This window comes from Niveispirillum sp. BGYR6 (genome assembly GCF_027568365.1).
GTDB lineage: Bacteria > Pseudomonadota > Alphaproteobacteria > Azospirillales > Azospirillaceae > Niveispirillum.
In genome coordinates this window covers 57,672-115,342 of the sequence record NZ_JANLNL010000013.1, presented here as the reverse complement: position 1 = coordinate 115,342, position 57,671 = coordinate 57,672, and the positions used below count along the sequence as shown (strand labels likewise).

42 protein-coding genes and 2 pseudogenes (2 of these 44 cut by a window edge) are annotated in these 57,671 nt (G+C 61.2%); 19 read left to right on the top strand and 25 right to left on the bottom strand.

What is annotated here, in order from left to right:
- On the top strand, nucleotides 1–1,816 hold the 3' portion of the coding sequence (locus PCJ49_RS21660; RefSeq protein ID WP_269912790.1) for an efflux RND transporter permease subunit. It extends 1,244 nt beyond the left edge of the window; 1,816 of the gene's 3,060 nt are visible here — the last part of the coding sequence; its start codon lies beyond the left edge, outside the window; the stop codon is at nucleotides 1,814–1,816.
- A 505-nt stretch (nucleotides 1,817–2,321) separates the two neighbouring features.
- Nucleotides 2,322–3,617 carry an MATE family efflux transporter gene (locus PCJ49_RS21655; RefSeq protein ID WP_269912789.1) on the top strand — a complete coding sequence of 432 codons (1,296 nt, stop codon included), beginning with the start codon at nucleotides 2,322–2,324 and terminating at the stop codon, nucleotides 3,615–3,617.
- Nucleotides 3,618–3,629: 12 nt separating this feature from the next.
- Here PCJ49_RS21655 and PCJ49_RS21650 read toward each other — a convergent pair whose 3' ends face one another.
- Nucleotides 3,630–4,217 (bottom strand): TetR/AcrR family transcriptional regulator, encoded by a 588-nt coding sequence (locus PCJ49_RS21650; protein WP_269912788.1) that lies wholly within the window; start codon nucleotides 4,215–4,217, stop codon nucleotides 3,630–3,632.
- Between the two features lie 477 nt (nucleotides 4,218–4,694).
- On the opposite strand from PCJ49_RS21650, the gene PCJ49_RS21645 reads away from it, so the two are divergent.
- From PCJ49_RS21645 to PCJ49_RS21635, 3 genes and pseudogenes are all read left to right on the top strand, one after another.
- Complete coding sequence (locus PCJ49_RS21645; protein WP_269912787.1) at nucleotides 4,695–6,893, top strand: TonB-dependent receptor; 2,199 nt, start codon at nucleotides 4,695–4,697, stop codon at nucleotides 6,891–6,893.
- Between the two features lie 8 nt (nucleotides 6,894–6,901).
- Nucleotides 6,902–7,981 carry an aminotransferase class V-fold PLP-dependent enzyme gene (locus PCJ49_RS21640; protein WP_269912786.1) on the top strand — a complete coding sequence of 360 codons (1,080 nt, stop codon included), beginning with the start codon at nucleotides 6,902–6,904 and terminating at the stop codon, nucleotides 7,979–7,981.
- A 135-nt stretch (nucleotides 7,982–8,116) separates the two neighbouring features.
- Nucleotides 8,117–8,551 (top strand): annotated as a pseudogene (locus PCJ49_RS21635) (IS3 family transposase); the annotation flags it as partial.
- A 79-nt stretch (nucleotides 8,552–8,630) separates the two neighbouring features.
- On the opposite strand, the gene PCJ49_RS21630 reads toward PCJ49_RS21635, so the two are convergent.
- Nucleotides 8,631–9,047, bottom strand: a complete 417-nt coding sequence (locus PCJ49_RS21630; protein WP_269912785.1) for a helix-turn-helix domain-containing protein — start codon at nucleotides 9,045–9,047, stop codon at nucleotides 8,631–8,633.
- 48 nt (nucleotides 9,048–9,095) lie between these two features.
- Here PCJ49_RS21630 and PCJ49_RS21625 point away from each other — a divergent pair, with 48 nt between their 5' ends.
- The 3 genes from PCJ49_RS21625 (at nucleotide 9,096) to PCJ49_RS21615 (ending at nucleotide 14,235) form a co-directional block, all read left to right on the top strand.
- Nucleotides 9,096–9,692, top strand: a complete 597-nt coding sequence (locus PCJ49_RS21625; RefSeq protein WP_269912784.1) for an NAD(P)H-dependent oxidoreductase — start codon at nucleotides 9,096–9,098, stop codon at nucleotides 9,690–9,692.
- A gap of 157 nt (nucleotides 9,693–9,849) precedes the next feature.
- A complete protein-coding gene (locus PCJ49_RS21620; protein ID WP_269912783.1) occupies nucleotides 9,850–11,238 on the top strand; it encodes an MFS transporter in 1,389 nt (462 codons plus the stop codon).
- A gap of 453 nt (nucleotides 11,239–11,691) precedes the next feature.
- On the top strand, nucleotides 11,692–14,235 hold the full coding sequence (locus tag PCJ49_RS21615; RefSeq protein WP_269912782.1) for a TonB-dependent receptor: 2,544 nt from the start codon (nucleotides 11,692–11,694) through the stop codon (nucleotides 14,233–14,235).
- Nucleotides 14,236–14,349: 114 nt separating this feature from the next.
- On the opposite strand, the gene PCJ49_RS21610 is transcribed toward PCJ49_RS21615, so the two are convergent.
- The 3 genes from PCJ49_RS21610 to PCJ49_RS21600 all read right to left on the bottom strand — a co-directional run bounded on the left by PCJ49_RS21610 (nucleotide 14,350) and on the right by PCJ49_RS21600 (nucleotide 18,126).
- On the bottom strand, nucleotides 14,350–14,958 hold the full coding sequence (locus tag PCJ49_RS21610) for a TetR family transcriptional regulator (protein ID WP_269912781.1): 609 nt from the start codon (nucleotides 14,956–14,958) through the stop codon (nucleotides 14,350–14,352).
- 428 nt (nucleotides 14,959–15,386) lie between these two features.
- Nucleotides 15,387–16,529: a 3,4-dihydroxy-2-butanone-4-phosphate synthase gene (gene ribB / locus PCJ49_RS21605; protein WP_269912780.1), complete on the bottom strand. Its 1,143-nt coding sequence runs from the start codon at nucleotides 16,527–16,529 to the stop codon at nucleotides 15,387–15,389.
- Between the two features lie 358 nt (nucleotides 16,530–16,887).
- Complete coding sequence (locus PCJ49_RS21600) at nucleotides 16,888–18,126, bottom strand: acyl-CoA dehydrogenase family protein (protein ID WP_269912779.1); 1,239 nt, start codon at nucleotides 18,124–18,126, stop codon at nucleotides 16,888–16,890.
- 886 nt (nucleotides 18,127–19,012) lie between these two features.
- Between PCJ49_RS21600 and PCJ49_RS21595 the strand changes: the two genes are divergently transcribed.
- The 5 genes from PCJ49_RS21595 (at nucleotide 19,013) to PCJ49_RS21575 (ending at nucleotide 25,327) form a co-directional block, all read left to right on the top strand.
- Entirely contained in the window at nucleotides 19,013–20,554 is a 1,542-nt protein-coding gene (locus PCJ49_RS21595; RefSeq protein ID WP_269912778.1) for an amidase, read from the top strand.
- 95 nt (nucleotides 20,555–20,649) lie between these two features.
- Nucleotides 20,650–21,873, top strand: a complete 1,224-nt coding sequence (locus PCJ49_RS24800; protein ID WP_269912777.1) for an oxidoreductase — start codon at nucleotides 20,650–20,652, stop codon at nucleotides 21,871–21,873.
- 175 nt (nucleotides 21,874–22,048) lie between these two features.
- Entirely contained in the window at nucleotides 22,049–22,885 is an 837-nt protein-coding gene (locus PCJ49_RS21585) for an SDR family oxidoreductase (protein ID WP_269912776.1), read from the top strand.
- A 98-nt stretch (nucleotides 22,886–22,983) separates the two neighbouring features.
- Nucleotides 22,984–24,036, top strand: a complete 1,053-nt coding sequence (locus PCJ49_RS21580; RefSeq protein ID WP_269912775.1) for a phosphotransferase — start codon at nucleotides 22,984–22,986, stop codon at nucleotides 24,034–24,036.
- A gap of 49 nt (nucleotides 24,037–24,085) precedes the next feature.
- A complete protein-coding gene (locus PCJ49_RS21575; protein WP_269912774.1) occupies nucleotides 24,086–25,327 on the top strand; it encodes an aspartate aminotransferase family protein in 1,242 nt (413 codons plus the stop codon).
- A gap of 466 nt (nucleotides 25,328–25,793) precedes the next feature.
- On the opposite strand, the gene PCJ49_RS21570 is transcribed toward PCJ49_RS21575, so the two are convergent.
- From PCJ49_RS21570 to PCJ49_RS21545, 6 genes and pseudogenes are all read right to left on the bottom strand, one after another.
- Nucleotides 25,794–27,665: a hydantoinase B/oxoprolinase family protein gene (locus tag PCJ49_RS21570; protein WP_269912773.1), complete on the bottom strand. Its 1,872-nt coding sequence runs from the start codon at nucleotides 27,663–27,665 to the stop codon at nucleotides 25,794–25,796.
- Nucleotides 27,666–27,680: 15 nt separating this feature from the next.
- A complete protein-coding gene (locus tag PCJ49_RS21565; RefSeq protein WP_269912772.1) occupies nucleotides 27,681–29,729 on the bottom strand; it encodes a hydantoinase/oxoprolinase family protein in 2,049 nt (682 codons plus the stop codon).
- A gap of 498 nt (nucleotides 29,730–30,227) precedes the next feature.
- Nucleotides 30,228–31,700 (bottom strand): FAD-dependent oxidoreductase, encoded by a 1,473-nt coding sequence (locus PCJ49_RS21560; RefSeq protein WP_269912771.1) that lies wholly within the window; start codon nucleotides 31,698–31,700, stop codon nucleotides 30,228–30,230.
- Between the two features lie 73 nt (nucleotides 31,701–31,773).
- A complete protein-coding gene (locus PCJ49_RS21555; protein WP_269912770.1) occupies nucleotides 31,774–34,221 on the bottom strand; it encodes a TonB-dependent receptor in 2,448 nt (815 codons plus the stop codon).
- A gap of 190 nt (nucleotides 34,222–34,411) precedes the next feature.
- Nucleotides 34,412–34,936 (bottom strand): hypothetical protein, encoded by a 525-nt coding sequence (locus PCJ49_RS21550; RefSeq protein ID WP_269912769.1) that lies wholly within the window; start codon nucleotides 34,934–34,936, stop codon nucleotides 34,412–34,414.
- Nucleotides 34,937–35,255: 319 nt separating this feature from the next.
- Nucleotides 35,256–36,157 (bottom strand): annotated as a pseudogene (locus PCJ49_RS21545) (IS3 family transposase); the annotation flags it as partial.
- A gap of 51 nt (nucleotides 36,158–36,208) precedes the next feature.
- On the opposite strand from PCJ49_RS21545, the gene PCJ49_RS21540 reads away from it, so the two are divergent.
- From PCJ49_RS21540 to PCJ49_RS21520, 5 genes are all read left to right on the top strand, one after another.
- Nucleotides 36,209–37,294: an ABC transporter substrate-binding protein gene (locus PCJ49_RS21540; protein WP_347710444.1), complete on the top strand. Its 1,086-nt coding sequence runs from the start codon at nucleotides 36,209–36,211 to the stop codon at nucleotides 37,292–37,294.
- Nucleotides 37,295–37,393: 99 nt separating this feature from the next.
- Nucleotides 37,394–38,572 carry a DSD1 family PLP-dependent enzyme gene (locus PCJ49_RS21535; RefSeq protein ID WP_269912768.1) on the top strand — a complete coding sequence of 393 codons (1,179 nt, stop codon included), beginning with the start codon at nucleotides 37,394–37,396 and terminating at the stop codon, nucleotides 38,570–38,572.
- Nucleotides 38,569–38,961, top strand: a complete 393-nt coding sequence (locus PCJ49_RS21530) for a RidA family protein (RefSeq protein ID WP_269912767.1) — start codon at nucleotides 38,569–38,571, stop codon at nucleotides 38,959–38,961. Before PCJ49_RS21535 ends, PCJ49_RS21530 begins: the two co-directional genes overlap by 4 nt.
- A gap of 24 nt (nucleotides 38,962–38,985) precedes the next feature.
- The gene (locus tag PCJ49_RS21525; RefSeq protein WP_269912766.1) at nucleotides 38,986–40,311 is read left to right on the top strand and encodes an FAD-binding oxidoreductase; all 1,326 of its coding nucleotides are present in this window, start codon (nucleotides 38,986–38,988) and stop codon (nucleotides 40,309–40,311) included.
- 102 nt (nucleotides 40,312–40,413) lie between these two features.
- On the top strand, nucleotides 40,414–40,929 hold the full coding sequence (locus tag PCJ49_RS21520) for a hypothetical protein (protein ID WP_269912765.1): 516 nt from the start codon (nucleotides 40,414–40,416) through the stop codon (nucleotides 40,927–40,929).
- 280 nt (nucleotides 40,930–41,209) lie between these two features.
- Here the strand turns inward: PCJ49_RS21520 and PCJ49_RS21515 are convergent, their stop codons facing one another.
- From PCJ49_RS21515 to PCJ49_RS21450, 14 genes are all read right to left on the bottom strand, one after another.
- Nucleotides 41,210–41,554 carry a thioredoxin domain-containing protein gene (locus PCJ49_RS21515; RefSeq protein ID WP_269912764.1) on the bottom strand — a complete coding sequence of 115 codons (345 nt, stop codon included), beginning with the start codon at nucleotides 41,552–41,554 and terminating at the stop codon, nucleotides 41,210–41,212.
- A gap of 74 nt (nucleotides 41,555–41,628) precedes the next feature.
- Nucleotides 41,629–42,582: a hypothetical protein gene (locus tag PCJ49_RS21510; protein WP_269912763.1), complete on the bottom strand. Its 954-nt coding sequence runs from the start codon at nucleotides 42,580–42,582 to the stop codon at nucleotides 41,629–41,631.
- The gene (locus tag PCJ49_RS21505) at nucleotides 42,579–42,905 is read right to left on the bottom strand and encodes a thioredoxin domain-containing protein (protein ID WP_089288935.1); all 327 of its coding nucleotides are present in this window, start codon (nucleotides 42,903–42,905) and stop codon (nucleotides 42,579–42,581) included. The genes PCJ49_RS21510 and PCJ49_RS21505 overlap by 4 nt, the downstream gene beginning before the upstream one ends.
- A 90-nt stretch (nucleotides 42,906–42,995) precedes the next feature.
- Nucleotides 42,996–45,770, bottom strand: a complete 2,775-nt coding sequence (locus PCJ49_RS21500) for a TonB-dependent receptor (RefSeq protein ID WP_269912762.1) — start codon at nucleotides 45,768–45,770, stop codon at nucleotides 42,996–42,998.
- A gap of 221 nt (nucleotides 45,771–45,991) precedes the next feature.
- On the bottom strand, nucleotides 45,992–47,776 hold the full coding sequence (locus tag PCJ49_RS21495; RefSeq protein ID WP_269912761.1) for an ATP-binding cassette domain-containing protein: 1,785 nt from the start codon (nucleotides 47,774–47,776) through the stop codon (nucleotides 45,992–45,994).
- Between the two features lie 52 nt (nucleotides 47,777–47,828).
- Nucleotides 47,829–48,812, bottom strand: a complete 984-nt coding sequence (locus PCJ49_RS21490; protein WP_269912760.1) for a hypothetical protein — start codon at nucleotides 48,810–48,812, stop codon at nucleotides 47,829–47,831.
- A gap of 280 nt (nucleotides 48,813–49,092) precedes the next feature.
- A complete protein-coding gene (locus tag PCJ49_RS21485; RefSeq protein WP_269912759.1) occupies nucleotides 49,093–49,320 on the bottom strand; it encodes a DUF4880 domain-containing protein in 228 nt (75 codons plus the stop codon).
- Nucleotides 49,289–49,891, bottom strand: a complete 603-nt coding sequence (locus PCJ49_RS21480) for an RNA polymerase sigma factor (protein WP_089288930.1) — start codon at nucleotides 49,889–49,891, stop codon at nucleotides 49,289–49,291. The genes PCJ49_RS21485 and PCJ49_RS21480 overlap by 32 nt, the downstream gene beginning before the upstream one ends.
- Nucleotides 49,892–50,073: 182 nt before the next feature.
- Nucleotides 50,074–51,093 (bottom strand): AraC family transcriptional regulator, encoded by a 1,020-nt coding sequence (locus PCJ49_RS21475; protein WP_269912758.1) that lies wholly within the window; start codon nucleotides 51,091–51,093, stop codon nucleotides 50,074–50,076.
- Nucleotides 50,988–51,902, bottom strand: coding sequence for a hypothetical protein (locus PCJ49_RS21470; protein ID WP_269912757.1), 915 nt, complete (start codon nucleotides 51,900–51,902; stop codon nucleotides 50,988–50,990). The genes PCJ49_RS21475 and PCJ49_RS21470 overlap by 106 nt, the downstream gene beginning before the upstream one ends.
- The gene (gene trxA, locus PCJ49_RS21465; RefSeq protein ID WP_089288927.1) at nucleotides 51,899–52,234 is read right to left on the bottom strand and encodes a thioredoxin; all 336 of its coding nucleotides are present in this window, start codon (nucleotides 52,232–52,234) and stop codon (nucleotides 51,899–51,901) included. Before trxA ends, PCJ49_RS21470 begins: the two co-directional genes overlap by 4 nt.
- A gap of 57 nt (nucleotides 52,235–52,291) precedes the next feature.
- Nucleotides 52,292–53,281: a thioredoxin-disulfide reductase gene (gene trxB / locus PCJ49_RS21460; protein ID WP_269912756.1), complete on the bottom strand. Its 990-nt coding sequence runs from the start codon at nucleotides 53,279–53,281 to the stop codon at nucleotides 52,292–52,294.
- A complete protein-coding gene (locus PCJ49_RS21455) occupies nucleotides 53,281–54,741 on the bottom strand; it encodes a metallopeptidase TldD-related protein (RefSeq protein WP_269912755.1) in 1,461 nt (486 codons plus the stop codon). The genes trxB and PCJ49_RS21455 overlap by 1 nt, the downstream gene beginning before the upstream one ends.
- Nucleotides 54,742–54,772: 31 nt before the next feature.
- Complete coding sequence (locus PCJ49_RS21450) at nucleotides 54,773–56,176, bottom strand: metallopeptidase TldD-related protein (protein WP_269912754.1); 1,404 nt, start codon at nucleotides 56,174–56,176, stop codon at nucleotides 54,773–54,775.
- Between the two features lie 613 nt (nucleotides 56,177–56,789).
- Between PCJ49_RS21450 and PCJ49_RS21445 the strand changes: the two genes are divergently transcribed.
- Nucleotides 56,790–57,671, top strand: the 5' portion of a protein-coding gene (locus PCJ49_RS21445) for an alkaline phosphatase family protein (RefSeq protein WP_269912753.1). Its footprint extends 747 nt past the window's final position; the window shows 882 of its 1,629 coding nt (coding positions 1–882); the start codon lies at nucleotides 56,790–56,792; the stop codon falls past the right edge of the window.

Here is a 57,671-nt window from a genome sequence, read left to right as displayed (position 1 = left end):
GGAAGAGGGGATGGACCGCCTCAAGGCGGCGGCCTATGCCTGGAGCCACACCGCCGCCCCGATGCTTTCCGGCACCCTGGTCACCATTGCCGGCTTCCTGCCGGTGGGGTTCGCCAGTTCCAGTGCGGGTGAATATGCCGGCAACATCTTCTGGGTGGTCGGCTTCGCCCTGATTGTCTCCTGGGTCGTCGCGGTGATCTTCACACCCTATCTCGGCGTCAAGATGCTGCCGGCGATCAAGCCGGTTGCGGGTGGCCATCACGCCATCTATAGCACGCCGGGATATCAACGCCTGCGCCGGCTCATCACCTTTGCCGTGCGGCACAGGGTGATGACCTGTGCCATCGTCGCCCTTGCCTTTACCCTGTCTGGTGTCGGCATGGGGGCGTTGAAGCAGCAATTCTTCCCCACCTCTGATCGGCCGGAAGTGCTGGTGGAGGTGCGTCTGCCGCAAGGCACCAGCATTGAGACCACAGTGGCGGCGGTCGCCAAGATCGAACAATGGCTGGACAAGCAGCCGGAAACCCGGATCGTCACCAGCTATGTCGGGCAGGGGGCGCCGCGCTTCTTCTTCGCCATGTCGCCGGAACTGCCGGACCCGGCCTTCGCCAAGATCGTTGTTCTGACGGGCGGGGCCGAGGCGCGCGAGGCGCTGAAACACCGGCTGCGGGATGCTGTGACGCAGGGACTGGCGCCGGAGGCCCATGTCCGCGTGACCCAGCTTGTCTTCGGTCCATATACGCCTTTCCCGGTGGAATTCCGGGTTATGGGGCCGGACCCGGCGCAACTCTACGCCATCTCCGAAAAGGCCCTGGCGCTCATGCGTACGGTGCCGGATGTCCGGCAAGCCAACCGCGATTGGGGCAACCGCACCCCGGTGCTGCGTTTTGTGCCCGACCAGGATCGGCTGAACCTGATCGGCCTGTCCCCGGCAGAGGCGGCCCAGCAGCTTCAGCTTCTCCTCAGCGGTATTCCTGTCACCCAGGTGCGTGAAGATATCCGCAACGTTGCCGTGGTGGCCCGCACGGCCGGTGGTGAGCGGCTGGACCCGACGCGGCTGGCTGATTTTTCCCTGATCAGCCGGGACGGGCGGGCAATCCCGCTGGACCAGATCGGCCGGGCGGAGATCAGCCTTGAAGAGCCGGTGCTGAAACGGCGTGACCGCATCCCTGTCATCACCATCCGCGCCGATATCAACGAGGCAACCCAGCCGCCCGAAGTGTCCAAACAGGTTCTCGCCGCCCTGCAGCCGCTGATCGCTTCGCTTCCCGCCGGCTATCGGATCGACATGGGTGGTTCGATCGAGGAGTCGGCCAAGGCCAATCTGGCATTGGCCAAAATCTTCCCGGCCATGATCGCCGCGACCTTGATTGTCATCATGCTTCAGGTGCGATCCTTCTCGACCATGACCATGGTGATGCTGACCGCCCCGCTGGGCTTGGTCGGGGTGGTGCCGGCCCTGCTGCTGTTCCACCAGCCCTTCGGCTTCAACGCCATTCTGGGCCTGATCGGGCTGGCTGGCATCCTGATGCGCAACACCCTGATCCTGACGGAACAGATCAAGGAGAACCGGGCCGCCGGGCTTGACGATTACCATGCGGTCATTGAGGCAACGGTACAGCGTACCCGGCCTGTCATCCTGACGGCACTGGCCGCCGTTCTGGCCTTCATCCCGCTCACACACTCGGTGTTCTGGGGTTCCATGGCCTATACGCTGATTGGCGGTACGGCGGTCGGCACCGCCTTGATCCTGCTGTTCCTACCAGCACTCTATGCCGCATGGTTCCGTATCAAGCCAGTAGAAGGGACGCATTGAGCGTGCCACAGGTGTGCCACGCTGCCGGCCGCGCATCGGGACTTCCTGCGCGGTACAAGCGTGGCACACCGGATTGGCGCGTCATTTTGTATCCCGCATGGAAAAGTGGCTCTGACGGAATTTTGGTGACGGGCCTCTCTCCCCATCACCAATGACGTGAGGGTATGGCTGGTCGTGTTTTCCACGGCCGGATATCTGGCGCCTTCTGATCCAACCGCTGACGGCAGTGAAGTCATCTCGTGCGAAGAACAACCGGTCTCCGTCCGTTTCCTGGCGAAGGCCTTTACACAGCACCCTCTCGCCCCTTTGCATTATAGTCATAATGCGATAAGTCATAGCCATCATCCTGTGAGGGGAAGCGGAACCAATGGGCCGTTTGCACATATCGCGCACAGAAGGCGGGGTCAGCGTCGATGGAGCGGATCCGTCGCCGCGCCCGCGCCCGGAACGTTCCCTTCTTGATGGCTCCGTACTTCGGTCGCTGATCGGTCTGGCATTGCCGACCATGACCGTGATCCTTGCCCAGATTGGCGTCGGTGTGGCGGAGATTTTCTATATTGGCCGCCTGGGAACCAGCGCGCTGGCCGGCGCGTCACTCGTCTTTCCCTTTTACATGCTCATGACGACAATGTCGGCAGGCGGCCTTGGCAGCGGTATCGCCTCGGCCGTCGCCCGCGCCATCGGGGCGGGCCGTACAGAACAGGTGCAACGCATCTTCGCCCATGCCGTGCTGACGGCACTGGCGGTGGGGCTGGCTTTCACAATCATCATGATCGCGGCGGCGTCTTGGCTCTACGCATCGCTTGGCGGCGAAGGGGCGGTGCACGATGCAGCACTGACTTATTCGAACATTGTCTTTGCCGGCGTGACCTTCCTTTGGATCAGCAATCTGCTTGGGGCAGCCTTTCGCGGTATGGGCAATGCCATGCTGCCGGCCCGCATTGCGCTGATCGGTGCTGCCTTCCTGATCCCCGTCTCCCCTGCATTGATCTTCGGGTTCGGCCCCATTCCGGCCATGGGGATCGGTGGTGCGGGCCTGGCAATCATCCTCTATCAGGCGGGGGCGACCCTCGCCCTGCTGGTTTTCTGGCGCAAGACACAGGCAGCGGCCGGTAGCATCGACTTTCGGCCGGACCGCGCAATTTTCGCGGATATCTTGCGGGTCGGGGTGCCCAGTTCGCTCAACGCATTGCAGGCGAGCCTGATGTCAGTCGTCCTGACCGGTCTTGCCGCGCGGTTTGGCGACGATGCGCTGGCCGCCTATGGGATCGCCTCCCGCCTCGATTCAATGATGGTACCGGTACTGTTCGGGCTGGCATCTGCGGTGCTAACCATGGTGGGGATGAATGCGGGAGCGGGCAATATTGCCCGCGCCGGCCGGATCGCCTGGACTGGTGCGGCGGCCGGCATGGTGGTGACCGGGCTGCCCGGTATCCTGTTCGCCATCTGGCCCCAGCTGTGGCTGGGCCTCTTTTCGGCAGACCCGGCCGTTCTGGCCGAAGGCAGCGCCTATCTGCATATCACCGGCCCCTTCTATCCGGCGATGGCGCTGGGCTTCATCCTCAGTTTTGCCGCACAGGGCGCCGGCCACTCCTTCTGGCCGACGGTGGCGGTGACCGCCCGGCTGCTGTGTGCGGTGGGGTTGGGCTGGATTGCCATCGTGACGCTTGGCTTGGGCTTTGCTGCGCTTGGAGTGGCGACGGCCACCGGCGTCGTGGCCTATGGCATCATCTGCGCGCTGGCGATGCGCAGCGGCGCGGTGTGGCACGGGCAGCCCCGTCGCCAGGGTCGATCAAGATAGCGCCCCGGCACCCTATCGGGTCGCATCGCGGCCCAAAGCGAACAGCATGGCCATCTTGAAGCTGCCGTCCAATATCTCTTTGGAGAAGGCGGGATCGCTGACCGCGCGGGCTGACTGGATGCTGCCGCATATCATGGACAGCAGGGCAATCGCGGCTGACCGCCGCTGATCCGGAGCGAACCGTTCCAGACGGGCGGCGAGCGCTTCGATCAAGTCGGCGGTGCCTTGGGTATAGGCCGAACGCACCTTATCGCTTTCCCGCGCGATCTCCCCGACGATGCTTGCATTAAGGCAACCCGCTGAAAATGTATCGCGGTGGCTTTCGCTTAAAAAAGATCGAAGAAATGTCTCCAGCCCGTTGGGCTGTGCCAACGTCGTGCCGATCGTCTCGACCCGCTCTCGGTTAAGTTCCGCCACTGTCGCCGCGACCAGATCGTCCTTGGACTTGAAATGGGTATAGAATGTTCCGTGCGTCAGACCGGCCTCCTGCATCAGGGGCGCAACCCCCACCGAATTGATGCCGTCCTTGCGAAACCGAAAGGACGCGATCTGCAGGATGCGTTTGCGGATCTCTTCATTATGTTCCGGGCTGTATCGCATACTCGTTTCCTGGTTTGCGCTCGCACCCAGGCGAGCCGTTGCACAATGCTGACAGGCACTTAAACCCAACCGCCCGGCAACGCCAAGTGCGCGAACGACGCCTCCTTCCAACGCGGACGCCCCGGCCCGACCCTGAGGCATGAAAGCCGCACTATCGGCCCCGGAATCTTTTATCCCCACTCAATCAATAGACATACTGCAGTTATAGGCATTATGATCATAATGCTAAGTCCTTTCCTGGACAGAGGTGTAGGCAAGAAGCCCCGCATAATCTGCGGATAACCGGGGATTTCGTGCCGAACCACCCTGCCGCTGATCCGGCACCCCACGCGCCCAGACATGCGATATCCGTCCAGACAGTCTATTATTCCCACTTGGGTGGTAGACATAATAAGGGCCTTTGCATTATAGTCATAATGCAAAGGCCCTTCGGGGACTGAGAACACACAAGCGACCTTGAATACCCCCGAGGGAACCATGGCTTTTCACGCAAAACCGTTTCGCCGCCGATATGGCATCCTGCTTGCCCTGTCGGCAGCTTGGCCGTCCGTAGGCTGGAGCGCGGCCCATGCCGTCGAGGCGAGGGATGAGGCGCAGGCCCTGCAGCTGGACGAAATCATCGTCACGGGCACGCGCCGGTCTGACCAAAAGGCATCCGATTCGCTTTCTCCGATCGATCTGATCGGGTCGAAATATCTGGAAACGGTGCCGTCATCGGACCTCAATGACAAGCTGGCGCGGCTTGTTCCTTCCTATCAGGTCCAGCGCAATACCGTTGCAGACGGCAATATCTTCTTCCGTGCCGCAACGCTGCGTAATCTCTCGCCCGACCAGACACTGGTTCTGGTCAATGGCAAGCGCCGCCACCGCTCCGCCTTCATCGATGTCACGCAACTGGGGGCCCAGGCGGTGGATGTGGCCCAGATCCCGTCGGTCGCGCTGAAGCAGGTGGAGGTTCTGCGTGACGGTGCCTCCGCGCAATATGGATCGGATGCTATTGCGGGCGTCATTAACTTCATTCTCGAAGATCGGCCCGGCATCCGCGCCTATACCCAGGTCGGTCAATATTATGCGGGCGATGGCACGAACTATCAGGCCGGGGTGAACGCTGGGCTTCCCCTGACGGACCGTGGCCAGATCAATCTCAGTTTCGAATATACCAACAGCGATCGCACCGCCCGGAACGACCAGAACCCCGCCGCCCGGGCGCTGGCCACCAATGGTGGCCAGTACGGGAATGCGGCCTTCTACAACGGCGCTCTGCGTGACCCGGTACAACGGATCGGCCAGCCCGAACAGGAGAATTACCGCAGCTTCGTCAACGCCTCGTTCGACCTGGCCGACAATCTCAACCTCTATTCCTTCGCAAGCCACAGCAGCAGCAAGGGCGAAAGCGATTTCGTCTGGCGCAACCCGGAAACGACCGGTTTCTTCAACCCGCTGCCGGTCTGGGGCAACTGGACCTTGCGCTCCGTCTATCCGGGTGGGTTCACCCCGAATTTCCGGGCCAGCAGCAAGGATACCGATGTCGTCACGGGTCTGAAGGGTGAGCTTGCTGACGATCTGGCATGGGATCTGAGCGTCCGATATGGCCGTAACGAGATCCGTTACAACATAGACAACACGGTCAACGCCTCGCTCGGGCCCGCATCTCCGACGCGTTTCTACGCGGGGAGCAGGACGCAATCCGAATATGGCACGAACCTTGATCTGACCTGGCGTCCAGAGGTTGGGCTGGCGGAACCGCTGACCGTGGCCTTTGGCGGGGAGTACCGGCACGAACAATATCGCGTCGGAACCGGCGAAACGGCGGCCTATGCATTGGGGCCGGGCGCGGCCTTCGGCTATCCGGGCGGTTCGAATGGCTTTTTCGGTACCGACCCGACCCAGGCCGGAAAGTTTGGCCGCCACAGTGTCGCTGCCTATGTTGATGTTGATGCGCAGATCAGCGACGCACTGGAAATCGATGCGGCGGGCCGGTTCGAGGATTATGCCGATGCGGGCTCCGCCGCAACCGGCAAGATCGCGGGGCGTTACCGGCTGACGAACCAGCTGGCGCTGCGCGGAACGCTCAGCACCGGTTTTCGCGCACCGACGCCTGGACAGGCCAACCTGACCAATACCAGCCAGCAACCCTCGCCCAGCGGCACGACGATCCTGACCCGGGGCACCATTCCGTCGATCAATCCGGTGGCCGTCCTGCGCGGTGGAACCCCGCTGGAACCGGAACGCTCGCTCAATCTCAGCGGCGGGCTGACCTATGCGCTGTCGTCGCAGGCAAACCTGACATTTGATTACTACAATATCCGCGTGAAGGACCGGCTCGGCCTGTCGGGAAACTACACGCTGAGCGCCGCCGAACGGGCCAATCTGCTGGCATCGGGCGTCACGCTGGCACAGGGGCTGGATACGTTCAACTTCTATGTCAATGGTTTCACCACCCGCACCCAGGGTGTGGATGCGGTCTTTTCGTACCAATTGCCGATTGATGCCGATACCACCATCAACGCAACCGCATTGTACAATTATAATCAAACAGAGATTACCAAGTCCAAGCCTGGTGTGATCTCGCCGTTGCGGCAGCAGGCGCTGGAAGATCGGCTGCCACGACACAAGGCATCACTGACGATCGACGCATCGTACCGTCAGCTCCAGGCGACCCTGCGTGGCACCTAGTATAGCGCATGGTCCTGGAAGCCCAGAAGCGCTGGCAGCGCCATCTTGCCAGCCATCCGCAGGACAGCAACCGCACCGACCTGCTGGAACAGGTGCGGGCCCGTGTGGCCACACTGATCAACGCCGACGCCGACGAGATCGCGCTCACCCGCAGCACGACCGAGGGTATCAACCTGCTGACCCAGGGCATGGATTGGCAGGAAGGCGATGAGATTATCCTGGACCGCTATGATCACTTCACCGCGTTCCAGTCCTTCCTTAATCTCACCCGGCGCCATGGCGTGAAGCTGGTCTTCGTCGATCTGAGCGCCGAGCCGGGATCCGACGCGGACATCATTGCCAAATATGCGGCCGCAATCACGCCCCGGACGCGCATCCTGTTCCTCAATTGGGTGAACTACCGGGCCGGTTTCCGGATGCCGGTGAAGGCGCTGGCCGAACTGGGGCATCGTCACGGGCTGATCGTGTCGGTGGATGCCGCACAGGCCTTCGGTGCCCTGCCGATCGACATTGCCGATACCGGCATCGACCACCTTGCCGCCCCCAGCCACAAATGGATTTTGGGCGGTTCGGGTGCCGGGTTCGCCTATTTCAGCAAGCGTATCCTCGACCGTGTCTGGCCGATTGCAGGGCCCGCCCATGTGCCCGGCACGCCGGTGGCATGGCAGGACACTGCCCGCAAGCTGGACAATCACCGGCCCAAGAACCTCGCATCGGAAATGGGCTTTCTCGAAGCGATTGAATTCTACGAAACGATCGGCGAAACGGTGTTCCACGAGCGGCTGGACACGCTCTCCCGCCTGCTGCGCGACAGCCTGGATCAGGTTGGCTGGGGGCGGGTGCTGACACCGCGGGCGCCCGGTCGTGCCGCCGCGATCACCTCCTTCCATGTCGGCGAGGATCGATCGGCCGACGATATCGCCCGGCGCCTGTGGGAACAGTTCCAGATCAAGGTGAACTCCTCGGCGTTCGCCAAGCTCAACGCGCTGCGCATCTCGCCCCATATCTACAACAGCGAAGCCCAGATACGCTTTCTCGTGGAGGCGCTGGTTACCTTCCGTAATCGTGATAAAGGAGAGTCCTCCTGACCGAGTAGGCCTATTTGATGGAGAAGAGCCGTTTCAGCGAGGAACAGATCATCGGGATCCTGCGGGATCAGAGCTGGTCCCCCGTGACCGGACAGTTTGATGAGCTTGGTTCGGCCTTTTTGAAGGACGAGCGACATGGCGGGACAGAGGAAGCGATATTCAGCGGATTTCAAGCCGAAGGTGGCGCTGGAGGCGATCTGTGGCGAGTTGGCGATGAGCGCCGGTCGGAGGCAGGAGATGGTGGATTGGCCGCATCCCGGCTTGTCGGTTGTGCGGCAATGCGCGCTGTTGTCGATCAGCCGGTCACATTATTACGGGCCGGTACGGGGCAAGAGCGCTGAGAACCTAGCGCTGATACGGCTGATTGATGCCCAGTTCCTGGAGACACCCTGGTATGGCAGCCGGCAGATGACCCACCATCTGCGGCGTCAGGGTCATGTCGTCAATCGCAAGCGGGTGCGCCGGCTGATGGGCCGGATGGGGTTGGCAGCCATCTACCAACGGCCGAAGACCAGCGCTCCCCATCCCGAGCATAAGATCTGCCCCTACCTGCTGCGGGATCTGACCATGACCGGCCGGATCATGCTCAAGAGTTGGAGCCTCCGGCAAACTCAGAGTGGTTCACCAGCTCTGTTCCGTATCCGGTTGGTCAATCCTGTGGTGATGCAGCGTCGAACTTTTCGCGTGCCGCGATGACGGATTGCCGGTTTCGGACCGCCCACATGCCAAGAGCGGCCACGGGCTCTTCCAGGGATCTGCCGAGATCTGTGAGGGCGTAATCGACGTGAAGCAGACCTTCATGGACCACGGTCCGCCTGACCAGGCCATCACGCTCCAGCCCACGCAGGGTACGGGTAAGCATGCGCTGGGAGATGCCGGCGATCATGCGTCTGAGTTCGTTGAAATGGCGTGGCCGGTCCCGAAGTCCTATCACAACTTGCACCGACCATTTGTCACCGATCCGTGACAAGACTTCAGTCACCGTACTGCAGGAATTAATATCATGCGCACTAGGAACATGAATGTTCCTAGTGGACAAAATAGTGCCTTCTTGCGAGTTCTGCATGTCTCTCATCATATGTACCCGGTTACCCTTTGGTACCGGAGATGCTACATGAAGATCCTGCACATTGATAGCTCCACCACCGGTGGACAGTCTGTCACCCGAGAGCTGACAAAAGCCATCGTCGACCATTTCCTTGCCCAACATCCCGATGCGGCGGTAACAACGCTGGACTTGGTTTTGCGGCCCCTGCCGCATCTTGATCCCGTCTCCACCGCGGCCCTTCGCCTGCCTCCCGAGGCGCAGGATGAGGCCATGAAGGTGGCCTATCCCGTCGAACGGGCTGTGTTCGACCAATTCGTTTCCTCTGACATCGTCGTGATTGGCGCGCCGATGTATAATTTCACCATCCCCTCCCAGCTCAAAGTCTGGCTCGACCGGCTTGCCCTGCCTGGCGTCGCCTTCAGCTATTCGGCGGCAGGGCCCAAGGGGCTGGCCGGTGGACGGCGCGTCATTATCGCCTCATCACAGGGCGGAATGTACGGTGACGGCGATCCTTCTGAACATCAGGAAAGTTTGCTCAGGGCCTTTTTCGGGCTGATCGGTATTCCCGATCTCGAAATCATCCGGGCCGATAAAATTGGCTTCGGACCGGAGGCACGCGCGGCTTCCATCAGCCAGGCGAAAGCTGAGATCGCCAAGCTCTGACCCGCACCGGATAAGAACCCGCGATCTGCCCCCCCCTGCGGATCGCGTGGTCGGGGCACAACCTCTATCCGGCACGGCGCGCGCCAGACCAGTCTGGTCGCCCGAAATGTACGGCAGTCAAACCTTTCCCGCCGCTTCCATTTCCAGAGGTGTTGCCATGGCCCTGCATGAAAGCGTTGCCGAACCACAGATCGTCAGGGGGGAGGAGTCCTGGCCACGTCGCAGGGCGGCTTGGTGGGCGCTGGCACTGGTTGTGCTGGCCACAGGGCTGAATTTCCTCGGCGTGACGGTCTTTGGCATGCTGGTCGAGCGGATTAAGCTCGATCTCACCTTGACCGATGAGCAGCTTGGCTGGCTCATCGGACCTGCCAGCATTCTTTTCTACATGTTGATCGGCATCCCGATGGCCAGGCTGGTCGATCGCTATCCCCGGCGGGTGGTGCTGGCGCTGGGCTTGTTGTTCACCAGTGCCAGCACTGCCCTGGGGGGGCTAGCGCAGAGTTTCGGGCAGCTATTTGGTACCCGTATGCTGGTCGGTGCGGGAAGTTCGACCCACGCGCCGGGCTGCTACTCGCTGATTGCCGACCTTTTTCCGCCGCACCGGCTGCCCCGTGCCATCGCCGTCTTCCAGCTTGGCTATATCATAGGCACCACCCTCGGCGTCTTTGCCGGTGGCCATTTGCTCGATATCACCTCGGCTTGGGGGACGACGCAATGGCTGGGCCTTACCTTCTATAGCTGGCAATGGGCGTTGCTGATTGTCGGGGCGCCCGGCTTGGTGGTCGCCGTCGGGCTGCTGTTCATTGTGGAGCCGGCCCGGCGCGGCGTACTCCACCAGGGTAAGTCGCTGCCCCTGCGCGAGATCATCCATGAAGTCCGACTGCGCAAAGCGGCCTATATCCCGCTATTTGTTGGTGTGGTTTTCTGTGCCATCGAATCGCTCAGTTTGCAGTCTTGGCGTACCCCGTTCATGATCCGGACCTATGGCTGGACCGAGACGGAAATCGGCAATCTGATGGCGCCGCTGCTCTTCGTTTCCTCGGTAGCCGGGCTGTTTATCGGCACAGCCCTCACCGAATGGCTGGGCAAACGCCATAAGGATGCCCATGTTCGCGCCATGGGCATTCTGTTTGCTTTCGCAGCCCTGTGCGCCATTGCCTATCCCCTGATGCCGACCGGCGAGCTTTCCCTGATTTTGCTTGCTCTCAGCAGCATGTTCGGGCTGGCCGTCGCCGTCCCCCAAAACGCCGCTATCCAGCGCATCACCCCTAACAACATGCGCGGACAGGTCACTGCCATCTACGTCTTTATCTTCACCCTTTCCGGTGCCCTCGGCAGCCTCCTCATTGCCCTGATCACCCGTTACATCGTTGGCGACGAACACCAACTCTGGAAGGCCCTCGTCATCACCGGTGCACTTCTGGTCCCGCTCGCGGTCTATTCCGCTGTCCGCGGGCTGCGTCCCTATCGCAAAGAGGTCGAACGGCTGGAAAGCATCGTCGGCGACGGCGATAACAACACAGAGTTCAACCGCACCCTTCGTTAGCGTCTGCCAGGTTTACCAAGAAGGGACAAGGCCGCTAATTCTGCGCAAGCGCGCAGGATATCTCTGGATTTATTAAAGGCGGAACTCGCTGCTCGACCAGATCTTCCATCTGGTCGCGCCCGCAATCTGCCACAGGCCCTCGCTCTTCCATTACCCGCGGTACGAACCATGAACACTGGCCGGCGTGCGGCAACGCTGGATCTGGACGTACATTGTCGTCGGCATGGGCCTGCTGGTTCGTAGCACGAGATCACCAGTCATTGTTCTCAATTATCAACGAACATGTCCACTCAAACATATTTGTTGCGTCTTTTTGGGCAATAGTTATCATTGCTAACTATTGAGCCGCAGCTAAAAGGCCAGCCTTCAGCAAGCCGGAAGCGCCAGCTTTCAGCAAGCTGACGCATTGCTCAATCACAAAATGTCATCACAAAACGTCAGGGAGTCAGATGAATGGGAAAGGACTCTACCATTGTCAAACCGACGCGTCGGCTCCGTCCGATAAGTTGGGCGATCATCGGAACCGGGCTGTGCAGCCTCTATGCAACCACACCGGGCTATGCACAGCAAACAGCGACCAACCCCGCCCCGGCTCAGGAGCGGCAAGCCGCATCGGCGAATGAAAATGCCGCCCTCGCCGAGATTGTTGTCACCGCGACCTTGCGCCGGGAACGTCTGCAAGATACCCCGATCGCCATTACAGCGATCACGGGTGATATGCTGGCCGAACGGAGTCAGACGAGTGTTTTCGAGGTTGCTCGTCAATCCCCGAACGTCACCCTCGCACCCCAGGGCCAGGGCTATGGTTCAACAATGCTGGCCTTTATCCGCGGGGTGGGGCAGAGCGACTTCATTCTTGCCCTTGAACCCGGCGTCGGCATCTATGTTGATGATGTCTATTACTCGACCCTGACGGGGTCGCTTGTGGACCTTCTTGACATTGACCGGGTCGAAGTTCTGCGCGGTCCGCAGGGAACATTGGCGGGGCGCAACTCCATCGGCGGCTCAGTCAAACTCTATTCCAAAAAGCCGGAAGGCGACGGGTCTGGTTCAGTTTCCGTCACCTATGGTTCGTTCGACCGGCTGGATGCACGTGGTGTCGCAGATTTCAGCATCATTCCCGATAAGCTCTTCGCCCGTGTGTCCGGCATTTCCAAGAATCGGGATGGCTATATCGAGCGCATGGATTATGGCTGCACCCATCCGCGGTCCGGGGTTCCGTCGGCGCCTAATCTCAATGACGATTGTAAGTTGGGCACGCTTGGTGGTCAGTCTTTGACGGCCGGGCGGCTGTATTTGCGGGCACTGCCTTCAGAAGAACTCGAAGTCGAACTGATCGGTGATGTGACGCGGGACAAATCAGAGGCCGGCGGTGACGTCCTTCGCTACGCCAACAATCCGCGCCTGACCATTGATGACGGCAATCCGGCGACGCCTGCCGTACCTTATGACTGTCGTTTCGTTCCCTATGGTCCGAATTCTTGCGACAGCGCCGGTCGGCATCGTTACTGGACCTATTCGACGTTCCTGGACCCGCGGGCACCGTCGTCTCAGGATCCCTATACGCCGGTAAGCCTTCCGATTATTTCGCACATGGACCAGGTGGGTTTCTCGGGCGCCGTCAACTGGTCGTTGGCTGAGAACATTCAGCTAAAGTCGATCACGGCTTACCGTGAGCTCAAGGCAACCTTTGCCGAGGATGCAGATGGTTCGCCGATCCAGAACCAGCTCGCGATGCAGATCGTCAAGAACCAGCAGTTCAGCCAGGAATTGCGCATCAATGCCAGCATGTTGGACAGTAAGCTCAATGTCGTGGCTGGCGGCTACTACTTTGACGGGGAGGGCGAGTTTCGTGCCAGGCTTGACCTCAGCTACATCGGCTTGAACTTCCTCCAGGGGCCCGAAAAGACTCCCAGCCGTTCAAAGGCAGCGTTCGTGAATGGCGATTATGCTTTGACGGATGATCTGCGCCTGTCCCTGGGGGTTCGGCAGTCCTGGGACAAGAAGGATCAGGAATATTTCCGACATAATCCTGATGGAACAGTCCCGGTGACCCCGTGCCTTCCCGGCGCGGCCCCCTTCGATCCGGCCAACGCCCCCAACTGTGCGCTTATCGGGCTGAATGGTTTGAAGGACGGCTTCAAGAGCGACAGGCTCGATTGGCGTACGGCGCTTGACTACCGTTTCTCTCCCGCCGTGCTTGCCTATGGTCAGATTTCGACCGGCTATCGCGGTGGTGGCGTCAATCCGCGGCCTTTCTTCGGGCCGGGCACGATCCTTCCCGTCTTTCAGGGGCAGATCAACCCGGTCAAGGGCGTGCCGACCGATGTCAACCAGCTCAGCACCTTCCAGCCTGAAACCATTACGTCCTACGAGATCGGTGCCAAGACCGATCTGTTCCACAAAACGCTGCGCGTCAACGTGGCAGCTTTCAGTAACGACTATCGCAACATCATCCTTAACCGGCTGTCGTGCCCCATTTCGCCTTGCTTCCAGCCGAACAATGTTGGCAAGGCCACGGTCAGGGGCGCTGAAATCGAGGTTTTCGCCTATCCGACCGACCGGTTGTCGCTGGATTTCTCGGGCAGCTATCTTGATTTCAAGTATGACAAGACCGACCAGGCCACGACCGGCATCACGCTTGGCATGGTGACGCCGTTCAGTCCAAAGTGGAAGGCCAGTGGCGGTATCCAGTATGACGCCTATAAGGGGGATCTCGGGGAGCTGACGGTTCGGCTGGATGGCTCTTACCAGAGCAAGGCATTCAGCGAGGCTGTCAATGGGCCCAGCAACAAGCTCGACGGCTATTTCCTTTCGAATGCCCGACTGGTTTGGAGCCCAGCAGATCGCAACTGGAAGGCTGCGTTGGAGGTGACCAACCTTACCAACAAATATTATGAGCTGACTCGTTTCGATCAGTCGGCCCAGTCAGGTACAACCTCGGTGTCACCGGGAGGGCCGCGTATGTGGGCTCTGACGCTCACCCGGTCGTTCTAAAGAGGGATGGCAGCCCGTCAGCAAGGCGGGCTGCCTTTTCTACCCCGGTGTTGGCCCCCCAAATCGGTGATGCGCGGCGGGTATCCGCGGGTGCCGCTGGTCAGAAGCAGCCTGTTAAAGTTGCTTTCCGGCCCGGCGACGCTTCGGCACAGCACCTTCTGCACCCAATGTCGGGTTGATCGACCGGGAGCTTTCCAGTTTCTGCCTCAATCCATCAATGATGATGTTCAGTGCAAAATCGAATGCAGCGCGATGATCATAAACCTCTTTTGCCCGATCTGTACGATAGAGTTCATTTGCCTCATGTAACTGCCAGCCGACCATGAATCGGATGAACAGCTTGGATGCATAGAGGGCATCTTCATCTGCAAATCCGGCATCCCTCAGCGGCTTTGATAGAAGGTCAAGCGGCTCCGTCGGGAGAGAATTGGCAACTAGCTTCGCCCCATCGCGATGGCGCATGACTTCTGCAATCGAAACGCGCGCAATGGAGACCAGCCAATCGTCCCATTGTTGACCGGGACGCGGAGGGCGGAGAACGGGCAGCAGGATCGCCGCGACCATATGATCGAACAGCTCGGCCTTACTCTTGAAATGCCGATAAAAGGCGGGTCCTTCGACACCAAGCTCCTGGCCCAGACGTCGGGTCGAAAGATTGTCGAGGCCAATTTCGTTCAGCAACTTCAAGGCGGTCTGAACGATCAATTCCTGGGTTAATGCCATTCTATACTCCGTCACGCAAAACCAATCACCTTGCCGCGCCGACGGTCCAGGTCCGGTTACCGGTGATAACAATGTTTCTTGATCAGCGCTATAGGGAAATCACTGCCTTCGTCACGATGTGGACGAGGGGGGGGCTCTACCGCCTCGAAGAGTTGGCTATCTGCCAATCCGAGCGAATAGCGCAGCAGGTGGAAAATGGGTGTTTGCGAGCAAATAGATGAAACTATAAAATACAAATAGAGATAATTGAAGGAAAAATTCTCATAATTTGATGATATTTAAGATAGATATAGGATTTTTATTTTGAAATATGCGTGTTCCGAATAGATTAAATTGGAGATGGGAGGGTTTTGTTCAACGGTGGCCGGGGAATGATTGGTTGCACCCGGCCGTTGGCGCATATGGTCCGGCGGCGAGGGGGCGTCGATTCAGATCGGCCGCTTATCCACAATCGACAACCCATATCCATCAAGAGCAACGAGCTGGTGGTGTGAATTGGTCAGCAGGATCATATCATGCACACTGAGTTCCGCGAGAATCTGGGCGCCGGCCCCATAGTCGCGCAGTTCGACCATCTCCGGAATATCATTAGGGTGCCGTCCCGATTCATGGCCCGCCATCATCCGGCTGAGCGCACCGCCGGTCAGGGGCCGGTTAAGCACCACCACCACGCCAGTGCCCTCGGCCGCGATCATTTCCATAGCCCTGGCCAGGAGCCCGGCCCTATCGCTCGTTTCACCGAAGATATCAGCAAAGATGGACATCACATGCATGCGTACCAATGTCGGCTTTGCCGGATTGATCTGCCCTTTGACCAATGCGATCTGTTCGTCGCCGGTTGCCTTGTTATAGAAGGTCATGGCGGTCCAATCGCCACCATATTTGCTGTTGAAGGGCCGCTTTGTCCGTAACTCCAGCAAATGATCGTACCGGCGGCGGTAGGCGATGAGATCCCGGATCGTGCCCAGCTTCAGCCCATGGCGCTTGGCAAAGACAGCCAGATCGTTAAGGCGTGCCATGGTGCCGTCATCGTTCATGATCTCGCAGATCACGCCAGCGGGATTCAAACCCGCAAGCCGCGCCACATCCACCGCCGCTTCGGTATGGCCGGCACGCACCAATACCCCGCCGGGACGCGCCACCAGGGGGAAGACATGGCCCGGTGATACGATATGCGCCGGCCCCATCGCCGGGTTGATCGCGACGGCAATGGTGTGCGCACGATCAGCGGCTGAGATGCCAGTGGTTACCCCATCATGCGCTTCGATCGAGGACGTAAAGGCGGTCATATGCCGAGTGCCGTTGCGACGGCTCATCAGATTGAGACCGAGCTGATCAACCCGCTCTTGCGTCAGCGCGAGGCAGATAAGGCCGCGCCCATACTTTGCCATGAAGTTGATGGCCTCGGGTGTCGCCATCTGCGCCGGGATAACGAGGTCGCCTTCATTTTCCCGATCCTCATCATCGACCAGAATGAACATTCGGCCATTGCGCGCTTCTTCAATAATTTCCTCAGCGGTGGACAGAACAGGATGATGGGCGAGTGTCGCCGGAGAAATGTTGGTCAGCATAGCGAACCTGTTTTATTGGATCATGAGCCACTGACGGCTGACAGGCGCGTGCCGACAGGTCCGTCGTGATGAAGGATCTGCTGTGAGGCGCATTTCCGCTGCGCCCATGGCACGCGGTTGCAGCCGGTCCCCAGTCGACAGCCAGGCTGTCCCAAGCGATGACGTGTCCGCAGGCGGACTGAATGATGCTGGCACCCTTGCCCAGTAGATTGACAAGGGTGCCAGCATGACTACCGATTCTCCCCTATCCTTGTGGTCGTAAGCGATCACAAGGCAGTCGCCGCCGTCCCAATTCTTGATGAGTCCGGCTTATCAGGAATTGGTATTCGTCGGCCACGGGACGGGGAGCCGTCATGCCTTACCTTGCCATGCCGAATTTCACCTTGCCGGTGGTCAATGCCAGCGGTTCCAGCTGCAGCACGGCATGTGTCTTCAGGACGCCGAAATTCCTCAGCATCCGTTCCAGCGGGTGGCCTTCTCGCGTCGCTGTCGATGTGCCGCCGGCATGGAAGACCAGTTCAAAGGCCTCCCAGGCAAGTTGCGCACACTGCAACGACACTGACCGGAGGCGCAACTCACGTTCGTCGTCGAACGGGATGCCCTTCTCCTTGGCCTCATATGCATATTGCATGAAATCGTGACCGGCGCCGATAAGGGCAGCTTCGGCCGTGGCGACCAGCCGCAAGGCTGTCCCGTAGTTACGCTGGGCAATCGGGTCGTGATACTTTTCCTGGTAGGGCGGGTAGGCAGACTTCTTGGTCCAGAGGATCTCTTCATAATGATCCAGTGCCGCCCATGCGGTACCAACGGCAACGGCGGCGGGCTGGCTGATCAGGAACGGGGATACCAGCGTCGAATAAACCGGGTTGTCGCAGGTCGCGCAGTGCATGTTCAGCGGTTCCGCGCCCCGGTTCATGCCGGCGCACGGCATCAGGCGATAGGATGGAATGAACACGTCCTCCGCAACAACCCGCTTGGAACCTGTGCCCCGCATACCGATGACGTTCCAATCGTCCACGATCGTGTATTGGTCGCGGTCGAGCAGGACCTGCGCGGGAGACGGGCCACCGGGGCCCTGGACGAGAACCAGTGGAATAAAATGGGTAGATATATCGCATCCCGAGCCATTCTGCCATTTGCCAGAGACGCGATACCCGCCCTCGACCGGTATCGCGGTGCCCGGTGGCGCAAAGGAACCGGCGGATCGGAACTCGCCTGTGGTGCCATAGGCGTGGAACTGTGCCTGGTCGGGAAACTTTGCCAACATCAGGGGATTGCCTGAAACCAGGGCCAGAACCCAGCCAGTCTCGGTACAGCCCCGCGAAATCTCGATCATCACCCGGTAGAAGGTGGGAATATCGAATTCATAGCCACCAAAGCGGCGCGGCTGGACGATGCGATAGAAACCGGCTGCATCAAGCGCGTCATTAATTTCTTGGGATACGCGGCCAAGCCGCTGGCACTCTTCCTGGGCGGCCCGAAGGCGTGGACGCAGGGCCACCGCGCGGCGCAGCATCTCATCTGGTGTGAGGGATGGTTCAGGCGGGGCAATCACGGCCGGATGTGCAGCATTTGGTTGAAAAGTGGCGGTATCCATTGTTCAGCCCTCCCCACAGAGCAAAAGCGGGCGAAAGCCGCCCGTGTGCCGGTTTCTGAATGAGAATTGTCCGTCTCGACAGTTACGCATGCCTTCTGTTCCTCCTGATTTAGGGGGGTGCTCAACATCGCGCGTGGCTGATCGCCCGGACGAACCGGCAGCCGGGCTGACCCGGACAGAGGGCTTCAGCTCGTTGGCAGTTCTGTCCCCTGATCAACAGTTATCACTGATAACGACATTGGTCAATTAGTGTAAGCGGGTATTTTGTCAGGGGCCCAATCGCCGCTTCTGCGCGTACTGGAAGAAGAAGCGGGCGGGGTATCCATACTGGGGCCCATCATCGGTATCGGGTTACGTTAGAATAAAATCAATTTAAACAGTGACTTATCATAATTCCGGCCTGAGGGGAGCCCCATTGCCTAGACAAGTCCGGTCTTGGGAGCGGAAGCGGCGGCTTTTGGGCGGGCGCAATCGTCGCCATCTATGACGGGCATATCTCCGTCAGGAGACATGCCAACTTCGGTTACAAAAGAATGAAGTTGGGCTTGTCGACCTCAGTTACCTGTGCTAACAATGGTTAGCAGTGGTAACAAGGAAGCGACCGAACGGGAATGCTTTCGTGCGGCCCGGCAACGTTCGGGCAAGGTGCCGGCAATTTTCCTGTTTCAAAGTTCGTGGTTAACGGATCGGACCCGCATTTGCGCGTTACCGGTCAACTGCAATCCCGGAACAATCACCGGCATGGGTGACAGACCGCAAGGGGGCGAGCTGTGGAACCGCTTTCACATCGATGGGCAACGCCCCGTCTGTTCCTGTCAAAGCAAGGGACGGCGACCGGGCGGCGTCCGAACAGCCATACATTCGATGCCTGGCGTGGGAGACTTTGATGGTGCGCGACGATAGGTCCGAACTGCCGGGTTCGCCGGAAGAAATCGCTTTACTGCCTGCCTGTGATCTTATGGCCCTGCTTCGCCAGCGGGCGATCGGGTCGGAAGAACTGTTGAATCTATACTTGGACCGGCTTGATCGCATAAACCCTGAGATCAATGCCGTCGTCGTCCTGGATGTTGACCGCGCCCGCCGGGCCGCAAGGGACGCCGACCAGAAGATCGCCAGCGGTGACAGTGCGGGTGCGCTCCTTGGGCTGCCGATGACGGTCAAGGAGACCTATGAGGTCGAAGGTCTGAAAACGACATGCGGCCTGCCGATGTTGGCCAATCACACATCCGGCCGCGATGCGGTGGCGGTTGCCCGCCTGCGCGCCCAGGGCGCCGTCATTTTTGGCAAAACCAATGTGCCCACCGGCGGGGCAGACCACCAGACAAGTAACCCGATTTATGGCCTGACGCGCAATCCCTGGGCTCTTGATCGCACGCCAGGGGGGTCTTCCGGTGGGTCTGCTGCTGCCCTGGCGGCTGGCCTGTCGGGGCTTGAACTCGGCAGTGACATTGGCGGGTCCATCCGCATCCCGGCCCATTTCTGCGGTGTTTTCGGCCATAAGGCCAGCTATGGGGCAATCTCAACCCTGGGGCACATTCCGCCGATGCCCGGTACACTGCACGAGCCGCAACTCGCGGTTGCTGGACCGCTGGCGCGCTCGGCCCGGGATCTGGATCTCATGATGACCCTGCTGACGGACCCCTCACCTGACAAGCTGTCCGCTGCATCCGTCATCCTTCCCCCGAGCCGCTGCGAAACGCTCCGAGACTTTCGGGTCGCAGTCTGGACCCGCGATTTGCCTTATGCAACCAGCGCGGAAACCGTGGTGGCATTGCAGAATCTGGCGGACGACCTGCACCGCGCCGGAGCGAAAATCAGCGAAACGGCGCGGCCGGCGATGGATCCCCATCAATCGTTCGACATTTATCTGCGTACATTGTTCGCCATCGTTCTGGGCGGGCATCCGTTCGGCCTCGACCCGGCGCAGAAAAGCGCGCTACCTGCCGATGCCCTGCGGTTCAACCGCATCTTTGAGGAAAGCTCCCGCCTGAGCCCTGCCGGATGGCAAAGCCTGGATCAGGCACGGGCGGGCCTGCGTGCCCTGTGGCAGGATTTCTTCCAGCATTGGGATGTGCTGATTGTACCGGTCTTCCCAACCACGGCCTTTGCCCACGATCTGAGTGGTGAGGGTATCGAGGCGCAACTTTATCGCCGACGTCAGGTGGATGACCGTGATGTCGTCTATCTGGAACAACTGGCTTGGCCGAGCCTGGCGACGGTTTCCAATCTGCCGGCGACCGTGGTTCCGACGCCGCGCAGGGCTGGCGCCCTTCCACTAGGCCTGCAATTGATCGGCCCCCATCGCGGCGACCGCACCGTGATCCGGCTGGCGGAACTGCTGGAGCGGGAACTCGGCTATGTGGCAGTGCCGCCCCCATCGGCGAGGGCGGCACACGGTGCGCCTCAGTCGGCGCCCATGCCCGCCTGACCATCTCTAAAGAAATCTGATTCTGAAATGAACCGGCGTTTCGGGGAGACCGGGAAACCCCTGGAGAGCGCCGCGGCATAAAAGGAGGTTTGAACGTGCCAACCATCACTTCTGCAAAATCCACGGCATCGATCGCCCCGCCGGAACCTTTCCTGACGCCGGTCGAGCTGCTGCGACGTGCCCGTGCGCTGCGGCCGCTGCTCCGCGCCAGCCAGGCCGACTGCGAAGCCGAGGGGCGGGTGTCGGCAGCCATCAATGACCGGCTTGTTTCGGAAGGATTTTATCGCATCGTCCAGCCGCGCCGTTTCGGCGGGTATGAGTTCGATATTGCGACCTTCTACAAGGTTATCATGGAGGTGTCGCGCGGTTGCACCGAGACGGGCTGGGTATTGTCGCTGGTCGGCGGTCATCCGGTCTTGGTGTCGCGCTATCCTTTGGAGACACAGATCGAACTCTATGGCGATACGGGTGAGCTTCGGTGCCCAGGTGCGCTGACGCCGCCGGGGCGGGCCGTCCCGGTGGAAGGCGGATATCGCGTCAGCGGCAAATGGGTTTCCTCTTCCGGTATCGATATCGGAACGCACTTCATGGGCCTTGCCAACATCGTGTCCGAGGGAGAGCCGACGCATCTGCAGGTCATTCTCGATATCGATCAATGCACCATCGTTGATGACTGGACTGTCATGGGGATGCGGGGCACCGGCTCCAAGCGCGTTGATGTCGAGGACCTGTTCGTGCCGCACGGGCGGGTGCTTCAGGTTTCCGGCATGGCGCGGGGGGCGGAGCCCACCGGTCAGGACGGTGTTCTTTTCGACAATCCCATGTATTCGGGCCGCATGTCGCCATTCCTGATCGGCGAAACGGCGGCGGTCGCGGTCGGCGCGGCGCGCGGCGCACTCGATCATTATGAAGAGCTGCTGCGCACGAAAAAGACACCCTATCCCCCCTACCAGGAGAAGTATCTGGATGGGATTTCGCAGCATCAGTATGGCACCGCGCTGGCGATGATCTCGACAGCGGAGGCTGCTCTGGTCCGCTCTGGCGAGGAGTATATGGAATATGCGCGCGCCTGGAAGGAAGACGGCATTCCATTCGATGACAATCACGAACTCCGCCTGATCCTGATCACACAGCGCTGCATCGAGCTTGCCTGGGATGCGATTGAGCTGATCTACCGGACGGCGGGCACGTCGGCTTCCGCCAAGGTTGGCATGCCGATCGGCCGCATCCTTCGCAACGTCGCGGTGCTGCGGACGCATCCTGTTCTTCAGCATGATCAGACCGTGGTCCGGGCCGCCCGCAGCAGTTTTGGTCTTTGATGGCAATGCGGGCAGCCCCGTTGCGCCGATGCTAGGGGCTGCACCGTCATTCCCGCGCAGGCGGGAATTCATACGACAGTGCGGATTCTGGATTCCCGCCTTGGCAGGAATGACGGTTAAGTGGCTGGAAATATTAAGAAGTTTCTGGGTGGACACTTAGCGCCTTTTGGGGGGAATGATGGCCAAGACAATTCTTGTGACCGGGGCTTCGTCCGGGTTCGGTAAGGCAACCGCGCAACGGTTTCTTGACGAAGGCTGGAATGTCCTGGCGACGATGCGTCGCCCCGACGCTGCATTGTTCCAGCCGCAGCAGAATCTGCGCGTGCTGGCCCTCGATGTAACGGATCGTGACAGCATCGACAGGGCGGTTGCCGATGGTCTGGCGGCGTTCGGGCGGATTGACGTGCTGGTCAACAATGCCGGCATTGGGGTGATGTCGGCGATTGAGTTCACGCCTGACACCATCATCCGCGAAGTCTTTGAAACGAACCTGTTCGGGATGATCGCGATGAGCCGGGCGGTGATCCCGTACATGCGGGAACGCGGCGAGGGCGTGATCATCAATGTCACGTCGAGCATGGCGGCATCACCGATGCCGCTGACCTCGATCTACTCATCCACAAAATGGGCGATTGAAGGGTTTTCGGAATCGATATCGCATGAACTGCGGCATTTCGGCGTCAAGGTCCGACTGGTGCAGCCCGGTCTGGCCTTGTCGACCAATTTCGGTGCCAGTTCACAGGATCGCACTTCCGGCCTGATGCCATCGCCCTATGATGCCTTTGCTGCCGCTTACCGCGACAATCTGATGAGAAACTATCCGGCCGACCGGACGACTGAGGAGGGCGTGGCGGAAGTGATCCTCAGCGCGGCGACGGATCAGGGGGACCGGCTTCGATATCCCGCGGGGGCCGATGCTGAAATGCTGATCGACCTGCGGCGGAACAGGACGGAGGCGGAGTTTCTAACCTGGCTGCGTCAATCCTTCCTGCCCGTGCCCCAAGTGCGCTGAACCGGTGATAGCGCGCACGGGCTGCCGCCGACTTCCTGCGCCCCACCGTCTCCCTTTACCGGCCTTGCCCTTCACGCAGCAAACAAGCGAGCCCCGTTATGTTTGGCGAACCCAGCACTCCTCTTCTACCCGATCTCACGGCGACGCTGCCCGGCGATATGCCGATGCCCGTGGGGGCACAGGCCGCCGAGGGGATTCTCCGCGCCCATTATGGTATCGAGGGCGAGGCTGTCGCCATGACGGGCGAGAGGGACGAGAATTTCTGTATCCGAAAGGACGGCGTGGCGACCTATGTCCTCAAGGTGCCGGGCGCCGGGCAGCCGCAGGCTGACGCCGACCTGTTCGTTTCCGTCCTGCGCCATCTGGAACGCGAAGCACCGCTGCTTCCGGTTCCACGGCTTGTCTGCGGCCGATCGGGTGAGGATGTTACGGCCTTCACCGATGCCGGGGGCGGGCGGCGACGCGCGTTGCTTTACAGTTTTCTGCCCGGCACGCCGCTCATCGATGCACCGCGCGTTGCGGCGCAGCGCAAACAATGCGGCCAGTTACTGGCGAAGACGGCCATCGCCCTGAAGAACTTCTCCCATCCGGCCATGCACCGGACCCTGGTCTGGGACCTGCGGCAGATCCCCGCCTTTGCGGCATTACTGCCGCGGCTCGATGATCTGCCGGCGCCGGAATTCATCACCGGGTTCATCGATAAATTTGCCAGCGTGGTCAAGCCTCGGCTTGATCTGCTGCCACGCCAGTTCGTCCATAATGACTTCAATGCCCGCAATATCATTGTCGATCAGCAGGATGCATCACGGGTGGTGGGTGTCATCGACTTTGGTGACGCTGTCCACACGGCGCGGGCCGCCGATGTTGCCATCGGGGTCATCGGACAATTGTCGAGCGCGGATACCGCCGAACTGGCCATGGGCGAGTTCATTGATGCCTACCAATCCGTGACACCCCTCAACGCCGAAGAATGCACCTTGCTGAACTGGCTGGTCGCCGGCCGCATTGTCCAGAATGTGGTGATGACCACCTGGTATCGAACCCATGGCCCGAACCGGGAGCATTTTGCCGCCTTCGGGAAGGACTTCTTCGCATGGCGACTTGAGTTCGCGCAACGGCTGGTCAGTGACCGCGCGCTTGAAAGGGGCTGAAGCCCGTCAACCCGATCAACCTACCCGAATATGACAGCAGGAGCGTAGAATGTCGGCCGACATCAATCAAAGCCAGGATCTGCTGACACGGCGACAAAAGGTCATGGCGCCGAGCTACCGACTCTTTTACGAAGAACCGGTGGAGGTTGTGCGCGCCGAGGGCGTATGGCTTTATGGGCCGCAGGGCGAGCGCTATCTCGACTTTTATAACAATGTTCCAGTCGTTGGCCACAGCCATCCCTATGTCGTGGAGAGGCTGCACGCCCAGGCGCTCACTCTCAACACCCATACCCGCTACCTTACCGCCCCGCCGGTCGAACTGGCCGAGCGCCTGCTGGCAACCATGCCATCGGCGCTGGGATCAGTGATCTTCACCTGTACCGGCAGTGAGGCCAATGACCTTGCCATCCGGATGAGCCGGTTCGCCACGGGCCGCCGGGGCGTCATTGTTACCGACGCCGCTTATCACGGCACATCGGACCTTCTGTCCGGAATGTCACCGGTTACAGGCCTTCCGACTGGGCCGGACGTCTACACGATCCACATGCCCGAGGCGTTTGATCGGCCGGAACAGTTCGGTGACCTCGTCCAAGGGGCGATTGCCCGGATGAAGGCGGACGGGGTCGCGCCGGCCGCCCTGCTTGTCGATACAATTTTTGGCAGCGACGGGGTGGTGGCGGACCCCGCCGGTTTCTTGGCGTCTGGCGTTGCCGCCATCCACGCGGCGGGCGGCTTGTTCATCGCCGACGAGGTGCAGCCCGGTTTCGGGCGTACCGGCGAGGGTATGTGGGGCTTCCAGCGTCACGGCGTCGTGCCCGATATCGTCACCATGGGCAAGCCGATGGGCAATGGCCATCCCGTCGCATCGCTCGTCACCAAACGGGAGATCGCCGACGAGTTCGTCCGATATCAACGTTATTTCAATACATTTGGCGGCAACACCGTCTCTTGCGCGGTGGCCCTGGCCGTGCTGGATGTGATCGAGCGTGAGCAGTTGATTGCCCATGCGGCTGAGGTCGGCGCGCAGCTGAAAGCCGGGTTGCAGGCGCTGGCCCAGCGCCACCCGATCATGCAAAATGTCCGCGGTGCCGGCCTGTTCATGAGTGCGACCATGGCCTCTGGATCGGTTGCGGGCCGTGTACTGAATAGTCTGCGTCGGAAGGGGGTCCTGATCGGCCTGGCTGGGCGCGGCAATGTCTCGCTCAAAATCCGGCCGCCGCTGGTCATCACAAAGGATGAGGTGACCTATCTCCTCGATGCGCTGGACCAGGTGCTGGCAACAGAAGCCTGATCCCGCGTGGCGATCCACCGGGGAGGCTGCCAGGCCAGGATTGAGCTGGAGAGATCACGCCCCTGGCGGTGCTGTAGGAGCGTCTGGTTCAGGCCCTCGGCGCTGAAATCCTGATCCAGCAGGTTGGGGGCCACAGGCCCGCCATGGGCACTGTCGATTGTCTTCTTGTAGCGCCGTTTCGTCAACGCTTTCAGTCCATTATCCCGCATAACCGTGGAAGAAAACGCCCCGCTGATGGCCATGCGTTTCGATATCCGTCGCGTCGATGTCCAGGATGATCCGCTCCGGCGCTGTCGCGTAACTGCCGGTGAACAGCTCGACATACAGATCCTGCAGGGTCTGGCAAGGTGACGGAGCAAGAGTCTTTCAAATGCATACTAATCTCCCTTGCCCATCTTCGAGCAAGGGAGATTTCGTGTTTCCTCAGTCGCCGCCTTCGCTTACGCCTACATGGCTGTGCTTGGCATCACGCCGCGAAATGCGCCAGCTTCACCGGGGCCTTCGGTGCCGGCAGGCCGGTTTCGGCCAGGCTGTTGGCGCGCAGCGTGTCGATGTCGGGGCCGAAATTGAACACTTCCGTCACCGGACCGCGTTCCGCCCGCATCTTGGCCCGCAGCGCTTCCGTCGCGGCTTCATCGACCTTGCCGTCGACCAGCACGACGCCATAACGCTTGGCGCCTTCGGCCGTGACCAGACCGCGCTCCAGTTCGACCTCCAGCAGCTTCGGCTCGCGCAGCAGCGGGTCGCCCCAGCCGCCACCACCCCAGGTGATGAAGTGCAGGATGTCGCCTTCTTCCACCGTCAGGTTTTCCAGCTTGTTGCCGACCACGGTCTGGGTGCCGTCGGGCTTCTCCAGGATCTTGCGGGCGCGCGCACCGGGCTCACCACCGTTCACGCCCCAGGGCGGGGTGAACCAGCGGTCATCATGGATGGCGATGGTGCCGGCAGCCAGGAAGCGATAGGACATGATGATGCCGTTGCCGCCGCGATGCAGCCCGGCCCCGCCACTGTCGGCCACCGTCTCGTACCGTTCGATGACCAGCGGGAAATACCGCTCCAGGAACTCGTTGGGCACGTTGGTGAAGCCGGGGAACAGCGAATGCCCGTCCGGCCCATCGCCCAGCGGACGACCGGGGATGCCGCCGAAGCCGATCTGGAACAGCTGGAACCAGCGGCCCTTGGCGTCATAACCCGAATAGAACAGGTGCGGGGAGGAGGAGAAGCCGGCCGCGTTGAGGAATTCCGGCGTCTTCTGGCCCAGCAACCCGCCCATGATGTCGAACAGCCGGCCCAGCGCATGGGTACGGCCCGAGAGGGCTGCCGGGAATTTCGGCTTCAGCAGGGAGCCTTCGGGGATCTTCACCCGGATCAGGTCGTAATAGCCGTCATTGAACAGCACCTGCGGGTCGAAGACCATGATCATGTAAATGCCGAAGAACATCTTCAGCATGTTTTCATTCAGGAAGAAATTGATCGAGGCCTGGCTCTGCGGGTCGGTGCCATCAAAATCCAGCACCACGATTTCACCTTCGCGGTGCATGGTGCAGCGGATCTTGTAGGGGCCATAGCCCATACCGTCATCGCAGATATAATCTTCGAAGCTGACCTTCTCCTCGCTGATGGAGCTGGCGATCAGCTGCTTCATGGCGCGGTAATTGCGGGCCAGCAGCTCGTCGGTGGCGGCGGCGAAGACATCGTCGCCAAACCGCTCGCACATCTCCACCACGCGGCGGGCGGCCACGCGGCAGGACGCGATCAGGGCGTTCAGATCGGCCGTGCACCAGTCCGGCTTGCGGGTCTGGGCCATGATCAGCTTGATCACGTCGGCATTATAGACGCCCTTGGAATAGATCTTCACGGGCGGGATGCGCACGCCTTCCTCGAAGATCGAGGTGGCGTCGATGGGCATGGAGCCCACGACCTTACCGCCGATGTCGGACTGGTGCCCGAACATGGAGGTATAGGCGATCAGGCGGCCATCCTTGAACACGGGCAACAGCACCAGCCAGTCATTCAGATGGCTGATGGCGCCGCCGACCGAATAGGGGTCGGACAGCAGGATCATGTCGCCTTCTTCGACCGTGCCGTCGAACCCGTCCAGGAAGGGGCCGATATAGGAGCCGAACTGCCCCACCACCATCTGGCCGGTACGGTCGGCGATCAGGGGGAAAGCGTCGCCCTGTTCACGGATGCCGGGCGACATGGCCGTGCGCACCAGCGTCGCATCCATCTCGATACGGGCATTGCGCAGGGCGTTTTCGATGACTTCCAGCGTCACCGGGTCGATGCTGACCTTGTTGAAGGGAGCGTCATTGGTCTGGATGATCTGTGCGGTCATGGATCACACTCCCCTTCAGCGCGGGTTGATCAGGATATTGCCGACGCGGTCGACCAGGCCGTCACAGCCGGCCTCGATCAGCGTCGTGCTGTCCATTTCGATGACGATGGCGGGACCTGGGATCAGGTCGCAGGCCTTCAGCTTGGCACGGTCGTAAATGACGGCCGGCACCATCTTGCCATCCATCCACAGCTCATGGTCGCGGAGCTTGGCGGCCGACGGGTCACCATTGCCACGCGGCAGATCGGCCGCCGGCAGGTCCAGCACGGGGCCCAGCGCCACGGCGCGCAGGTTCACCAGCTCATGCGGGGAGGGCATGTTGAAGGTGAACAGGCGCTGATGTTCATCATCAAAGCGGCGGGTCACCCCGGCCAGACCGTCGCGACGCAGGGTTTCCGGATCGATCGACAGCGGCACCTCGAAGGCCTGGCCTTCATAGCGCACGTCAATTTCGAACAGGCTGGTGATGTCGGCGTCCTTGATGCCCTCGGCCTTCAGCTCGTCGCGGGTCTGCGCGGCCATGGATTCCAGCAGCGCAATCACCTCCGCCTCGTCCGTCTCGTCAAAGCGGCGGGAGAAGGACCGGGCCGTTTCCGTGCGCATACGCGTCGTGGCATCGCCAAGCGCACACAGCACACCGGGGGACACGGGCGAGACGGCGGGCCAGGAGCCCATCAGACGGGCCACGGCATTGACATGCAGCGGGCCGGCACCGCCAAAGCCCATGACGGCGAAGTCACGCGGATCATAGCCCTGCTGGACGGAGATCATGCGCAGCGCGCCGAACATGTTCTCATTCACGATATCGATGATGCCGCGGGCAGCGGCATAAAGATCAATGCCCAGCGTGTCGGCGATGGTCTGCACCGCCTTCTTGGCCCCTTCGCGGTCCAGCTTGAAGGTGCCGCCCAGCAGTGCTTCGGGCAGATAGCCCAGCACGACATTGGCGTCGGTCACGGTCGGCAACGTGCCACCCTTGCCATAGGCGACGGGGCCGGGCACAGCACCAGCCGATTGCGGGCCGACGCGCAGTGCCTTGGTCAGTTCCGGCACATAGGCGATGGAACCGCCGCCCGCACCCACCGTCTTCACATCCAGCGAGGAGGCGCGGACGGCCAGATGGCCCACTTCGGTGGTGCGCACGCGGCGCGGGTCCAGATTTTCGATCAGGGCCACGTCGGTCGACGTACCGCCCACATCCAGGGTCAGGATGTTGCGGATGCCGGAATTTGCCCCCACCCACAGCGCACCCGTCACACCGCCAGCCGGACCAGACATCAGCAGGGAGACCGGATGTTCCTCGGACTTTTCCGACGACATCAGGCCGCCATCGGAACGCAGCAGCGACAGCGAGCCAGCAAACCCGCTCGACTTCAGCTTTTCACGCAGGTTGCGGACATAACGGCCAACGATGGGACGGACCGACGCATTGGCCACCGTGGTCAGCGTGCGTTCATATTCCTGCATTTCCGGCAGGACTTCATGGGACAGCGACACGGGCACGCCGGGCAGAATCTCCGTCGCCAACTCACCCACGCGCTTTTCATGCGCGCCATTCAGATAGGCGTTGATCAGGGAGACGGTGACCGCCTCCACGCCCTTTTCCTTCAGTTTCAGCAGGGCGGCGCGGATATTGTCGTCATCGACCGGGCGCAGCTCGTTGCCCTGGGCGTTCATGCGGCCCTTGATCTCAAACGTGTTTTCCAGCCGGGCCAGCGGTTCCGGCTTCGGCCAGACGATCCAGCCGGCCAAACCGCCCGGCACGAAGGAGCGCGCGATCTGCATGATCTGACGGTACCCTTCCGTCACAATCAGGCCGACCTTGGCACCCTTGCCTTCCAGCACGGCGTTGGTGGCAACCGTGGTGCCGTGCAGGAAGAATTCCACATCGGCCGGCGTGATCCCCGCCTTCTCACAGATTGCAGTGACGCCATTCAGGATGCCGACGGAACTATCGGCCGGGGTGGACGGGGTTTTGTGCCGCCAGAAGGCGCCCGTCGTATCGTTAAACAGCAGCAGGTCGGTGAAGGTACCCCCCACATCGACGCCCAAGCGATAACCCATCGCATCCCCCTTGTTCTGGAAGCGGTCAAATATTGATCCCAGCAGTACCGGAATGGCGGACGGCGACCATAGTCCGCTTCCCCATTTGACCGCTGTGTGGATGTCGATCTTCTGGGCGGTTCCTGCAGGCAGGGAAGAAGGTTCACAGCCCGCGTTACTGGCGGGCCGCGTACTCACCCCAACGGTCATCATTCATGACCGTTGGTAATGCTGCGACTGCCGCCGCGCCGCTCATGCGGCGTAGCCAAGTCAGCGGAGGCTGGCGCCAGCGATTGAGACGCACGAAAGCGTGACCATCGGTCATGATTTCGTGCTGCTGCTATCAGGTCAGGTAGAATTATCCGGGGTGGTTTTCTCACCCTCTCCAGCCTTCCGGCTTGCAAGGGTGAGGGGCAAACGCGAAAAGGCCACCGACCCCTTTTTCGCGCTTCAAAATGGTGATTACGGCGACGACCGAAGCCCAGCGGAAAGGTGCCGAAGAGGCCCCTTCGGTGAACATCAGATCCTTTCCAGGATCTCCATGGCAGCGGCCTCACCCGTTTCCATGGCGCTTTCCATGCCATGTTCCAGGCGGCGCAGATGTTCGCCGGCGAAATGGATGCGGCCGGTGGGCTTGCCCATGTCGGCGGCGAAACGCTTGACCTGACCAGGGGCATAGAAATGCTTGTTGCCGCCCACATACTGGTTGCGGCCCCAGCTATACCCGACCTTGTATTCCAGCGCGCCGGCCATGCTGGGCCGGATGCGGGCCAGTTCGGCCAGTACCAGTTCCACCTGTTTGCCCGTGTCGCGGTCGTCCCAGCGCGTGGCGCCGTCGCCATTGACCCAGACGATCATGGTGTCGATGGCGCCGGTCTTGGCGTTCTTCAGGGCGAAGGCGCGCTCGAAGGAACAGTTGCTCCAGATCGACGGCGGCAGCCCGTCCTTTTCCCAATAGGGCTTCTTGATCGTGAAATGGAACTGCGTCGTGGCGGAATAGCGCGCACCGGCCACGGCATCGGCCTGGGCGTCGGGCAGGCCCGGCGTGAAGCGGATGCGCGACACGGCGCTGAACGGGGCGGCCATGACCAGGAAGCGGCTGGTCAGCACCTCGCCATTGGCCAGCGTCACCTTGACCTTGTCGCCGGTCTGATCGACGGCGATGACGGGGCTGTTCAGGCGCACGGGATTCTTCAAGGCGGCGGCCATGGCCTTGGGCAGCATGTCCGACCCGCCGACAATATAGGAGCGGTCGGCGACCAGGGTCGCGCCGCCATATTGCGGCTTGTTGGGGTCCTTGAAGCCTTCGATCTGGGCACGGGCCATGTCGCGGAAGATGGACAGGGCCGACACGCCTTCCAGGCTGGCGCCGTTCAGATCGATATCCGCCAGCCGGATGGCGGCTTCCGACACGCCCTTGGACCGCATCAGCTCGGCCGCCGACACGTCATAGATCATGTTTTCGGGCTGCAGCCAGGCATTGGTCTGGTTGAAGGGCAGCCAGTCATGCATCAGGCGGTTCTGCAGGATATAGGGCAGGAAGTCGCGTTCCTTGCCGCGCGTCTGGTTGGCCGCGGATTTCGACCAGTCGGCCGGCAGCACCGTGTTGCCATCGACATGGATGACGAAATCCGTGCCCTTGGCGCCGTCGGTGGTCAGGCCGACATTCAGGCGCCCGCAGGCATCGCGCACGCGGCCATACAGCGCCCCCACCTCGCTGGCGCCCAGTTCGGCCTGATAGCCCTCGGCCCGGCCCGTGCGCAGGCGTCCGCCCACCCGGTCAGAGGCTTCGACGACCTGCACGGTCAGCCCCTGGCCTTCCAGGATGGAGGCGGCGTTCAGCCCGGCCAGGCCCGCGCCCACGACCAGGATATCGACCTCGGTCGGGCCGGCGGCCCAGCCGCGCGAACCGATGACAAGCGGGGCGGCGGCCATCAGGCCCCCTACCACGGCGCGACGGGACAGGAGCGGCGAAGTGAATGTGCTGGTCATGGGGCCGATCTTCCAACGTTGCAAATGCAAATTCCCCCCGGATGGAAGCCGGGGGGAATGGTGACACACAAGATCAGAACTTGGCAGAAGCCGTGACGCCGAAGCGGCGGCCCTCACCCTGATACACTTCCATGATGCGCTGGGTGCCGACGGAGTAATTACGGGGCTGCTGGATGATGTTGGCGTTGTACTTCTCGTCCGTCAGGTTGGTGGCCCAGGCGGCAATCGAGTAGGTTTCGTTTTCCAGGGCCAGACGCAGGTTGGTCAGCGTGCGTTCCCCGAAGGAGGTGACGTTCAGGCTGTTGGTATAGGTCGGGCCCGTATAGTTCACGTCCACGCGGCCGGACAGGGTCCAGTCGGTGGAGACGGGAATGGTGGCCGTGGCATGCAGGTTGTACTGCAATTTGACCGACCGGGCGGGGCGGTGATCCTCGATCGAGGCCTGGATGCCGCGGCCGGGGATGGTGACCAGGGTACAGACCGTGGACGGGTTGCCGCACTGCGAGGAATAGGCCGGGTCATAAGCGCCGCTGCCGAACTTCGGATCGGAATAGGTGACCGAACCGCCGACGGAAATGATGTCGGTGGCCTTCACTTCCGTCTGCACCTCAAAGCCGTTCGTCTTCATGTCGCCGGCATTCATGATGATGGCCTGGGCAACCGTGGCGTTGGGCGAGAAGGTGGAGAGCTGCAGGTTCGTCCAGTTCACGCGGAAAGCCGAGGCGTTCAGCATGACCCGGCGGTCGAACAGCCAGGACTTCACACCGGCTTCATAGGTCCAGTTCTCTTCCTCGTCGAAGGTCTTCTCCGCGTCGGTCAGACCGGCCAGCGAGTTGAAGCCGCCCGAGCGCACGCCCTTGGCGGCCGAGGCGAACAGGAAGATGTCGTCCGACGCCTTGTAATCGACCGTGAAGCGCGGGGTGAAGCTCTTGAACTCGCCCCGGAACGGCTGACCGGCCACGCAGGGGCCGAAAGCGTTGAAATAGGTGATGACGCAACGGTCGGTCTTGTTGTCGATATTGTAGCGACCTTCAGCCGACACGCGCAGACCGTCAATGACCTCATACCCGACCGAGCCAAACACCGAACGGGTGATGTTCTGCTTGTAATTCAGGTTGGCCAGACGGGCGACAACCGTGGGGTCCAGGACCAGGGCCGGATTGGCCAGCGAGGCCAGCGGGCCGGTGCCGACCGGGTTGCCCGGCAGGATCTGGACCAGGCGGTCATTGGCGCCCAGACCCGGCGCCGTCGTGGCGGCCCAGGCCTTGGAATCGACGTTCGACTGGAAGAAGAACAGACCGCCCAGCCATTGCAGCCGGTCACCATCGGGCGACTGGATGCGGATTTCCTGGCTCTTGGTCACGACCTGATCATTGCTGATCAGCAGGGAATTGGCATTGACCGTGCGGCTATAGGTGCCGGTGGCGGCGCCGCAGGTGGAACCGACGGTGCAGACGCCATAAAGGGCGCCATTGCCGTACAGGTCGGCATCATTGCCGGCATAGACCTCGGACGCGGAAATGCCCGACACGCTGACGATGGAGAAATCCTCGAACTTATATTCCAGTTCCAGGGCGCCCTGGCGGGCCTTCGACGTGCTGAGCGGCAGCGTCGAGGTCACGTCGATCGGCAGGTTGGTCGGGGCCTTGCCGCAATAGAGCATATAGGCCTTGGTCGGGGCGTTATAGGCGCCGCAATTATGGCTGGTCAGCGGCAGCAGGGCCAGACCCGGCATCTCCGACGTCGATTTCAGGGCGAAGCCGGTGAAGGTGGCCGTGAAATTCTCGGTCGGGGTGAAGACCAGCGACCCGGACACACCCCGCTTCTCATACCCGCCCAGCTTGTTGGACGGATCGAAATTATTTTCAAATTCACCGGTATATTTGGAATAGCTGGCGGAGATGGAGGCGGCCAGCTTGTCCTCGATGATCGGCTTGGACAGCGAGACCTTGCCGCGATAATCGCCATTATTGCCAATGGTGGCCGAGACCTTGCCTTCAGGCTTGTCGCCGGCGCGGGCCGAGGTGAAGCCGACGGCGCCGGCGAAGGTGGAGCGGCCATAGAGCGCGCTCTGCGGACCCTTCACGACATCGACCTGCGCGACGTCCACGACCGACAGGATGTCGGCGGCGTTGCGGCTGGTCTGATAGATGCCGTCGATGAACAGGCCGACATTGGCCTCGACATTCAGGTCCTGCGAGGAATTGGCGGGGGCTAGACCACGGACATAGATGTTGGTGAAGGTGCCGCCGGTGATGTTGGTCACCGTGATGCCGGGCGTGGTGTTGCCCAGGTCGGTCAGGCTGGTGATGTTCTTTTCGGCCAGATCATCGGCCGTCAGCGCCTGGATGGCGATCGGCACCGTCTGGATATCTTCCTTGCGCTTACGCGCGGTCACGATGATCTCGTCCAGCATCGGTTCACCTTCGGCGGCGTGGACGAGCATGGGAAGGGCAGCGGAGAGCGCGAGGGAGCCAACCACAGCCGAGGTGGTCAGCGCAATAACCTTGGAACGGTACATGAAGCCCCCTTAAATTTTTCCATCGTTTCGAATGGCTTACTTCCCGGTGCCAATTTCCCGTCTATTGGCGGCTAACCGTTATTTGGTCTAGCGAAATCACCCACTTCCCCGATCTGGGGGACGTGTCCGCTTAAAGCCTGTGAACCGGACGTTTGCCTGTATGGAGGCTAATTCCTTGAACGAACCTTCTTCAATTAAGACCGGTCATAATGGCCACCTGTCGGATACGCAGGGGCCGCCGGTATGGATGTCGCGGCGGGATGTCGCCTCCTAAATATGAATCAGAATTCTTCCAGCAGGCGACCAAAGCCGTTTTCTTCACCCCGCCATAGGCGGCGATCGCGGCAGCCAGGGATTCCGAACCCGTGGAGAGATAGAGGCCGCCAGATCTCCCGGATCTGGCGGCGGAACTTCGCCGCCCCTTCCGCCCCCCGTAGAAGGTGATGGCGGACATACCCATCACCAGATACTCGGGATCGCACGTCATGACCGACTTCACGGCGTCCATGGTATTGTCGGCGATCTCCTGCGCGCCGGCCAGAAACGTCTCGTTACTGATCGCCTGGGCGTTCGACACGATGATCCGGCTATAGTGATTGGTCACGCCGGCGGGGCGCATGTCGTCGAAATCGGGCTGCACAATGGTGTTTGTGCTGGGCCCCAGCACGCCGAACACCTTACGCCAGCCACGGCTGTCCTTGCCTTCACCCTGCATCTCATATCCCCTGTTCTGGATGGGTGGTCATGTCATGACAGCGATGTCAGCCTGACGCTTTTCCCGCGCGCAAGCGTGGCTTTCCTTCATGATTTCCATGGTTTGACTGGTCTGTGCCTGCACAAAACAGCGCGCCGCACTGCGTGTTTATTTGGGTGCAGACCGCCCAGCGCGTCGATGCAACCGTCCCCGACCGGACACAGGGTAGATAAGCTCGGCAGTTTCCTGTGTATCCAACCCCTGGATTTCGTGCGAACGGCTGGCCCATGCCGCTGCCAGCAGGGGACTGGGCGCCACGCTGCGTGGGATTAAGCAGTCACTTGATACCGGCATCGGTCAAGATGCCGGTGAACCTCGGGCTGGTGAATTGTCCGCCCTGGTCGGTGTTGAAGATTTCGGGCTTGCCGTGGCCGGCCATGGCCTCCTGCGGGGCCTCCAGGCAGAAATCGATATCCATGCAATTGGACAGTTTCCAGGCCAGCACCTTACGCGATGCCCAGTCCATCACGGCGATCAGGTACAGGAAGCCCCGTCGCATGGGAATATAGGTGATGTCCGTGCACCAGACATGATCCGGCCGGTCGATGGTCAGATCCCGCAGCAGGTAGGGCCAGATCTTGTGCTGGGGATGGGGAAGGCTGGTCTTTGGCCGTTGGTAGATGGTTGCCAACCCCATCCGGCCCATCAGCCGGCGCACCCGTTTGCGATTGACGACATGACCCTGGTGCCGCAGATGGTGGGTCATCTGCCGGCTGCCATACCAGGGCGTCTCCAGGAACTGGGCATCGATCACCCGCATCAGCGCCAGGTTCTCAGCACTCTCGCCCGGTACCGGCCCGTAATAATGCGACCGGCTGATCGACAGCAGCGCGCATTGCCAGACAACCGACAAGCCGGGATGTGACCGATCCAGCATCTCCCGCCTCCGATCGGCGCTCATCGACCGGAGGCCTTGCGCAAAAAATCCCGCTCCACCACCAACTGACCGATCTTGGCATGCAGCCGGTCGATCTCGGCAGCATCAACAACTGGAGCGGCCTCGGTTTTGCCGGAAAACGACGCGGCCATCCCCTCGATCGCCTGCTTACGCCAAGCGCTGATCATCGTCTGGTGAACACCGTGCTTCGACACAAGCTGCGCCATCGTCAACTCGCCCCGGATCGCATCAAGTGCCACCTTCGCCTTGAAATCAGCCGAATATCGCTTCCTCTGTCCCGTCATGTCGGTCGTCCTTCAATAAGGCCGAACCAAGCTTATCAAACTGTCCGGTAACTGGGGACCAGCTCTGAACTGACCGGTCCCAATGCGGATTTGCCGACAATCCTCGCCCAGTCCCATTTCCTGATCCTTCCCCAGGGGCAGACAAGTTTTGCCACGGCCAATGGCACGGGGCCGTTCCGTCTGGTCGAATTTCAACCCGGCATTCGCACCATCGTCCGACGGAACCCCAATTTCTGGAAACCCGGCAAACCGTATCTGGAGGCGATTGAGCTGATCGGCATCCCGGATGAGATGAGCCGGGTCAATGCCCTGCTGTCGGGCGATGTGCAGATCATCAATGCCGTCAATCCGCGTTCGGCCAAACGCATCCGGGGGGAACCGGGATATGACCTGCTGGAGACGCGATCAGGCCTCTATACCAACCTTATCATGCGGCAGGATCACCAGCCGACCGCCAGCCCCGACTTCACAGCCGCCATCAAGTACCTGCTGGATCGGCCGCTGATCAACCGGGCGCTGTTCCGGAATTACGGGACCATCGCCAACGATCATCCGATACCGCTCTTCCATCCCTATTACCGCGATGACCTGCCGCAGACGAGCCTCGATCTGGATCGGGCCAAATGGCATGTGCAGCGGGGCGGCCTGTTCGGCATGCGCTTGCCCATGTATGCCGCACCGGCTGCCGAAGGGTCGGTCGAGATAGCATCCGTTCTTCAGGAATATGCAGCGCGTGTCGGCCTGAAGCTGGCAGTCAACCGCATGACGTCCGATGGATATTGGTCGACCCATTGGATGAAGCACCCGCTGAGCTTCGGCAACACCAACCCGCGCCCGACGGCGGACATGATCTTCAGTCTTTTCTACAAGTCTGACGCGACATGGAACGAAACGGGTTGGCGAAATCCCCGGTTCGACGGGCTGCTGCTGGAAGCCCGCGCCGAGCCGGACACGGCGCGGCGCAAACAGCTCTATGGCGAGATGCAGGGGCTTGTGCGGGACCATTGCGGCAACGCCATCCCCGTCTTCATGAGTGTTCTGGACGGTTATGATCGCCGCGTGAAGGGCCTGTATCCTGTCCCGCTGGGCGGGTTCATGGGCTACACCTTCGCCGAACATGTGTGGTGGGATGCCTGAGGTATTAAGTTCAGGCTTATCTGTTCATGCAGAAATCGTTAATTGTCTCGCTCCCGCTGCGGGGGCAAAAAAGATCACCTTATTTGCGAGGATACCTCTGTGACATATGCGGAATTCCAGACCAAGCCAGAGCCGGAGCCGCTGCGTCTGGCCGATCTTGAAACCCCCTGCCTGCTTCTGGATGCCGATCGCATGGACCGCAACATTGCGCGGTTGCGGCAGCGGCTTGATGCTCTGGGGGTGTCGCTGCGCCCGCATCTGAAGACCGCGAAGTCGGTTGATGTGGCCCGTCGCGTGATGAGTTCGGCCGCAGGCCCGGCCACGGTCTCGACCCTGAAGGAGGCGGAGTATTTTGCCGCAGCCGGCGTCCGCGACATGATCTATGCCGTCGGCATTGCCCCCGGCAAACTCGACAAGGTGCTGCGGCTCCGCCAGAAGGATGTCGATATTGCCGTCGTTCTGGATACGGTGGAACAGGCGCAAGCCGTTGCCGCCGCATCGCGGGCAGCTGGCCAGGCGATCCCAGCCCTGATTGAGATTGATTGCGATGGCCATCGCTCAGGCGTTCTTCCCGGCGATGCCGCCTCTCTGCTGGCGATTGGCCAAGCCCTCACCGATGGTGCCGAGCTTCGCGGCGTGCTGACCCATGCCGGTGCCAGCTATGGCGCGCGGACCGAACAGGCGCTGATCGACGCGGCGGAACAGGAACGCCGGGCCGTTGTCCAGGCGGCGGAAACGCTGCGGGGGGCCGGCCATGCCTGCCCCGTGGTCAGTCTGGGCTCCACCCCCACCGCCCATTTTGCCACCGACCTGACCGGTGTCAGCGAAGTGCGAGCCGGTGTGTTCGTCTTTTTCGATCTGGTGATGACGGGCATTGGTGTCTGCACGGTTGATGATATCGCCTTGTCGGTCCTGGCCACGGTGATCGGGCATCAGCGGGAAAAGGGCTGGATTCTGGTCGATGCCGGCTGGATGGCCATGTCGCAGGATCGCGGCACTGCCAAACAGCCGGTCAGTCAGGGTTACGGACTGGTCTGCGACAGCACGGGTACACCCTATGCCGATATCATCCTGGCCGATGCCAATCAGGAACATGGGATCGTAACGGTTCGGCCTGGTTCCGGGGCGACGTTGCCCGATCTGAAGATCGGTGATCGCGTGCGTATCCTGCCCAACCATGCCTGTGCCACGGGCGCGCAGCATGGCAGCTACCGCGTCGTTCGCGGGACATCCGATAGTGTGGAGGCCAACTGGCAGCGGTTCGGGGGCTGGTCATGAACAGCATCGAACCGGTATTCACCGACGCCGCACCGGCGCCCGCGGGCCACTATGTGCAGGGGATGCGAGCGGGTGACACGCTTTATATTTCCGGCCAACTGCCCATCCGGCCGGATCGGCAGCCTCTGTCCGATCCCGGCTTTGACGCACAGGCCCGGCAGGCCATCGCCAATATGCTGGCGATCCTTGACGCCGCCGGGGGCACGCCGGCAAATCTGGTCCGGGTGACGGCCTACATTGTCGGCGTTGCGAACTGGCCGGAATTTAACCGCCTCTATGCGGAGATGCTGCCCGATGCGCGGCCGGCGCGGACGGTGGTGCCGGTGCCAGAGCTTCATTATGGTTTCCTGGTGGAAATTGACGCCGTGGCGCATCTGCCGACGGCCTGACTTATCCGCTCTTGAGGTTTCACCATGGTTCCCGTTGTTCGATCCGTTGCCAGTGACGAAGCGCTTCCCCAGTCAGCCGATGTCGTGGTGATCGGCGGGGGTATCGTTGGCACGGCCTCGGCCTATTATCTGGCCAAGCGCGGCTTGTCCGTTGCTCTGCTGGAGAAAGGCCATATCGCCTGCGAGCAGTCGAGCCGGACCTGGGGCTGGTGCCGGCAGCAGAACCGCGATCCGCGCGAAATGCCCTTGTCGCTGCTGTCAATGTCGCTCTGGGACGGTTTGGCGGGGGGGATCGGCCAGGATCTGGGCTTTCGCCGCACCGGCCTGGTCTATGCGACCGACGATGCCGCCATGCTGGCTTCCTGGGAAGCCTGGGGCAAGACGACAGCAAAGGAGTTCGGGGTCGAAACCTACATGCTGAACGCGGCGCAGGCGGCGCAGCGCATCCCGGAAACCCGCCGGAAATGGCTGGGCGGCCTGCATTCCGTCACGGACGGCAAGGCCGAGCCCGCCTGGGCGGCACCGGCGCTGGCCGAAGGGGCGCGCGCCCTGGGTGCCACCATCCATCAGAACTGTGCCGTGCGTGGCCTGGACATCACCAATGGCCGGGTTACCGGTGTCCGGACCGAAAAGGGCATGATCAGGGTGAATGCGGTTCTGTGCGCGGCGGGCGCCTGGGCATCCACCTTCCTGGCGCGCCATGGCGTGGTGTTCCCCCAGGCCAGCGTGCGCCAGACGGCGGTCAGGACCAAGCCGACCCGGAATGTCGGCGAGGTGATCTATTGCCCCGATCTGGCGATGACTCGGCGTCTGGATGGCAGTTACACCCTGGCCATCAGCGGGCGTGCGACGCTGGAACTGACCGCACAGGGTATGCGGTTCGCCCGCGGTTTCCTGCCACAATTCCTGAAGCGGCTGAAGGCGGTGCAGATCGGGGTCGGGGAATCCCTGTTTGCGGGCCCTGAATCCCTTTCATCCTGGCTGGGCCGTGATGAAAACATGTTCGAACGCCATCGCGTTCTGGACCCGGCCCCCAACCGGCGGTTGGTTCAGGCCATCCTGGATAATGTCAGGGGCACATTCCCCGAACTGGCGGGGATGGAAATCGACAGCACCTGGGGGGCCTATGTCGACTGCACGCCGGATGCCGTGCCGGTTATCTCCGGTTTTGATACGGTGGGCGGGCTGTTCCTGGCGGCGGGCTGTTCGGGGCATGGATTTGGCCTTGGACCGGGCATCGGCTATCTGGCGGCGCAACTGGTCACCAACGAAAAGCCGGTGATCGATCCGACCCATTTCAACCTGTCACGGCTGGTTGACGGGTCCGCCATCAAGGTCGGCGCGCTGTAGGGACGCGTAAGTCCAGGGAAGTTCAGAGGTCCAGGGGGAACGGATGAGCACGATCACAGCGATGGCTTCCGGGCAATACCGGCCCGGCGCGACTTCATCGCTTTGCCGTTCGGTCTGGTGGCGAAAATCAGCTATCCGGTGCTGGCCTGGATCGGGGTGATCCTGCTGGGCTTCGGGATCGGCCCCTGGTTTCTGCCGCATGTGTCGCCCGAGGCCCGGCAGCGTCGGCTACTGCTGCTGGGCGGCATGATCGCTCTGTTCATCGGCCTGCGGCTGCTGAACATCTATGGCGACAAGCCCTGGTTCATTGTCGAGAGCGACCCGGCGCGCTCCGCGATGAGCTTCATGTCATTGACCAAATATCCGCCCTCGCTGGATTTCCTGTTGTTCACCCTGGGGGCCGGATCGCTGTTGCTGGCCTTCTTTGATCGTATCCGCGAGGCCGGCATCACCAGCGCCCTGGTGGTGTTCGGCGGTGCACCGATGTTCTTCTACATCTTTCATCTGGCCATGCTGCGTGTGCTGTACCACACGGCTTTCGCCATCTGGGGGCCAACCCAGGGTGAACCGCGCCGGGATTGTCGGCGGCAAAGCCTGGTCCGAAATCGATGCCATTAGCTTTGTAGGTGCGGTTCAGCGGGTTCTTGACCAAAGGTTCATTTCCCCCTTGGTGCCACCAATCTCCACTTCCGACAAGATCAGGTTGGCGTTCATCACGGCATAGCCGCTCACTGCTGTATCCTCGGCCAACTGGCCCGATCCGATACCGTCGGGTTTGATGGCATAAGGGAATGTGTAGTGGCGGAGACATTTCCAGGGCAAGTCCACTCACGATCTTTTACTGCCAAAAATCTCTGTGCGGTTCACCACCTCGGCGGATGTCATCTCGGTCAAGAATTCATGCACTTGGCATAAGCCGGGCCAGTACACCATCGATTTCACTTACCAGCCGGGTGCGGGTCCGCTCATGAAGTTTGATGGCCTTGCCGTCTTTCACGAGCACGAGATGGGGGATGCCTTGAACCCCATATTTTTCGGCCAACTGCGGACATTCATCGACATTGACCTTCACCACCTTCAGCTCTCCATCGTACACCGACGTCAATCCTTCGATGGTGGGAAGAAGGGCCATACAGGGCCCACACCAGGGTGCCCAGAAATCGATCAGGACTGGATGCTCGCTCTGTTCAATTTCCACATTATAAGTTTCATCCGATACTGAAATTACTTCTGAATTCATCATGATCGATCCTTCATCCTATTAGAAACAAACGGCATTCGGCAGAGTCGCTTCAACTCTCTGGCAGGGAGGCGTTTTCATGCCGCTTGGATGGAGCGAAGCACGGTGTCCATCAGGCCACGGATAACCCGTTCTTTCGCAGGGCGGGCGGCCTCTCTCACCGCCATCATCCGTTCCATCGTGCTGGTGATGTGTTCCATGGACATCACGCGCTGCGCTTCGGGCAGAAGCTCCAGCGGGTCGCCGTCGATATTCCCCGCCTCATCACGGGGCGCGATGGCCAGGGCCCGCCAGCCGATGAGCATATGCTCACGGTCGCGGCACTCCTGCTCGGTCATGTGCGCCGTTTCAAGGAACATCAGCCAGTTGAACAGAAAAGCGGCGAAGACGGTGACAAACTCACCGGCAATGGACCGCAGGGGCCAGGCGACCACCTCCAATAGCGTTGCAACACGATAGCCCCAGACGGGGGTCTCGCTGGCGTTGGCCGCCAGGGCCGCCTTGCGGACCCGGCGCCACTCGGCCGGCGCTATCGTTTCGCCGGCCAGTTCACGATCCCACAATGCTGCGATCTGGCATCCCACCGCGCGGAATTCCGCGCTGATATAGGGTGCCAAGGCAAAATCGGGCTGCAGTAACACTTCCAGGCAGTGGCGGGCAAATCGGGGCACCACCATGCCCAGGTCTGCACCGGGCTGGATGGCCTCCAGCCATTCGATCCCGAAGGCAAGTACCGGCGCTGCCCCGCCAACAGAATCCTCTGGGGCCACTGTCTTGAAAGCAGGGGCGAGGAGCGTTTCGCACAGCAGGGCCAGATCGACGGGAATGCCGGTTCGCTCCGTGAACACCGTGCGATCCTGGGTCTCCCCCAACGTGCCACTCAACGAATCCGGCGTTCCATCGCGCTTCCAGTTCAGGCTGGCATCCGGCACCAGGGTGCGCGCGGCCCAGGGGGCACGCACGCGTTCCAGCAGTCGGGCCTTCACCGCCGGATCGCCGCCAAAGGCTTGCATTCCGTCAGCACCGCTCATGGAAGAAGCTCCTCAAGTTCGGCTGCCAGATGCGTGCGGGTGCGCCCGGCGAGGCGGGCAAGCGGATTGCCGGCATTCGTCAGGTAAAGCTGCGGGATCGACTGGATATCGTACCGGGCCTTCAGGGCCGGGTTCTCATCGATATCGATCTTCACCACCTTCAAACTATCCGCATAGAGCGGTGCCAAGGCCTCAAGCGCCGGCAGAAGGGCACGGCAGGGGCCGCACCAGGGGGCCCAGAAATCGATGAGCACGGGTAGCGTGCTCTCGACGACCTCTGCCTGGAAATTGGCCTCGTCCACAGCCTTGATGATCTCGCTCATATGCTTCCCATCCCGAAAGAGGCGATGTTGAACAATGCTGATACGGGCATCACGGTGCCCGGCCACCGACGACCGGGCGCCGTCTCCCTTTTAAAAATGCTTGCGCAGGGTCAGCGTGAAGCGTTGCATACGCGGATCGCCGAAGGTGGAATATCCCGTCTGGTCCACGCCAGAGGCCACCGTCGGCGGCCGCTGATTGAAGATATTCTGGATACCCAGCTTGATTTCGGAATCCGCCAGCAAGCCTTCCTCGAACCCATAGTTCACATAGATGTCGCTGTAATTCTGGCTGCGCACCTTGGCGGCACCTTGCCAGGCTTCCGACTGCGCACAGGTAAAGGCGGTCTGGACCGACATACAGACGCGATAGCTGCCATAGATCTGCGTGTTCCAGCCGGCACCCCAGGGGCCGTTCTGCCAATCGACGCCAAGGTTGGCGCGCCATTTCAGCGGCCCTTCAAAGAAGCCGGCCCGGTCGACGGAGGCCTGCCCCGGCGCCGCCCTGGAGCTGAGTTCGAACGTGTGAGTGGCGGCGGCGTAAACGCGGAAGGAACCCAGGTCGGAATCCTTGAAATTGTAATCGGCCTTGATGTCGATGGCCTTCATCCGGGAGCTGGCGAGGTTGATTGCCGATGTATCCACCGCGGTGATCGGGCCGGGCGTGCCGGGGGCATCACCCGGCAGATTGGCACCGCGAATGATCCGCCCCGGCACCACCGCCTCATTGGCCAGGAAGAAGGAAACCGGAAGGTTCTGCACCTCGTTGGTTTTGCGGATGGAGGTCAGGTCAACCGAGGCCCGGAAACCGGATAGAAAACGCGGCGTCAGCACGACGCCTGCCGAGAAGCTCTCGGACTCTTCCGGTTGAAGGTTCGGGTTTCCACCACCCAGCACCGTCAGCGGCCCCGGAAGAAGCGCATTGCCACGGGCCGGGTCGCGCAGGTTGAGGAAAGAAATCAACGGGCCGCTCAATACCGACGGCGCCTCTGCACGGATATTGCCCAGCTTTGGCGCCAGGAAACCGTTACCCCAGCTGGCACGCACCGCAATGTCAGCGATCGGCGCATATTTGGCGCCTACCGTATAGTTGGTGGAGGACAGATCGGTCTTGACCCCCGGCTGGTCCGGGAACGGTCCTGTCGGGCTGGCGATGGGGATGGAATAGCCGGCATAGCGCGTCTGATAATTATCGTGACGCACCGAGCCCATCAGCTGGAGGTCGCGCACGAACGGCACCTCGCTGGAGGGGCTGACGATCGGCGCATTCAGTTCCAGATAGCCCGATTTGACATTCTGCCGCGCTTCGGGCGACCAAGTATAGCGAGGTGCCCCACCGACGGATGAAGAATTGATCTTGTCGTCGGTGGACTCCCAGCGCTGTTCCAGCAAGGTGGTCGCCGTCAGATCGCCACCCGGCAGCCGGATGATGGGGCCACCCAGACGCAGGGAGGCGGTGTGAAGCGTTGCCGCGTCACGCCCCGAAGAGCTGAAAATATTGAAGAGAGAGGCCGGGTCCGCAATCGGATTGGCCCTAAGATCGCTGAACACCGCCGCCTGCAGCCGCTCTTCCGCCGCATCCGACGCGGGCCCCAGCACCACATTGCTCAGGCTGCGGCCCGTGTTCCGCAGCCAGCCATATTCGACCGCCGCACTCCAGCGATAGGGCAGGCGGATGATCCCACCAACATTGACGCGCGTGTTCTCTGTCTTCTGGCTCTGCATCAGGGCATGGGGGAAATTCAGTGAGGCCAGCACATCCTGCTGGAAGGGATTGGCCGCCGCACTTTCGGGGATATACAGCGAATATTGGATCGGCGTGATGTTCTTGCTGCTGGATTCATCACGAGAGAAATCGGTGAATAGCTCGATGCTCTCGCCAAATTCGCGCCGGACATTGAGATTGTAGGTGGTGATATCGGGCCCGGTCCAGATCGGCAAATCTGCGCGATTATAGATCAGCTTGCCCGCCTGCGCCGCCAGGGCGGCCGGGTTGCCGGCATAGCCATCGGGAATGCTGGTCACGGCGGAATTGAGCGTAGCACCGCTTTTCAGCGCCAGCGCGTCCGTCGCGCAGTCAAAGCCGTCAAGCGTGGCACAGATATTCGGCCCGCCAACCAGGATGGTGGAATTCACAGGATCATTGCGAAACTGCAATTCCGCACCGCGACGGAAGAAGCTCCGGTCGCTGGCGGTCAAGGTTCTGGATTGGGAGCGGGAGACCGCGCCCATGATCCGGGTGCGGCCATCTTCCAGCGTCGTGCCGCCATTGACGGCGAAATAGCTCTGGCCGGCCGCGAAATCCAGCGCGTTATTATAACGGGCTTCGATATCCAGTCCGGAATAGTTGCGCTTCAGGATGACATTGATTACGCCGCCCGTGGCGCCACCACCATAAATCCCGCTGGCCGTGGTGGGCAGCACCTCGATCCGCTCAATCTGGGAAATCGGGATACCATTAATGTTCGGCTGGCCGAAGCTGTCCCCGGTCGGGATGCTGGGAAGCCGGCGGCCATCCACCAGCACCAGCGTTTCATCAGCCCCCAAGCCGCGCAAATCCAGGCGACCAGCGGCAGAGGTAGGCGGACCCGCCTGCGACTGGGTGGATTGCGCGGTATTCATCGGCAGCCGCGATTGCAGAAAATCCTCGACATTCTGCGCGCCACTCTGGGCCAACTCTTCCGAGCCGAAAACGACATAGGGCTGAATGTCGTCTTCACTGCGGCGGATATCCGTGTTCAAGGTCCGGCGCGCAGTCACCAGGATTTCGGCCAGACCTTCGAACTGTTCCTCCGACGCCTTTCCGGCTTTGGTGTCAGCGTGCGCTGTTTGTGCCGCAAGGGCCATTCCCAGTGCGAAAGCGCTCACGCCAAACCAAGGTTTCATACGCCAGTACCCATTCTTGATACCCATAGAGCTCCCCGTTTTCTGCAAGACAATGCGCTCCCTGATGGAAGGTAGACGCATGATCGCTGCCATTCCCTCATCGGAAATGTCACAAAACTTCATCCGGGGTGCTGATTGCGGTTTGTTTCATGTTTTCCGCCGGCGTGCGGGGGGCGCCACCAGGGGCGGCCCCCACATCCTGTTCAGGCCGTACCGTGGTGGAGCGGCTTCACCGTCGCCACGCCATTTTCGATGATCAGGCTGCGGTCATGATAAACGGCCACACTTTGCCGGTGGGCGACGGAGATGATTGCCGCCCCCGGCAGCCGTTCGACCAGAACCTTGTAAAGCTTCTCTTCCAATTGGGCGTCGAGCGCGCTGGTCGCTTCGTCGACAAAAAGAAAATCCGGTCGGGCCAGAATGGCCCGCGCTGCCGCCACGCGCTGCTGCTCCCCCGGCGACAGGATACGGCTCCACGGCTGATAGGAGTGCAGCTGCGGCGCCAGCCGTCCCAACCCGAATTCCCCCAGCAAGGCGACATAATCGTCATCGCCATGCGCCTCCGGTGCGTCCGGATAGGACATCAGGCTGGCCAGCGTGCCATCGGGCATGTAGTTGCGCTGCGGCAGGAAGGCGATCTTCGCCTTGGTCGGCACCTGCACATCGCCAGCACCGTAAGGCCAAAGGCCGGCAATACTGCGCAGCAAGGTGCTCTTCCCCGCCCCGGATTTGCCCTGAACCAGCAAGCGCTGCCCCGGCGCAATCTCCAGCCTGTCCAGGGAAACCATCGGTTCGCCATTGGGATAGGCAACCTTCAGCCCCTGAACGCCAACCCGCTCGTCGGCAATCTCCTCAACATGGATGCCGCTATCCAGCGGCATTGTCAGCAATTGATCGAACAGATGCAGACGGGCGACGGCAGACCGCAGAATGGCCAGCTCGCTATACTGCGTCACGATAGCGCTGATGCCCATATAGACGGCGGTGAACGACGCCATCACGATCTGAATATCGCCGATCTGCATCTTATCTTCGAGCACGAAGGGAATGCAGATCAGATAGGGGAACAGGAACATGAAGGTCTCAGGCAACCCGGTTACCAGCGTGATCCGCATGTTGGCGAGCGTGTAGGAGCGCCAATTGAGGATGATGAGCTGGAACGTGTTGGCCAGCCGCTTGCGTTCAATCCCGCCGGCACGGGCGAAGGCAATGGATTCGCCGTTGCCCCGGATCGACTGCATTTCCAGGCGGAACTGCGCCTCAAGCCGCTGGCGGACGACTTCCGCCCGCGTCAGCAACCGCCCGACCCAGTGGACAAGAAACGTCATCCCAATGGCCAGGGCGAAGGCCACGTAAACAAGCAGACCGGGAATGGGCTCGGTCAAACCCACCTGGTCGAAAACCAGGGGCGGGGACAGTCGCCAAAGCTCCGACGTATAGAGAAAGACGCCGAAGACGGAGGCAACGACCGACACGCCGATGATCGTCACCTTCTCGACAAAGGTGTAGACATCTTCCTGGATACGCTGTTCCGGGTAATCGATTTCGGTGCGGCGTTCCAGATGGAAAAAGCGATTGCCCGCCATCCAGCCATCCAGCAGGCGGGTCGTTAGCACCTTGCGCATCCGCATCCGCAGCGCCAGACGCGTCCAGGCGCCGATGACGTTGAGCAGCGCCAGCCCGAAGCCATAGAGAAGAATTTCCAAGACAATCCCGGAAATGACAGCCCCGTTCTTGGCGGCCAGCGCGTTGACGATGGCCGAAAATCCCAGCTGCATCTTCAACAGCACCGTCACCGTGGCGGTGCTTTGGAAGAACTGATAGGCAATCAACGGGATGCCCAGCAGCGGGTCCGCCTTGATGTACCGCCAGATCATGGCGGCGCCGTATTTTACATGCAGCCAGACCGTACCGGGGGGCACTTCGGGCGGCTTTTCCGTTATCACGGCATCTTGCGCGGATGGATCGGTCACATAGGTATCGGTCATCTGGCGTACCGTCTCAGCGTGAGTTTGAATGCTTTATGGTGACTGGCGCGCATCATGGCGAGACAGGTCTATCGGACGTCTGGCGCAGCAGGTTCAGCAGCGCGTCCATCTGTTGCAGCAAGAAGGGCAGCAGGGCTGAGCGGGCCTTCTGCTTGGCCGCATCCATCCGGGCCGCCGCCGCTGGCTGCTGGGGGGCCAGCATTGCCTGTTTGATTTCCGGGTGCCGATCCAGCAGTTCCTCATCCGACAGATCGGCATCGGGCGCCTCACTTCGGATGCGGCGCAGTTCCCGCTGTGCGGCCTGGCCTTTGGCCCAATCAATCTGATCCTGCGGGGGCAGGAACGGGGCTGCCAGCACCTGCAGGCAGGACTGCAGGAATTTCTGAGATATGACAGGTCCTTCCACCGCAATGCCGGCACAGGGCCATGCCAGAGATTCAACAAGGTCCGCCGCCGCATAGCCTGCGGGATCGCTGCTTCCTTCCGACACAAGCACAGCATTGGCACGAATGGTGCGCCATGCCTTGGACGGCACCGGCTCGCCCCGGCGCTCGCGTTCCCAAAGCTGGAGGATGTCGCGGGCAACCGACTTCACGGCGGGATCGATAGCGGCTGACAGGGGAAATTCATCCGACAGGATATGTGTCAGAAAAACGGGCAGAAAACGGGCGACGATATCGCTCACATCGGCATCGACGGCAATGGCCTCCAGCCATTCCAACCCGAATGACCATATCCGCTCATCGGCGGACATGGTGAAGCCGCGCGGTGCCGTCTCATCATCCTGAAAGGTGATCCCGGTATTGACCAGCATCTCACACAGCAAGGCCAGCTCCAGCGGCAGGCCGGTGCGGGCCACGAACAGGGCCGGATCTTGCGTCTGGGCAATGGTACCCGCCAGCGAAGCGACCCCCGCACCGTTTGACCATTTCAGATAGATCAAGGGGATGATCTGCCGCGCGTCCCAAGCCTGACGGACACGGTTCAGCGTCTCAGCCTTCAGGGCTGGATCACCAAGAAACGCTCTAAGGGACACTGCGGCCTCTCCTTCGCAAATCACCGGGGGCGTCGCGCGAACAGCCATTCCCCCCGAAACCGGATACACAGATTGCCTTCCAACCGATGGTGCGAAGGCCCTAAGAGGGGAGACGCGCGGCCGCAGCACTTTCCCCATCCAATTCCGTGGTTTTCAGGGGAACCAATGGAAGCCCGCCTGAAACAACAGCGATTGTCATAGGCTGGATTTAAGGAAAGGGGCGATGGCGGTACCCGCCCATCCCGGTGCACACCATTACGGGAACCGTCAAAAAAACGGCCTATTCCTGATCCGGATCGGTGAAGAAATCCCGGCCGAGCGCCTGTGCCTTTGCCATTTGCAGCGATACGGCCCAGGCCCTGGCAAAGGCACCTTGGCGGCGAATATCCGCCGCCAGCCACGCGTCCAGCTCGCTGTCTTCCTCAGCGGAAAGCGGGCGCGCCTCCAGGCGGGCAACCCACAGGGCGGCTACATCGTCAATCCGGGCACTGCTTTCGCGGTCTTCCATCTGCGCCAATGTTTTTTTCATCACCTCTATTAGACGCACAGGGTGACGATATTCCGGAAAGCGCGATTGTGTCCATAAACAGGCGGATGCCCTTGGCCATGTTTTTTTCCACCGAGCTTTCAGAAATATTGAGCCGTTGTGCCGTGTCGCGCTGGCTCAGCCCCTCAATGCGCCGAAGGATGAAAACGGCGGCAACCTGCTTGGGAAAGCCGGCGACAATGTCGCCGATCCGTCGGAGTTCATCACGGTCGCAAACGGTGCTCTCCGGTGAGGCATCTTCACATTCGAAGCGCGAAAGTTCGGTATCGTCCACCGCCCGGATGGAGACGACCTGCGCGCGGCGCAGATGCGTGCAGATGATGGAATGGGCTGTCTGCAGAAAATAGGCGCGCGGGTTGCGCACGCCTTCCACGCTATCCATGGAGGCAAGCCGCGCATAGGCTTCCTGCACGATATCGTCGATCTCCAGTTCTGCGACACGACGACGGGCCAGCCAGGCCCGCAGACAGGGTTCATGCGGCAGGATATGCTGCGCCAGCCACAATGCCCGTTCGTTTCCGACGCGTGCCATCTCTCAATCACCCAGCGTAGACAAAGGCCAACCCAGCCGGCAGACGCACCTGCCGGGTTGGCCAATGCGGAAGAAATCGGCGGCGGAGGCGTTGCGCGCCCGGACTGCCGGCCATGCCTGGTTCCGTGCCATCCCATCCGACTGTTTCGATTGTTGGCGCGTTTCGTGTGTCACAGCGCCTCTCAATGCGGGAGATAGGTACGGCGCCCCTGCCGCATCGCCTTGGCAGAGACGCCAAAGCGGGCACGGAACAGGTGCGCGAAATGGGACAGGCTGGCAAAGCCAACGCCGTAGGCAATTTCCGAGACGCGATCATTGGTGCTCATAAGCTGGTACTGGGCCGTCACCAGTCTGATCTCGTTCAGAAAGGCGTTGAAGCTGGTGCCATGGGCGGCACAGGTCTTGTAAATCGTCCGGACCGAGCATTTCAGGCTGGCAGCGGCGTCATGCGCCGAAAGCCCCGGTGTATCGAGGTTGCGCATCAGGAATTCGAGGATTTGTCCGAAGCGTCCCTGCCAGCGCGGTACGGCTTTATCGGCATCGACGCAGGCGGTCAGGGCTGTGCGCATCAGGTCGGCGACCATCGTCAGCCCCTGGGTGGCGAATGCCGGAACGCTGGTCGGCAGGTCGAAGAGAGCGCCGGCTAAGCTGGCGATGATCGGGGCGGCAAAATAATCCTTGCCGATATGGAGGTCGGGCAGGATGGAGAACCCGTCAAGAAGGCGTCCCATGGCCCACCAGGCGGGCAGGGTAATGATCAGGGCATCGAGATCGTCTGTCCCTTCCAGCGTCATCGGCCGCCAGGCACAGACGGTAAAGATATCTCCCGGCATCAGCGTGCGGCTGTGGCCGGTCTGAACCACGCTGAGCTGGCCGGCGCGCAGAAAGATGATATGCGCACAGAATCCCGGCCCATCGAATGCCTTCGCCCCTTCCAGGGAAAAGGCGAAGGCATCGCTGGTCAGATGATGGATTGTCGCGATGTCGCGCTGCACACTGTCAACGTGCCAAGCCGTTGCGCCGCGCAATCCGTAGAGCGGATTGGCGGCGAAGACGGAAGCAATCTGCGCGCGGATCGTTGCCATCAGACCCTTTGTCAGGTGAGAGAGTGCACCGGCTGCACCCCGGACAGGGACGCATTGGGGGACCGGAAAGCAGCGGTGGCGAGGTCGAGAACCTGTTGCTGAATGGCGGCGCGCCATGCGGCCATCTTGGCGTTTGAACGGGTGCGCCGCGCCATCGACCGCTGCTTGAGCGCGTGGCGCGCCGGGTCTGCCGCCCAAAGACGTTCAACCTCGGCCAGGAATTCCTCAACGCCGATGCTGTCGAGCGACTGCTTTTCAGACAGGGCTTCCATCGCCTCTTCGTTGATCTTGTTCATCTCTGTCTGAAAGGTTTCATTCTCCGCGTCGGAGAAGCAATCCTCGTCAGAGGCGTCGGCTTCGATATTGATCGCCGCCGACCAGGCCGTGATCACGTCATGGGCCGCACCGGGGGCCTGTTCCAGATCCCAGGCCAGCGACATCACCAGATCGACCGCCCGGTCAGCACTCGTATCTTCACTGTGTGCCGTCGCCAGGGCGGTGCGCGCCGCGCGCCAGGCCTTCTTGTCGACAGGCTGGTCAATCGACCGGGTCACCAAGGCGATGACCCCTTCGCACGCGGCCCGCAGCGGCCCCGGCTTGATGATGTTGGCACGGCCATAAACCGGATCGTTCCAGGCCAGCAGCAGGCTCTGCCGCGCCAACGCCCCGGTTTCCGCCCCAACGGGGATGGCGTTGAGCAGGCTTTCATAAAAGCCGGCGGCATCTTCTGCTTCCCCGAAGGCGCCCAGTGCGGGCAACAGCCGCGCCAGGGCCGGGTGCAGGCAATATTCATCGGACAGGGTCGAGATATCGCCTTCCACCGATGCGCGGGTCAGCCACGCCTGATAGATCGGCCCTTTGCCGCGAATATCGGCGATCAGGGCGGTGCGCTTGGCCGCGTCACCAAAGGCCCGATACGTGCTCATTCCCCGGCCCCCGCAAAGGGTTCCAGCACGGTGGCCAGCTTGCCGCGCGACACCATGCCCTGAAAACGTTCCACCGGCTGACCATCCTTGATGATGATGAAGGTCGGCACGCCTTGGACGTCATATTTCTGGGCCAAAGCCGGCTCCTGATCGACATCCACCTTGACGAAGGCGATCTCCCCGTCAAATTCGCGGGCCGCATCTTCCAGCGCCGGGGCCGACGCCTTGCAGGGGCCACACCAGACGGCGTGGAAATCGACCAGAACCGGAATGGGCGATTGCAAGACTTCCGCCGCGAAGGCTTCAGTCGTGACATCCTTGAGCTTGGACATGGGGGCGTTCCATTGTGGCGGCGCCGGTTTGGCCGGTGCCGATATTGTGGATATCCGTCAGGCGGAAACGGTTTCAACCAGAACCGCCTTGGCAGCCTGATCGATGAGATAGCGTTCGGCTTCCAGGGCCGCCATGCAGCCCATGCCGGCCGAGACCACGGCTTGGCGGAAATGCTTGTCCTGCACGTCGCCGGCGGCGAAGACGCCGGGCACGCTGGTGGCCGTAGAACCCGGCGTCACCAGGATATAGCCATCCGGGTCCATGGCCAGTTGATCCTTGAACAGGCTGGTCGCCGGATCATGACCGATGGCGACGAACAGCCCGTCAATGGTCAGGGTGGATTGTTCGCCGGTCAGCGGGTGGTTGAGCTGCACGCCTGTGACCTTGCTGCCATTGCCCAGCACCTCCGCCACCTCGGCATTCCAGATCACCTTGATCTTGGGATGGGCGAACAGCCGGGCCTGGTTGGTCTTGTCGGCGCGTAGGCTGTCACGGCGATGGATCAGATAGACCGCGCTGGCGAAATTGGCCAGATGCAGCGCATCCTCCACCGCCGTATTGCCGCCGCCGACCACCGCGCAGACGCGTCCCCGGAAGAAAAAGCCGTCGCAGGTGGCGCAGGCCGACACGCCTTGCCCGCGATAGCGGGTTTCGCTTTCCAGGCCCAGCCAGCGCGCATTGGCCCCAGTGGCGATGATCAGGCTGTCGGCCGTATAGCGGTCGCCCATATCGCCGGTGGCCACAAAGGGCCGCTGCGTCAGATCGACATCGACGATATAGTCGGCGATGATCTCCGCCCCGACATGCCTTGCATGGTTGCCCATGCGCAACATCAGGTCCGGGCCCTGCACGCTGGCATCACCCGGCCAATTCTCGACCTCGGTGGTGATGGTCAGCTGACCGCCGGGCTGCGGCCCTTCGATCAGCACAGGGTTCAGGGCGCTGCGGGAGGCATAGATCGCCGCCGTGTAACCGGCAGGGCCCGATCCGATGATCAGCAGCTTGCTGTGCTTCGGAGCCGTCTTGGTCTGTGTGGCTCGCATCATCAGGCTCCCGCACCACCGACAACAACCTTGTCCATACGGATCGTCGGCTGGCCCACACAGACCGGCACGGTCTGGCCGGCCTTGCCGCAGAAGCCGATCCCCAGCTCCAGGTCATTGCCGATCATGGCAATATGTTTCAGCGCTTCATTGCCGACGCCGATCAGCGTCGCACCCTCAATCGGCGCGGTCACCTTGCCATCCTCAATCAGGAAGGCCTTCTCGGCAGAGAAGTTGAACTGTCCTGAGGTGATATCGACCGTTCCGCCACTGAATTCCACGGCATAGATGCCGTTCTTGACCGAGGCGATGATCTCTTCCGGATCGTAGGGGCCGCGTTCCAAAAACGTGTTTGTCATGCGGGTCATGGGCAGGTCGGCATAGGATTGCCGGCGGCCATTGCCCGTCATTTTGTCCTTCATGATCCGGGCGCTGGTCTTGTCCTGCATCAGGCCGACCAGACGGCCATCCTCGATCAGCAGCGTGCGCTGTCCGGCGACACCCTCATCATCGACATTCAGCGAACCGCGCGCATCCGGCACGGTCGCATCGTCATAGACATTGACGCCGGGGGCGGCGATGCGCTGCCCCATCATGCCGTTGAACACGGATTCCCGCTTACGGTGGAAATCGCCTTCCAGCCCGTGGCCCACCGCTTCATGCAGCAGCACGCCGGGGAAGCCATTGCCCAGCACCACCGTCATTTCCCCGGCGGGCGACGGAATGGCCTCCAGGTTCGTCAACGCGATGGAGGTTGCCTTGCGGACCATCTTCTCCAGCCGGGCCTCATTGAATTCGCCCAGGGTGAAACGGCCGCCATCCCCGGCCGAGCCGGCGGCACGGCGGGTATTCCCCTCCGCCACGACAGAAAGATTGACGCGCACCTGCGGGCGGATATCGCCGGCCAGGGTGCCATCGGTGGCGCCGACCAGGATCGTTGCATCCTCGACGGCCAGTTGGGCATTGACCTCGGTGATACGCGGATCGACCGCACGCGCCAGATCATCCAGTCTGCGCAGCAGCGCGACCTTCTGGATCGTATCAATGCCGCCAGCGGCTTCCAGCGTCGAATAGGCCTGGGAATCCTGGCTCAGCCCTTTGATTTCCACGCCCCGGCCGGTCTCGCCAGCGTCCTGACCATGGGACTGCATGGCGCGGGCGGCGGCGGTCACGGCATCGATGGCCTTGCCGCTGATATCGCTGGAATAGGCGAAAGCCGTATTTTCGCCGGTAACGGTGCGGGCACCGATGCCCTGCGAGATGCCAAAGGCGGCACGGGCCACCTTGCCGCGTTCCAACGACCAAGTATCGCGCGTCGTCATCTCAAAATACAGGTCGCCATAATCGGCGCCCCGCCCCCAAAGGTTGGCGAGGCCGTTTTGCAGCTTGTTGATGTCAAGATCGTTGGCCGCAAGAAGCTGCGTTTGCGCGCGCGCCAGACGATCGGCAGCGGTGAGAGACATTTGCATCAATTCCTTCGTCTTGACGGCACGATCACCGGCCGGCGATCTGCATGTCGGGAAGCAGGATCGAACCGGCCCGGATGGCACCCTCGCGGTAAATATCGGCACCAACCGCGACAATCGCCTTGAACATGTCCTGAAGATTGCCGGCGACGGTGAAGCCGTGGACGGCCTGCACCACCTGGCCATTTTCCACCCAGAAGCCGGCGGCGGCGCGGGAATAGACCCCGGTGGCAGGGTTGGAACCGCCGCCCATGAAGCGGGTCAGCCACAGGCCGGTGCCCATCTTGCGCAGCATGGCAGTCAGATCGTCGGTGGGGGCGGTCAGGCCGCTGATCAGCGCAAGGTTGCGCATACCGCCGGCATTGCCGGTGGAGGGGCGGCCCAGCTTGCGCCCCATGCGGGTATCGAGAAACAGCCCCTTCACCACGCCGTCGCGGATGATATCGCGGCGCGTGCCGGCCACCCCCTCACTGTCAAAGGCGGCACTGGCCAGACCGAACGGCTCGAACGGGTCTTCCGTAACGCTGAGATGTGTGGCCGTCAGCACCTGCCCCATGGCGTCGGGCAGGAAGGTCATGCGCTGATACTGCGCGCCACCGCTCAACTGCCCGCACATTTCCCGCACCAGACTGGCGGCGACGGTGGCATCGATGAGGACGGGCGCGCGGCGCGTCGTCAGACCCTCCGCCCCCAGCATGTCCAGGGCCCGCTTGGCGGCGAGTTTACCGACCAGCTCGCCACTCTCCAGCTCCTCAATCCGGCGCACACTGGATCCCCAGTGGCCCTGCTTCATCTCATCGCCACGCTGGGCGATGGTCTGGCACCAGCGGTGCTGCATGGAACTGCTGCCGGTCCGGCAGAAGCCCTGGCTGGTGGCCAGGGCAAAGCGGGCGTCCTGGCTGGCCGCCCCCGCTTCCGACACCCGCACTTTGTCGGCGGTGGCGGTTGCCTTCACCGCCGCCTCAATGGCCATGGCGGCTTCCGTCAGCTCAACGGCATTATGGCAGGACGGGGCGAACAGCGGCACCGAGGGGCTGTCCCAGGCCAGGGTCTCACGATCCGCCAGCCCTGCCTCTTCATCGGGTTCAAGCTGACGGGCCATGCTGATGGCCTGTTCAACCACGCGGTCAATGGCATTGCGGCTCAGCGACTCTGTCGAGGCCATGCCGGTGCGCCCCTCCAGGAACACCGTGATCTGAAGGCTTTGATTGCCATCGCGGACAGCGTTTTCAACCTCGCCATTGGCGACGCTGATGCTGATCCCGCCCCCTTCATTGACACGCGCAATGGCCCCCCCGGCCCCCAGCGCGGTGCTGCGCTCCACCGCGTAGGTCACGGCCTTGGCAAGATCAGCCTCGCTCTGCAGCAGATAGCCATCAGCCCCATCGCGGGGGCCGCCCTCAACGGGCCGGGAAAGGGTGCCAATGCTCATGTGAGCTCCTTCATGAATTCCGACGGCATTTGCCGGAGCCGGGGCGCAAAAGCGGCCCAGGCTCACCGGGCGGCCACACTCTGGATCATAAGCTGGGCATGAAGGGGAGTTTGCGTGTCACGTCACTGCTTGTTGTCTGACAGTGCATAGGCGGGGGCACGACCGCCGACAGAAATGCTTTGACCCTGCCGGGCTATTCCCGACCAGCCATCTTTCTGTCGGTCAAGGCGGATGAAATCCGCCTCGGACGCCAACCAGAAGCGCAAAGACGACCATAAGAGCCCGTCCGGAAAGTTTCACGCGATCTCAACGTCTTACACGTCTTATCTTTAAACGCTCCCGTCACCCATGCTGCGGCCGGGGTCCAGAATCACAAGCGTTTTGCTCTACGAACTGGACCCCGGCCTTCGCCGGGGTGACGGGATTAAGACATTAACATGTTGAGAAAGAAGGAAAACTTTTCAGACGGCTATAAGAGAAGCCAGCGCACAGTAATATGATTTGACTCTACATAAGCGTGTATATAAATTTGGAAAAATCAATTTAAAGGTGCTTTTCCGGGGTCGGATCAGCGAAGGCGTGTCAAAACACTCAGCAAAGGAGTTTTGCATCAATGAGCCGCGTCTTGCCGCAAATCGAACATGTTGTTTTTCTGATGCTGGAAAACCGTTCCTTCGACAACCTGCTGGGCTGGCTGTATGAAGGGGAGGATCGTCCCAAGCACATCATCGCCTCGCCCAAGCAAAAGGACGAGCCGTTTCATGGGCTGGAACATAATAAATATTTCAATCTGCGTCCCGGTGATCCTCCTTCCCTGCATTATGTCCGGTACGGGGCGAGCCATTACAACTCACCCAGCACCGATCCCCATGAACCCCACCAGCACGTCACCGTTCAATTGTTCGACCTGCCGCATGATTACCAGGGGCAGCCCAAACATGGGGAACCCGCGACCATGGGCGGGTTCCTGAACGATTATTATTATTCCCATATCGGCCATCTGGCCCCCGCCTGTGACGAGCCCGACCCGGTCGGCAGCTTGGCCAGGGCCTTGAGCAAAAAGATGACGCCAGAGCTGTCATTGGAGATTATGGATGCCTTTACGCCGCAGCAATTACCGGTGATCAATGGGCTGGCCAAGGCCTATGCCGTTTCCGACCAATGGTTCAGTTCAGTGCCGACCCAGACCATGGCGAACCGGGCCTATTCCATCTGCGGATCGTCACTGGCAAAACTGAACGGTGAGTTGGTCGAGCTGGTGGACAATCATGGTCTGCTGTTTGGCGTGGTGCCGGGAAAATATCATGCGAAATCGATCTGGGAGACATTGCATGAACATGGGCACAGAGACACCAAAGATTGGATGATTTATTATCAGACGAAGGAAATGAATGGTTTCTGCCTGACCAGAAATGCATTCAAGATTCCCGATGCGGACAAACATGTTACCCATATTGACGAGTTCTTCCGCGCCGTTGAACGGGATGAATTGCCG

Bases quoted from the DNA above. Each gene is read 5' to 3' on its own strand.
- PCJ49_RS21655 (WP_269912789.1), top strand. From the start codon at position 2,322: ATGACCGTGATCCTTGCCCAGATTGGCGTCGGTGTGGCGGAGATTTTC.
- PCJ49_RS21650 (WP_269912788.1), bottom strand. From the start codon at position 4,217: ATGCGATACAGCCCGGAACATAATGAAGAGATCCGCAAACGCATCCTG.
- PCJ49_RS21645 (WP_269912787.1), top strand. From the start codon at position 4,695: ATGGCTTTTCACGCAAAACCGTTTCGCCGCCGATATGGCATCCTGCTT.
- PCJ49_RS21640 (WP_269912786.1), top strand. From the start codon at position 6,902: ATGGTCCTGGAAGCCCAGAAGCGCTGGCAGCGCCATCTTGCCAGCCAT.
- PCJ49_RS21630 (WP_269912785.1), bottom strand. From the start codon at position 9,047: ATGCAGAACTCGCAAGAAGGCACTATTTTGTCCACTAGGAACATTCAT.
- PCJ49_RS21625 (WP_269912784.1), top strand. From the start codon at position 9,096: ATGAAGATCCTGCACATTGATAGCTCCACCACCGGTGGACAGTCTGTC.
- PCJ49_RS21620 (WP_269912783.1), top strand. From the start codon at position 9,850: ATGGCCCTGCATGAAAGCGTTGCCGAACCACAGATCGTCAGGGGGGAG.
- PCJ49_RS21615 (WP_269912782.1), top strand. From the start codon at position 11,692: ATGGGAAAGGACTCTACCATTGTCAAACCGACGCGTCGGCTCCGTCCG.
- PCJ49_RS21610 (WP_269912781.1), bottom strand. From the start codon at position 14,958: ATGGCATTAACCCAGGAATTGATCGTTCAGACCGCCTTGAAGTTGCTG.
- ribB (WP_269912780.1), bottom strand. From the start codon at position 16,529: ATGCTGACCAACATTTCTCCGGCGACACTCGCCCATCATCCTGTTCTG.
- PCJ49_RS21600 (WP_269912779.1), bottom strand. From the start codon at position 18,126: ATGGATACCGCCACTTTTCAACCAAATGCTGCACATCCGGCCGTGATT.
- PCJ49_RS21595 (WP_269912778.1), top strand. From the start codon at position 19,013: ATGGTGCGCGACGATAGGTCCGAACTGCCGGGTTCGCCGGAAGAAATC.
- PCJ49_RS21585 (WP_269912776.1), top strand. From the start codon at position 22,049: ATGATGGCCAAGACAATTCTTGTGACCGGGGCTTCGTCCGGGTTCGGT.
- PCJ49_RS21580 (WP_269912775.1), top strand. From the start codon at position 22,984: ATGTTTGGCGAACCCAGCACTCCTCTTCTACCCGATCTCACGGCGACG.
- PCJ49_RS21575 (WP_269912774.1), top strand. From the start codon at position 24,086: ATGTCGGCCGACATCAATCAAAGCCAGGATCTGCTGACACGGCGACAA.
- PCJ49_RS21570 (WP_269912773.1), bottom strand. From the start codon at position 27,665: ATGACCGCACAGATCATCCAGACCAATGACGCTCCCTTCAACAAGGTC.
- PCJ49_RS21565 (WP_269912772.1), bottom strand. From the start codon at position 29,729: ATGGGTTATCGCTTGGGCGTCGATGTGGGGGGTACCTTCACCGACCTG.
- PCJ49_RS21560 (WP_269912771.1), bottom strand. From the start codon at position 31,700: ATGACCAGCACATTCACTTCGCCGCTCCTGTCCCGTCGCGCCGTGGTA.
- PCJ49_RS21555 (WP_269912770.1), bottom strand. From the start codon at position 34,221: ATGTACCGTTCCAAGGTTATTGCGCTGACCACCTCGGCTGTGGTTGGC.
- PCJ49_RS21550 (WP_269912769.1), bottom strand. From the start codon at position 34,936: ATGCAGGGTGAAGGCAAGGACAGCCGTGGCTGGCGTAAGGTGTTCGGC.
- PCJ49_RS21530 (WP_269912767.1), top strand. From the start codon at position 38,569: ATGAACAGCATCGAACCGGTATTCACCGACGCCGCACCGGCGCCCGCG.
- PCJ49_RS21525 (WP_269912766.1), top strand. From the start codon at position 38,986: ATGGTTCCCGTTGTTCGATCCGTTGCCAGTGACGAAGCGCTTCCCCAG.
- PCJ49_RS21515 (WP_269912764.1), bottom strand. From the start codon at position 41,554: ATGATGAATTCAGAAGTAATTTCAGTATCGGATGAAACTTATAATGTG.
- PCJ49_RS21510 (WP_269912763.1), bottom strand. From the start codon at position 42,582: ATGAGCGGTGCTGACGGAATGCAAGCCTTTGGCGGCGATCCGGCGGTG.
- PCJ49_RS21505 (WP_089288935.1), bottom strand. From the start codon at position 42,905: ATGAGCGAGATCATCAAGGCTGTGGACGAGGCCAATTTCCAGGCAGAG.
- PCJ49_RS21495 (WP_269912761.1), bottom strand. From the start codon at position 47,776: ATGACCGATACCTATGTGACCGATCCATCCGCGCAAGATGCCGTGATA.
- PCJ49_RS21485 (WP_269912759.1), bottom strand. From the start codon at position 49,320: ATGGAAGACCGCGAAAGCAGTGCCCGGATTGACGATGTAGCCGCCCTG.
- PCJ49_RS21480 (WP_089288930.1), bottom strand. From the start codon at position 49,891: ATGGCACGCGTCGGAAACGAACGGGCATTGTGGCTGGCGCAGCATATC.
- PCJ49_RS21475 (WP_269912758.1), bottom strand. From the start codon at position 51,093: ATGGCGCGCCGCCATTCAGCAACAGGTTCTCGACCTCGCCACCGCTGC.
- PCJ49_RS21470 (WP_269912757.1), bottom strand. From the start codon at position 51,902: ATGAGCACGTATCGGGCCTTTGGTGACGCGGCCAAGCGCACCGCCCTG.
- trxA (WP_089288927.1), bottom strand. From the start codon at position 52,234: ATGTCCAAGCTCAAGGATGTCACGACTGAAGCCTTCGCGGCGGAAGTC.
- trxB (WP_269912756.1), bottom strand. From the start codon at position 53,281: ATGATGCGAGCCACACAGACCAAGACGGCTCCGAAGCACAGCAAGCTG.
- PCJ49_RS21455 (WP_269912755.1), bottom strand. From the start codon at position 54,741: ATGTCTCTCACCGCTGCCGATCGTCTGGCGCGCGCGCAAACGCAGCTT.
- PCJ49_RS21450 (WP_269912754.1), bottom strand. From the start codon at position 56,176: ATGAGCATTGGCACCCTTTCCCGGCCCGTTGAGGGCGGCCCCCGCGAT.